This is a genomic window from Alkalihalobacterium sp. TH-98, assembly GCF_057473385.1.
On the sequence record NZ_JBYCKM010000005.1, the window covers coordinates 56811 to 114481 of the forward strand.

The following is a 57671-nucleotide window of genomic DNA, read 5'->3' on the forward strand; positions in this document are numbered from 1 at the left end:
GCTTGTGCGGTTAACAAATCGAAATTTTGCTCTGATCGATAAGAAAGGGACTATCCTTAACACATATGCCTATCATATGATGAGTGGGTTTAGTGAAGGACTTAGTGCTTTTAGAAAAACAATAGATGACCCATTTGGATATGTAGATGAAAATGGAAATATTGTTATTGAACCACAATTTTCAATAGCACTGCCATTTCAGGAAGGAAGGGCGGTTGTCAATATCATTGATGGGATTAATAATCGTTACGGATTAATAGATAGACAAGGGAAATTTATTATTCAAGCACAATACAACGATATTTTACAATTGGGAGAAGATCGAGTAGCGCTAGGAAAAGCAATTGTTGCTGACAAACCGTATATTGGTTCGATTTATGGCATTGCGACGAGTGACGGTCGCCGGTTAACTGACTTCGAATACGATACAGTTTCCGCTTTTAAAGGAAGTCTAAGCTCAGTCACACAAGACCGATATACGTTTTTTATTGATCGATCAGGAAATCGTGCAAAAAACTACCCTGTCGTTCAAGGGACAGGGATATTAACTCTAGAAGATGGTGTCATTAAAGCATTCGTTGATCAAAGGGTTATGTATTTTGATCGTTTAGGAAAGACGATATGGAAACCGAATACCATCATCCCTCTTCATTCACCTTACCAAGTGAGAGAAGAAAAGTTTAATCCAAATAAAGATTACCTTGTGTATTATCCACAAATTGAAGGAATGAAAAATAGAGCGAGGCAAACTGAAATCAACCAATTATTAAAAGAAAAATCAAATGTAAAAGAAATCCCGAGTAATGTTCAACTCGATTACAGCTATACGGGAGACTTTTCAATTGAGTTCTACCGTAAGAACTTACTCGTCGTTAAACTATCGGCGTACGAATATCCGTTTGGTGCCGCCCATGGTATGCCAAGTCAAGAATTTGTTCATATCAATTTGCAAACAGGAGAATTATACGAACTCAAAGATTTATTTAAACAAGATGCAGATTATGTGTCGGTTTTAAGTGAAATGATCGGAAACCAAATTGAGGAACAACAGCAACAAGAATTTTCTTATTTTTTCCCTGAGGCATACCAAGGAATAAAACCTGACCAACCTTTTTACATTACAGAGGAGGGCCTCGCGATTTACTTTCAACCATACGAAATTGCAGCGTTTGCTGCGGGATTTCCAACGTTTAAAATCCCTTATGATGACATCATCGAAATCATCGACACCGAAGGTTCTTTTTGGCGAGCGTTTAATTGATTTTCTAATTAATAATTGACTAGATAAAGATGACGAAGGCTATATAATATTTTTATTAATGCGATGATTACGGGTCATCGTATTTTTATTTTTTCACGTTATTAGATGAATTTTGGATAAGAAGCGATGGAATTAAAATACTAAACGTAAATGCTGACAATGAGAAGGAGGTCGATACACAATGGGCAGCCAAACGGGCATCATCGTGCAACGTTCCTTACAGGCGCTGCTAGAAGACTTCAGTTTTTTACCAAACTTGCAAGGCGACACGAGAAAACAAGCTTTTCATTCACTCGCAGCGATTCTTTCAACACCTAATCATGTTCACAAATCATTTTTACGTATTTCTTTAGAAAATGGAAATGTCGTTAGAATACCAGCTTATCGCATTCAACATAATAATACGCTCGGCCCCTATAAAGGCGGAATTAGGTTTCATGAACTTGTTAACGAAGATGAGGTAACCAATCTAGCTGCATTGATGACCCTGAAAAATGCGTTACATGAAGTACCTTTTGGTGGGGGAAAAGGCGGGGTGGTTATAGACCCTCGAGATTTCACTGAAAAGGAGCTCTTGCTCATTTGTAAAAAATACGTCCAGTATTTTAGTGATATTTTAGGTCCGGATAAAGACATTCCTGCTCCTGATGTTGGTACAGGGGACCGAGAAATGGACTGGATGACCGCAGAATATAAAACCATCCGGCCTGGAAAGCCGTACCGTGGGAGTTTTACTGGAAAAAGCGTTGTAAATGGCGGGTCTTTAGGTCGAAGAGAAGCGACAGGTAAGGGAGTTTATTTTACCTTTCGATATTTGCTCGCTGATTTTATTAAAGAACAAAGAAAATGGTTATCTAGTAATGGAAACAAGTTTGCAAAAACAGCACTAGAATGCGCTGACCGACCATTAAAAATAGCAGTTCAAGGTTTTGGTAATGTGGGCTCAGTTGCAGCACTTGAAGCTTACCATTGTACACATATACAAAGTAATATCGTAGCCGTTAGTGATCGTAACGTCACTTTATATAATTCAGAAGGATTAAATATTCCTGCGTTAATTGAAGCAACGGTAAAAAATAATAATGATCTTCCAACTACTGTAGAACAACTTGAGCAATACAACATCAAGGCTGATATTTTGAACAGAGAAGATGTACTTTATTTGGATATCGATGTACTCATCCTAGCAGCACTTGAAGATCAAATTCATAAAGACAATGCGCGACAAATACAGGCGAAAATCATTGTAGAGGGGGCAAACGCACCAGTAACTGGTGACGCTGACCTTGTATTAAATGAGAAGGGTGTTATTATTATCCCTGATATATTAGCAAATGCTGGCGGGGTCATCGTATCCTACTTTGAATGGCTCCAAGGACGGGAAACTCAATTTTACAGTGAAGAAGAAGTATTTAAGCTTTTATACGATAAAATGACCGGAACGATGAGTACAATTTTACCGCAATACTTTGGAGATCCTTTTTCTTTAAGAGAAAATTGTTACATTCATGCGGTGATGAAATTATCGACGATTATTTATCGCCAAGGGAAATTATAAGCAACTTTAGAACATGGATAAAAATCACTCTAAAAAATAGGAATGGATTATACAAATGAAAAAACGGATACTCTTTATTTTTATGACGGTTTGTTTACTAGTCTCTGTCACGGCGTTTCCAGTTGGGGCGAAAGACGATCATAATCAAGTCTCGTTTATCGTCAAGGCATCTAGTCAGTCTGTTTATCAGTCCATAACTACTGTGCAGTCTGACGAATTATTTCAAGAAATAGTCAACTCAACATCAAAACCTATAAAAGACGTGCCGTTTTCAAATCAGTATATTTTATTTGTTGAGAATGGTCTTGTTCGGATTTTAATTGCGGATGAAAACGGCCAGCTGTTTGACGTTCAATACAAAAGAAAGCTCGATATTAAGCCACAAACTGCCAAACAAATTATAGATCACTTTAAGACGCTACAATCCGATCATTTCGGAACGATGTTAACGTGGGACGAAGCGACAAATGTCATTCCGAGGTATACGTCTTTTAGGATTACAGACCTTGAAACAGGATTGAGTTTTAATGCGCAGAGACGTGCAGGTAGTAAGCACGCAGATGTACAACCGCTGACCCATCAAGATACAAAAATTATGAAAGCGATCTATGGCGGCAAGTGGAGTTGGAATAGGCGGGCCATCTTAGTTCATGTGAACAATCAAGTACTCGCTGCTTCGATGCACGGGATGCCTCATGGAAAAGGTGCATTAGCGAATGGTTTTCCGGGGCATTTTTGTATTCATTTTCAAGGCAGTACAACGCATCGGTCCAAGAATACCGATTTAGCCCATCAAGTGATGGCGCATAAAGCGGCTGGACAATTAGATGCATTTGTTAAACAACTTTCAGCTGAAAAAGTCATTGAGTTGTTTTTAATCGCCATTCACCAAAAGGATACCGATATTTTAAGTCTCATTTATCAAGGCGATGCACATTCTCTTCCGATTGATCATATCGTAGCTATTCGAAAAATGGACAAAAAGCATAAGCCGGTTAAAGAAAAGCCGCTTATTTATCAAATACCAGTAACGTATAAGTACCAAACAAAAGATGGTCCGATCATCGAGGAGACATTCTTATTTACCGTGATGCGGAAATCCCCTACAGACGAATGGAAACTCGTGCACGTCCCTTTTCACTGAAAATAAAATAATGGACAACTCAAAGTGCATACAATGAAAAAGCTTATCGAACCCCAGTTCATTAAGCTTTTTCTTTTTTTGTCTTTTATGGTAGCAGGCACCTTTATAACACTAAAGTGTTAAAGGTGCCTGCTACCATAGTGAAATAGTGAGCATTAATGCAATAGTGGAAGAAAACAGCGAGTTCACCCAGGAATATATCGAAATTTCAAAAAATACTGTAAGCAAATGATTAGATATTTATTTCGAAACCCGATATATTTATACTATTACCATTTTTTATGTTCCATCTTTCAGAAATGTAACACTCATGACCCCAACCATGTAGCAATGAGAGAAGGAGAAAAAATCAACTTAAGAGGAGGCTTACAATGAATACGTTTAAAAGGCTTAAAGAGTTTTATTGGCCTTATAAGAAATTTTTTATCGGTTCGATGCTTTTTCTAATCGTCGTTACTGCGATAACTGTTATTTATCCGATCATACTAAAGATTACGATTGATGACGTTATTTTAGCAGGAAACTCTTCGTTAGTTCCTTACATTGCGTTTGGATTTATTTTATTAATGGTTCTTAAAGGGTTTGCGACGTATTATCATCAATTTTTAGGGGACTTATTTGGTGTTCGTGCTGTTTATGAATTACGAAATGCCTTATACAAAAAGCTTCAATATTTGCCGTTTCGCTATTACGATAATGCAAAGACTGGGGATCTCATGTCACGGCTTACTGCTGATGTTGAAGGTTTCCGTTTCTTTTTATCATTTGGTTTTGCGCAACTCTTAAACTTAGTATTAATCGTCAGTTTCAGTTTTAGTATCATGCTGTATTTCAGTGTCCCGCTGGCACTCGTTACTCTCGCATCGATGCCATTTTTAATTTTAACCGTTTACAAATTTGATAAGGAAGTCCATCCGGCGTTTAAACATATTCGAAAGTCATTCGGACGTTTAACAACAAAAGTTCAAGAAAACATCAGTGGAATGAATACGGTCAAATCTTTATCACGTGAAGATTTTGAGATTGATAATTTCGTAGATAAAAATAGTGATTATAAAAATAAGTCGATCGATACATCCAATATTTGGGCAAGGTACTTTCCGATTATGGAACTCATTGGACAACTATGTGTTGTCTTCCTTCTCGGGTATGGTGGTTGGCTTGTCATTCAAGGTGCTCTACAACCGGGTGAACTTGTCGCGTTTTTCTCATTAGTTTGGTACATCATTGGTCCATTAATGAATCTTGGCTTTATCATTAATACATTTTCACAATCGAAAGCTTCTGGAGAACGTTTACTAGAAGTGCTGAATGAACCAGAAGATATTCGTGACGCGGAGAAGCCGTTAGAAACCCTAATTAAAGGGCATGTTCAGTTTAAAAACGTTAGTCACCAATATAACAGCGAAGAAGAACTGGCACTCAATAATGTCTCGTTTGAAGCACCAACGGGAAAAATCATCGGATTAATTGGTGCGACAGGGTCAGGGAAAACGAGCTTAACTCAATTGATTTCACGTTTCTACGAGCCAAACGAAGGAGAAATTCTGATTGATGGCCGAGATATTAAAGAGTATTCGTTAAAAACATTGCGTCACCATATTGGTGTCGTGTTACAGGAGTCGTTTTTATTTTCATCGTCTATTCGCGACAATATTGCATACGGAAATCCCGAAGCAACGCTGGAACAAATTATTGAAGCCGCAAAACGAGCCCAAGCTCATGAGTTTATTATGGAATTACCTGACGGCTATGACACCGTATTGGGTGAACGTGGGATGGGGTTATCAGGCGGACAAAAACAACGGATTGCCATTGCTCGTTCCATTCTCATTGATCCAAGCATATTAATTCTTGATGACGCAACGAGTGCGGTTGACATGAAAACAGAGGGGAAAATACAAGCGGCCTTTCGCGAGGTCATGGCTGGGAGAACGACGTTTATTATCGCACATCGTATTTCTTCCCTCAAACATGCCGATGAAATTCTCGTTTTAGATAACGGAAAAGTCGTTGAAAGAGGAACGCACGAGCAATTAATTACAAACGAATCAGGGACGTACCGTAGAATTTATAATATTCAATATCAGGACCAACACGCCTTTCAACAACGACAACTGGGGGTGAGCTCATGACGGAAAAGTCACACAGATCTAAGAAAAACAATCGTTTCCATTATTCACTCGACTCAGCGATCGAGAAGCCGTTTAACTGGCCGCAAATGACTCGTTTATTTAGTTATATGAAGCCGTATTCAAAAAATCTTTTACCTCTTGCGATTATTGCAATGATTATTTCAACTGCGGTTCGACTGACCACTCCTGTTTTAATTGGGGTATACGCACTAAACAATGTGATCTACCAACGTGATATGGATGCGCTCGTTCATGTCGTTGTTCTTATAGCTGGGCTCTACATGCTGTCATGGCTTGCGAACACACTTCGCATTCGGTGGATGAATATGCTCGGACAAAATGTCATTTACGATCTACGACAAAGTTTATTCAAGCACATCCAACGCTTGTCACATCGCTTTTTTGACCAACGATCAGCGGGCTCAATTCTCGTTCGTGTCACAAATGACGTCAACTCCCTTCAAGACTTATTTACAAACGGGGTTATTAATCTATTAATGGACGTTCTTTTACTAATTGGTATTTTTGTTATTCTCTTTGTCTACAGCCCAGAGCTTACATTAGCAATTATGGTGATTTTACCGATTATGTTTGTGATATCGACGAGCTTACGAAGAAAAATTCGCCGTTCATGGCAAGTCGTACGTATCAAACAATCACAGATTAATTCGCACTTGAATGAAAGTATTCAAGGCATTCGTGTGACTCAATCATATACACAAGAACGTGAAAACATGGCGTTCTTTAGTGAAATGAATGAAGATAATTTTAAAGCTTGGCGAAATGCGACGCAACAAAATGCGATGTTCCGCCCGTTCGTTGAAATGTCCAATGCGATCGGTACAGCGATTTTAATTTGGTACGGTGTCACCTTAATCCAATCTGGAAGTATTGATATTGGGACGTTTGTTATGTTTGCTTTTTTCCTGGGCATGTTCTGGGAACCGATTTCTAGACTGGGGCAAGTGTACAATCAGTTACTAATGGGAATGGCTTCTTCAGAACGAATTTTTGAATTTCTTGATGAAAAACCATCTGTTCCTGAAAAAGATGGGGCACAGGATATGAAGCAAATGAAAGGACATATTACATTCGAGGACGTCGAATTTGCTTATGATGCGAAGCGAAAAGCGTTAGACGGAATTAATCTTGAGATGAAGCAAGGGGAGACCGTTGCCTTAGTCGGTCATACAGGATCTGGAAAAACAACGATCGTCAATCTCATTTCGAGATTTTACGATCCGACAAGTGGTTCAGTCAAAATTGACGGCCATGATTTACGCGACTTAACATTGGATAGTATTCGCCAACAAGTAAGTATCGTTCTTCAAGATACATTTATTTTCTCAGGAACAATTATGGAGAACATCCGTTTTGGTCGTCCGGATGCTTCAGACGAAGAGGTGAAGCGTGCTGCTGAAATGGTCGGCGCAAGCGCGTTTATAAAGCAATTAAAAAATGGTTACGAAACTGAAGTAGAAGAACGTGGGAACATTCTTTCAGTTGGTGAGCGCCAACTATTATCATTCGCTCGCGCGTTACTGGCGGACCCGCAAATTTTAATTTTAGATGAAGCGACCGCAAGTATCGATACGGAAACGGAACAAAAAATTCAAAATGCTTTACAAACGCTGCTCAAGGGAAGAACGGCAATTATTATTGCCCACCGTCTTTCGACTATTCGTGAAGCCGATAACATCATCGTTTTAGACCACGGGCAAATCGTAGAACAAGGAAATCATGAGGCACTTATGAACCACCAAGGCCATTATTACAATCTTGTTCGTGCACAGTTTCAGGCGATGGAAGCAAGTTAACCTGAATTAGAACAGTCGGATAACCCAAAAAGGTGTAGTTGTAATCTCGTATACAACTGCATCTTTTACTATCATGAGGTAAACAGTTAGTAAGAGTCATCCTACTACTGTTTGAAAAAAGAATTGTTCTTTAACGTATAAATAAGAATATACTTAAGGTGGTGAAACTAAGGAGGTTTGAAAACATGGCAAAGGTGATATTTTTCTATCAACAACCAAAAGACCTAGATGGATTCGAAGCCTATTACTCTCATGTTCATCACGCTTTATTGAAAATGATTCCTAATAATAGTGTAACTATCCAGCGTGTCATCCGAACACAAAACACCGATATGAACCTCTACTCGGTTGTAGAACTCCAATTTGAAAGCCTGGAAATATTGCAACAAACGATAGTTAGTCCCGAAGCTAAAGCGGCTATAATAGACCTTGAAAACTTGACACAGTATCTAAATCACCCACCAATTATAACTATTGTTGATTGAATAAAACTTAGAAACTACCTTAGATGAGGTAGTTTCTTTTTGTCTAATAGAGTAGTGAATTTTAAGGGGTGAAACTACTTAGCTTACCTAAATAAATCAAAATTGGCATTTTCATACTTCAAAGTATATGAGTAAAATAAAAAAATTAGTAAAAAGCTCATAGTAAATGAGCTTTTTACTTCGAAGAACATAGACAAAATAGTCGAATTTTTTCATCTTCCTCTTGTACCTTGTCATTTCATGCGCTTCCCGTGGAAATATTCAATCATTCCAAGCTGAAAACCGCAAAAAAGATGCATAAAATATCTCAATAAAGGAATTTCAACCTATGAAATGACGATGCCCCCCCTCTAACATATCAATTTTAACCAGAATTTACATAAACGTTTAATTAAACTTTCCTGAACTATGTCGCGAACTGTCGTAGAGAACCTTGTTAATTATCTGTTGAACTAACGATCATTTTTTTACTGTTATTAGACGTTCCTTTTACGCTAGGATGGGGATTATTTATTTTCATACGTCCCTCTAGGTGTAACGCCTAGCTGAAAAATTCATATAATGCCTACAAGGATTAGAAAAAAGGGTGTTTGTCTATGCCAGCGATAGTAGGAGCTATAAAAGTGAATAGCATATCAAGTAGTGGTGTTTTCCACATTGGCGATGTCTTTAATATCTCACCTAAAAGTCAAGCTAAAACGTTTGCAGGTGCTGGGTCGTTTATGACAGGGGACGGAATTCAAGTGAGAAATGATTATAATACAACCCAAGTATATGATGCTGACTTGGTGGATCAGCCAATAGCAGGAAATATTTAATTAGGGGCGTTTTGTATGAATTTTTTTATTAACCAAAATATTGTAATTCATAACTTAAGAGTCGATGGTATTACAAACTCTTCTGTTTTACAGATCGGAAGTGCAGGGATGATTAAAGGAACTTCTAACTTATACAATACCGGAGGATTTGTGGAACCTGCTCCTGAACTAGAGCCGCCTACTACTTTACCTCTTGTCCCTTTGGCACCACCAACCGCATAAGAGGTAAATTGAAATCCCGTAAAAAGGTGGGAAGACAATGTATAATAACTGGAATTATGGGTCGTATTTTGAAAAAATGAATGGATACCTACAAGCACAAAATCAAAAAATTCTTCAGTTAGAGCAACAACTTTTGCAGATGCGTGAAGAGTTAACTCAGTTAAAACAAGGTCCTCCAGGCAGCCATATCGACCGTATCGAATATAAATTTGACCAACTAAAAATTGAACGTCTCGAAGGAACATTAAATATAGGCCTAACACCAAATGGAGGAACATCACCAATTGAAGATTTTAATATTAATCAAAATGAATTGAATGTCCCAATATTTTCCCATATGCATCCGGAAAGTGTTCAAGCGATAAAGCATCAAATCTATCATTTTTTAGATACCGAATGTTATCCGTTAATTCAGTCCCTTGAACAAAAGCATAATTATCAATTGGATCCGAATTACCGTAATTTTATTATTGGCGATGTAAAAAAACAAATCGATCAACGGATTAACCACTATTTAAGTCAAGTGCAAGGAAACCAGTATGATGCAAAACAAGTTGAACAAATGACAGTTAACAAAGTCAAGGAAGACATCGGGAATACTTTTGATGCCTTTATAAAACATTTACCAAGAGAGGAGAATCCACCAACATGAACTTCAACGTCGTAAATCGAAACCTTTCTGTAGGTGCCATTCGAGTGGTCGGGGTTGCTAGTTCCTCTATTTTTCTTGTAGGGGATACAAATACGGTTTGCTTGTCTTCTTATTTTGATACGCCGCCGGAGTCTTTAATCGTTAGTCCATTTGTACCTTTAGCTCCTGAACAATAATTTGAGAAATTGGTGATCTGTTAGTTGATAGATACAAGAGGTGGAGTAATGCAAAATCGGATTTCACACGTAAATACTATAAATGTAAATGATGTTTCTTTAAGTAGTACGTTCCAAGTGGGTGACAGTTATCATATTAACCAGTGGTCAAGGGCTTTAGCTGTTCAACGGCAAATTCCATTTTATTTTGGAAATGAAGGGAATTTTGATGTATTTCCAATGTTTCACATTAAAAATCCGATGCCCGTAATCACTGAACCTATCAATATAACACGAACGAATGAAAATCCTTTTATCCATGTGGACCATATAAGAGTCATTGCTGTTGGTTCTGCGTCTAGTCTCCACATCGGTTCAAACTCAATCATTAATGCCGAAACACGAATTAAACATATTCGGCAGTTTATAGAAAACCCGTAACAAATGCGTAACGATAAACAAATTGCAACATAAACTAAAAGTATCTTGATATAGAGGGTGTTTATATGCCAGCGATCGTATTTGGTCCATTTAAAATTAATGCTAATGACGGAAATATAAGTTTTGGAGATGTGTTGAATATGTCTCCTAAATCAGCTAGTAAATCTGTGATAGGATCTGGAAGTGCGCACACGGGTGATTTTATGCTTACCTGGAACGGTATTAATATGAACAATGCTTTTGACCCGGATGCGGTCGATCAAAATGTTTCAGGAAACCAATAATTTGCAGAGGCAATTTTAATGTGAAAGGAACATTAAAGTGAACAATTTTGATCCATTTCAACATGTGAAACAGTTTCAACATTACTTTGATCATTTTTTTAGAGAAGACTTTTGGGATAAGTTTCAAAACTTACCTAACAACTCAATGAACCAACTGAAAGTGAATCTTTATGAGTCAGGTTATGAACTAGTATGTGCGATCATCCTGCCGGGGTTAAAATCGAAAGATGATATTTCTATCTATATTGATGAAAACGTGATTGAAGTGGAAGGCCAGATGAACTTCAATTTGAATGGCTATCGAACCCTTCAAGAAGAAGCCAATCCAGGAAACTTTAAGCGATCTATAGACCTGCCTTATCCGATTCGGAGAGATCGAGTCGAAACGGTATATCGCAAAGGAGTCCTGTATATTCATTGCCACCGCTTATTAACCCAAAACGATCGCCAGCAAATCGCCATTCAGTCCATCGAAGACGAAGACCAATGACGGTGCCAGGCACCTTCATTACATTAACGCATTAATGGTAGCAGGTACCTTTAGTACAGCAGTACATTAAAGGTACCTGCTACCATTTTTTTATTGTGAATTGATTTCTTTTCCTTCTATAATAGAAAGAGCAACCATGCGGAAAATTCATCATTTGAAAGAGGGTTTCAACTATGAATCATCACCTGACGATCCAAGGGCTTGATGCCTTTCATATTGATAGTTACGGACTTGCTTTAATTATTAAACTCGTAGAAAAACGAGCGGAAATCGACTTAGCTATCGTTCGTGAAAAAATAACACAAGAGCAACAAAAACTACCAGAAAAACAACAACATAAAAAAACAAATGGCCTCGTAGCAAACGTTCTGAAAGGTTCCTACACTAATATTAAACATTCGTATGACAGTTGGCGTGCAGATTCGCTAAGAAAAGAACTGACCGATAAGAAACAGTGGCTGACGTTGTGGTCTGAGCAAGCGTGGGAGACTTTAAATCACGATCAAAGTTTAAAACAAGCAACAATCGAAGAATTGAAAAATGCCTTTCTTCAACATAAAGAAAATGAATATAAACTGTACTTAATTTTGCAAGAAGCAGTCCTCACACCCATCTACGCTGAACTGGAAGGGCTTCCTAAAGGTTTATCTGAACGTGATATGTATAAAGGACTTGAAGTGATTTCAACGGAATCTGGGTTTTCTACTGACGCCGGTAAATCAATCATTAAAAATACGGGGAATTTCTTGAAAGAAGTTAATAATTACTGGGGACGCGTGATCAAGTGGTCGATTGCAGGTACAGGTGCCGCCCTCCTAACGGCAGGATTAGCAGCACCGGCGATCGCAGCTGCTATTGGAGGCACCATGGGGCTTGCTGGGGCTGCGGCAACATCTGCAGGACTTGCTGCTATAGGAGGAGGTGCTATTGCCGCTGGAGGTTTAGGTATGGCAGGCGGGTTGCAAATCTTAATAGGCGGTGGTGCACTTCTTGGAGCAGTTGGCGGTGGAAGCATTGCCAATTTCATTGGCAAATTACCGAAAGATGCAATTGCCGTTTCCATGGTCAAAATCATTAACTATGTCACGTATCTAAGAACCCATTACAGCAAAAATGATTTTTATGCGAAGCAACTATCGCACCAAGTGATACAAGCTTTTCTCCTGTTTAAACACCAAGCAGAAACCGATTTTCTATTAAATCGAGACATTATATCCGAAACAGAAAACACTCGTAAAGCTCTAGATATAATGAACATGACCCTAAAAAAGTTAGGAAACATTTAACCTATAAAATTAGAAAACACGTGTCTCGAACGTGTAGATTAAAAAACAGCAATAGTTTCACTAAAATGTTCCATATTAATCACCAGATATTCACAAATAGTGAAATAGTATATTTCATAGATATGATAAGCTAAAAATAGAAACAGCTACATTTTTTGTAAAGGGTGAAGACAATGAAATTTGCTGAGAAAATCGTAATCATTACAGGAGCTGCAGCAGGTATTGGTAAGGAAACCGTTAAAGCATTTGCAGATGAAGGAGCAAATGTAGTATTAGTTGACCTACAGGAAGAAACCCTTCAAGCCACTGCAAAAGAATTGCAATTAACTGAAGGTAAGTATTTGCTCGTTCAAGCCGATGTGAGTAAGGAAGAACAAGTGGAACGTTATGTCCAACTTACGAAAGAAAATTTTGGCAGAATTGATGTCTTTTTTAATAATGCTGGTGTCGAAGGTGTCGTTCAACCGATCACAGAATATCCTTCAGAGACACTTGATTTAGTAGTAGATGTCAATATTAAAGGAGTATTTTACGGCTTGAAATATGTCTTACGTGTGATGCGAGAACAAAAAAGCGGTTCTGTTATCAACATGTCTTCAATCGCTGGTTTAAAAGGAAGCCCTAACGTTAGTGCGTATATCGCATCAAAGCATGCGGTGGTAGGTTTAACGAAAGCAACAGCGATTGAAGCGGCAACATACGGAGTTCGCGTCAATGCTGTAAACCCATCTCCTGTCAATACTCGAATGATGCGTTCATTAGAGGCTGGTTTTTCTCCAGAACATGCAGATCTTGTGAAAGAAAACTTAACAAAAACAATTCCGCTAGGCCGATACGGTGAGTCCGATGATGTAGCAAATGCTGTTTTATATTTAGCTTCTGAACAGGCAAATTTCATTACGGGTGTAATCTTCCCAATTGATGGCGGTCTATCTGCACAATAATTCAGTGAAATGGCAAGAAGGACGGTAACCGTTCCAAATGATCACAGCTAAGGCTAGATCATAGCGAAGGCGGGCGGTACTACCGTGACACTAAAAATAAATTACTACTCAAAGAACAAAGACGGAGATCCATGGATTTTCGTCTTTGTTCGTTATCTGTTTTTTTTATGTGTACAAAGAATTTATCTCTTATATTGGAAAAAATGGTATACTTATCGCATGAATAAACTGAAATTTCTGAAATGGGAGGTTTAATGTTGAACCATAAAATTGACGTACACGTTCATGCTTTTCCAGAAAAATTAATGAATGCGATTTATAGCTGGTTTCAAAGAGAAGGATGGGAAGTTCCTTATGACGGTTGGAATGCTGAGAAGATATTTGATTACCCTGCACAAAACGGTTTTGAGAAGTTTTTAGTGCTTCTTTATGTACATAAAAAAGGAATGGCAGCTGAATTAAATGACTGGTTATTTGAGCAAGCGAAAGTACGACCTGAAATCATCCCGGTTGGCTCTGTTCATCATGAGGATGATGTCGAAACAGAAACGAATAGGTGTTTAGGTGATCTCGGTTTTGCCGGTATGAAGCTGCACTGTCAAGTCCAAAACGTTAGAATGAATGACGAGCGACTATTTCCTTTATATGAAGCACTGATTTATTATGATAAACCTGTAATAGTTCATGCCGGAACAGCCCCTGCAGACTATACTGGTACTGTCGGCGTACAATATTTTGCCCAAGTCATGGAGCGGTACCCTAAATTAAAGGTCCAAGTCGCACATCTTGGCATGAATGAAACAGAGGAGTTTCTACGTCTTGCTGAAGAGTTGCCTGGTGTCATGTTTGATACGGCTGCACTGGATGCAAAAAGTATGTCAGATCAAGATGACTTTCCGCCGCCTGAGCAATTTAAAGAGTGGATCGAACGCCTGCCTGATCGTATGATGTACGGCAGTGACTTTCCGTTACTTAATGGAACAGCAAGTGAGATCGAGCGACAATTTGCAAGTCTTGATCTAGAACCAGCCGTTAAACAAGCTTTATTTTATGACAATGCAAAGAGGTTCTGGCGAATATAAAAAGTTACGTAGGAATAAAGAGAAGAGCATGTACAGGCGCACACTCATCATAAGTGCGTCTCTACATGCTTTATTTTGGCGCATTAAAATTATCAATCTCTTGTAATTAATTTACTTTATCTATTTATGTAAATATGATCCTGATGACACAACTATGGACTTAATAAACTCCATTACGACGGATAATCTCAAAAGAAAAAAGCATTTTATTAGCATTGTCCTTATATATTTAAAGTAATGACATAAATGGTAACCACATACCTGTCTGAAAAATGAATGGTTTGGTGTTGAAAGGAGTGATCGAATTGCTGCATATCGTAGCGTGTATTAAACAAGTGCCTGACACGAAGATCATCAAGATGAACCCTAAGACGAACACAATGGACCGAGCCAGTGCCCCCGCTATTTTAAATCCGTACGACTCACATGCTGTAGAAGAAGCAGTACGCTTGAAAAATCGTTACGGAGGAACGGTTTCTGTCCTGACAATGGGTCCTCCACCGGCGGTTAAAGCGATTAAAAAATGCATTGAAATTGGGGCCGATGAAGGGTATATGATCTCAGACCGTGCGTTTGCGGGTGCTGACACATTAGCAACAAGCTATGCCTTGACGTGTGCTCTGGAGAAAATCTCAAAGATCAAGCCAATTGACTTGATTATTTGCGGGAAAATGACCATTGATGGAGATACAGGACAAGTTGGCCCTGGTATTGCTAGACGCCTGGATATTCCCCCGTTAACTTCGGTTAAGAAGGTGGTTGAAGTAAACAAAGAAGAAGGTCATATGGTCGTTCATCGTAAGTTGGAAGACGGCTATGAAGTTATTCAATCACAATTACCGTGTTTACTATCAGTAGAAAAAGAGATTAACGAAGTCCCTTATTCGACGTTTCCTAATATGCTAAGAGCTGCCCGATATGAGCCTACGATTTGGGCTGTTGCCGATTTGGATGGTGTAGATAAAAAACAACTCGGTCTAAAAGGATCACCAACGATCGTATCTAAAGTGTGGGCACCGCCAAAGCCAGAAGGCGGAAAGATCTTAGAAGGAAGCTCGCAAGATAAGGTCGAGCAACTGCTTAGCGTTTTAATGGAGAAAAAAGAACTCTTTGCCCAGAAAGGAGGAGCGTAATGAACTTTGAAGATTATCGTGGCGTCTGGGTATTTATCGAGGAAACGGATGGGAAAATCGCTCCTGTTTCTCTCGAATTACTAGGAGCTGGTAGAAAGCTTGCTGATAAACGCGGAGTCGAATTAGGTGGCGTGATCATCGGTCATCATGTGAAACGTCTCGCAAACGAAGTATACGAGTATGGTGCAGATGTCGTTTATGTATACGATGCCCCTATTTTTAAAGATTACCGAACGGAATCGTTCATGAAAGCTCTTCTCGATTGCTGTGAAAAACACAAACCAGAAATTATTTTATATGGTGCAACTTCAACTGGAAAAGACTTAGCAAGCGCTGTAGCAACCGATTTACCGACAGGGTTAACTGCAGATACAACTGAACTTGATGTGGAAGAAGATACGGGTTTATTACTAGCCAGCCGTCCAGCTTTCGGCGGAAATATTATGGCAACGATTCTGTGTAAAAAGTATCGCCCACAAATGGCGACCGTACGTCCGAAAGTCATGAAAGCGCTTACTAGAGAGCCGGGTCGAAGCGGCAAGTTAGTTGAGGAACACCTTCCATTAAAAGAAGAAGATGTACGAACAAAAGTTTTAGAGATTGTTAGAATGGCAACGAAAAAAGTAAAAATAGATGAGGCCGATATTATTGTCGCCGGTGGAAAAGGGCTCGGGAGTTCAGATGGATTTCAGTTATGCCATGAGCTTGCAGAGACATTAGGCGGTGCGGTTGGAGCTAGCCGTGATGTTGTAGAAGCAGGCTGGATTGAGCATCACCACCAAGTCGGGCAGACAGGCGTTACGGTAACGCCAAAAATTTACTTTGCCATTGGTATCTCAGGTGCCATTCAACATATCGTCGGCATGAAAAACTCAGGGGTAATCATCGCCATTAATAAAGATCCGGAAGCCCCGATCTTTGAGTCGTGCCATTACGGAATAGTTGGTGATGCGTTTGAGATCGTCCCGATGTTAATTGACCAATTTAAAAATGCATTGTCGAGTGAGGAGGAACAACATGCCCGAAAAGTTTGATTGTATTGTCGTAGGAGCTGGACCTGCTGGAATTTCATGTGCTCATGACTTAGCGAAAGGAGGTGCCAAAGTTCTTCTTCTTGAGCGCGGGGAATATCCAGGGTCAAAAAATGTAATGGGTGGCGTCCTTTATCGACAAATGATGGAAGATGTGATCCCTGAATTTTATAAGGAAGCACCACTTGAACGCCCTGTCGTAGAACAACGCTTTATGATGATGGATAAAGAGTCTGCGGTAACGTTTGGTTATAAAGGACTGGAGTGGGGAAGAGAGCCTTACAACAACTTTACGGTTCTTCGTGCGAAATTTGACCAATGGTTTGCAGGTAAAGCAGTTGAGCAAGGCGCCTTACTCGTCAATGAAACAGTTGTTCTTGAATGTATTGTTGAAGATGGAAAAGTCGTCGGGGTACGAACCGACCGACCAGACGGGGAAGTCTATGCGGATGTCGTCGTTTTAGCCGATGGGGTTAACTCCCTTCTTGCTAAATCACTCGGCTTTCATAAAGAATACCAGCCAGATGAAGTTGCGCTTGCAACGATGGAAATTTTAAAGTTGGACTCTAAAATTATTGAAGATCGATTTAATCTCGAAAAAAATCAAGGCTGTACGATCGAACTTTTTGGTGATGCAACTAAAGGGATCTTAGGAACAGGCTTCCTGTATACGAATAAAGATACGCTAAGTATTGGAGTTGGAACCCTCTTATCAGGTTTAATTAAGCATAAAATTCGCCCGTATGAACTACTAGAGTATGTGAAGAACCATCCAATGATCCGTCCGTACATTCAAGGAAGTGAGCCACAAGAATATTTAGCTCACCTCATTCCAGAAGGCGGATACCATTCGATGGGGAAAGTCGTAGGTAATGGCGTTATTGTCGTAGGTGATGCTGCCCAACTCGTTAATGCGATCCACCGAGAAGGATCTAACTTAGCGATGACATCGGGTCGATTTGCTGCTGAAACCGTGTTAAAAGCAAAAGAAGCAGGCGATTTCTCTGAAAAAACGTTAGATTATTATCGTAAGAAATTAATGGATAGCTTTGTCGGTCAAGATTTGAAAAAATACAAGGACTCTACACACCACTTCGATAAATTCCCACAATACTTTGACCAATATATTCCGATGGTGAACAAAGCCGCTAGCCAAATGTTTACCGTTGATGGAATGTCTAAACGTGATAAACAAAAGAAAATTATTAAAGATATCGGGACACCTAAACAGAAACTTAAGATTGCGCGCGATATGATTAAAGCTTGGAAGGTGATGAAATAATGAGTGAACAAAAAAAGGGTCAGTCTATCGAAGAAAAGCAGTATCTTGTTCGCTTTAACGCCGATACGAAATCACATCTCCATGTCATGGATGAAGACATCTGTTTGAATAAATGCCCAGACAAAATCTGTACGATCTTTTGTCCAGCTGAGATTTACAAGTGGGAAGATATCCGAATGCACGTAGGTTATGAGGGTTGTCATGAATGTGGAAGCTGCAGGATTGGTTGTCCGCATCAAAACATTCAATGGGAATACCCAAAAGGCGGCCACGGCATTGTGTTTCGGTTAGGGTAATAGTAGAGAGTTGTAGTTGATTTTATTAGATAGAAATCAAATAGAAATTCTTTGATCCCAAAGCTATTACTTGACTATGGTAATAGCTTTTTTTATTGAGGCGAATGAGCTTATTAGGAAGTTACTTCTTAAAAATAGACCAATCAATTATTCATTTTAGAGAAGAAAAGCTGTTAAAATGATTAGGTGTTCAGTTTCTCTTTGACAAAGTATAGTAAAGTTAAATTAAGTTCATCTCAACTTAAAAAATCGAAGGTAGTTATAATAATTTAGGTAAAACGAAATTATAAGGAGCTGATCAATTGGACTCACGCCAAAAATGGAATCAGAAGTATGAGAACCGTCTTCAAGAAATGGAGATACCCTTACCGAATTTAAGATTACAACAGCTTTCACAGTATTTCACGGGTGGTTCAGCTCTCGATCTTGCTTGTGGCCTCGGAGCAAACAGTCTATACCTTGCCCAGGAAAACTATGAAGTTAATGCAGTTGATGTGTCGGATGTCGCCATTGAACACCTAAAGCAACAATCGATACGTCAGAGTTTGAACATTCATCCATCAGTAATGGATTTAACGGAAAAGAGCCTATTTCAGATAAAAGAAAATAGATTTGACCTAGTCGTCAACACGTACTACCTTGACCGCTCGATTTTTCCTTTGATCCCATTGATCATAAAAGACAATGGCTTCTTTTTTATGGAAACTTTCTATCATTCACCTCACGACAAGCAGAACGTATCTGCTCAATACAAACTAAACCCCGGTGAATTACTTTCAACCTTTACAGATGCAAACTGGCATGTGTTATTTTATGAAGAAAATGAATTGGAGGGACGGCAAACGATATTTGTACGAAAAAAACAATCATCGTTTTAATGATGTGATGCTATCCCTTTAATTAGGAATTATTGTTCCCTAGGATATTCCAAACCATCAGATCGCTTGTCCCAGTTTAATTGTAGAATTAATAATTTGACATTGGCTAAATTGACGTTCTTAGTGATATGTGGAACGTTCTTTCAATTGGAATATTTTCTCTCATATGTGTCCTTAGATTTAAGCAATTGGAGAAGTGGTGCTAAGGGTTATGTATGTGTATGTATTCACAAACGATTTCAAAAAGAAACGAAGATGAAATCTTGTTTCTTTTTTTGAGGTTAACTAGCGGCTTGTGGGATTTTCTTCATATTGTCTTGAGTTGCACTCGTTTCTATGTCCTTTGTAAAAGATAAAGCATCATCCATCGTAGGGAAAAATGCCGATATAAAGTATGGGTGTTGACAATCAAATCGACCACATGATTTGGCAGGGTAGACTAACACTCTCCACTGATAAAACTGACAGTGATGTGAGATTTCTGTACCTTCCAAGGCGATGAGCCAATGTGTACAGTCGTCAAGTAATTCCTGATTTGCTAACTTTTCTAAAGCTAAGATCCGGTCATTTTCACCGATAGGTACCAGTGGCTTTTGATAAAACTCACCAAAGTTAGGAATGAAGTTCATACACATTTCTCCTTTATCATTTTATTTTAAAAAGACCAAAACTTAGCTGTCGCTTGAAAACGTTTTCAATTTTGTCCTCCAATGTGATTAGAAATCGAATTATTGTATTATATGTTCGTTTTCGGAAAAAGATTTTTATTTTGAGAAAATTCTTTCAATTTTTAGTGTTGAAATTTTTTAGTAGCAATTCCAAGCGAAGTCCTGTTAAACAAGACAAGCGTCACCTGTATGTATATGGTTTTATTCAAAAATAAAACAGTACTTTAGAAGGGAATTAAAACCTTATGTCGAATGATAGTAAGATAATTTTATAACCAAACTAGGAGGTCTCATGAATCAAACCGATATTTTAGTGACAATGACTGAGCTGCAAAACCCATTTTTAAATTTCTTTGCACTTATCTTAACGTTTTTAGGAAATGAAGAATTTTATATGATTATTTTACCGCTCGTTTATTGGTGCATTTCGAAGACGGCAGGTTTTCGTCTGTTCTATATCTTTTTAATGTCGATTTACGTTAACGCATTCTTCAAAATTCATTTTGCTGTAAAACGACCCATTGATATTGAAGGCGTTAACTCCATTTTTTTAAAGTCTGCAGAAGTAGGAAGTCATTATCCGTATGACTCATTTCCAAGTGGCCATGCTCAAGGATCAGCTACATTATTTGGGTATTTAGCTTATATGATTAAGAAGCGGTCATTTTGGATTTTTGCCATTATAATCGTATTCTTAATTTCGTTATCTCGTCTGTATTCGGGTTTACACTGGCCAACGGACGTTGTTGTTGGTATTTCGCTGGCAGTCGTCGTATTGATTATTGGAATCGCAATTGAGAAGCGAGTTTCTAAATTAGCAACTAATATCAAATGGATCTTAGCGATTGTCTTCCCGATCTTTCTAATGCTCATTTTCCCAGAAGAAGAGGGTATTAAATACGCTGGCTTTTTATTAGGAGCAGGTGTCGGTTACTTACTAGAAGCTCAAACCAATCAAATGGTTATTGCTAAAGAAATTTGGAAAAAAGCAACTGCTTTTATAATCGGTATTGTTGGTCTCGTTGCCATTCAATCAGGGTTAAAAGTCGTTTTTCCGGATGCGATTTTATTTGACTTCATACGGTATGCTTTCGTCGGGTTATGGGGATTATACATCGCTCCACTAGTCTTTGTTTTATTAAAGTTATATCAATCCGAACGTTCTGTTCCTGCACCGAAGGATCCAACGATTTCTGGATAAAGGAAAAAAGGCTGACTTTACTAGGTCCAGCCTTTTTCCGTTTTCAACTGATTGTTAGTAGGGCTAATTTAACTTACTGTAAAATTCGCGGTTAATCCAAAAGATTTGGAGTATAACCTAAGGGGTGATATATGACCGTGCTAAGTTCCTATTTTCCTAGGTTTTAACAACTGGCGTAATTAAAGAAGGGGAGTCGTTTTTTGGTGAGTTGACTTCTGTCGATACTTCATAAGCTTCCATTTCTTCTGGAGGAAACGGTTGAAGCATATCACCTAATACATCAGGGTCTTCAATCTGCTTATGTAACCAAACTTTTTCTGTTTCTTTTGTTAAAATGACTGGCATTCGATCATGTATATCCTTCATAAACCAATTAGGGCTCGTTGTAACGATTGTACACGAATAAATGACATTTCCATCTGGGGAATTCCACCTTTCCCACAAGCCCGCCATGGCGAATATATCTTCACGCTTTAACTTAATTCTAACCGGTACTTTTTTCTTATCAACTTTTTTCCACTCATAGAAGCTATCTGCAATGACTAAACATCGACGCTTTTTATAGGCATGCTTAAAGCTTGCTTTTTCCGCTAATGTTTCTGCTCTAGCATTAATTAGCTTATAGCCGATTTTCGGATCTTTTGCCCAGGAAGGGATGAGCCCCCAGCGCAGAAAACCGGCTCGGTTAGCTTCCCCATCATTGATAACCGTTAATATAGGTTGACTAGGGGCGATGTTGTATCTTGCTGAATATTGATCGTCAAAATCGTTCACAATTTCAAATCGTTCTTTAAGTAAAGAGGGATCCGCAGCTAGTGTAAACCGTCCACACATCATGTTCACCTCACATTTTTTACTATCATTATAGGCAAGTTACGTTACTTCCATAAAGCATTTTTATCATCATCTACAAAAATTAAAAAAACGACCGGAGCATTTTAAACGCTCTAGTCGTTATCGGAATAAGTAAAGAATAGCGCAACAAACCTAATATGTATCCCACTCTGCCGTACCTCGTGATGTCTTAAAAACCTACTCTCGTAGGTGGGTGTCCTCTCCAGATCCTTCAACTTCCCCTAGCTTGCAGGGCTTGTTGTTAGAGATGGAATGTCGAACTCCCTAAAAAACAGTATCGGTTTAAGACATTAAGAAGTACTAACATCGTAGGGCGACGTTATGTAAAAGGAGGAATGGTAAGTCCTACATCCATCCCTTTCAAGATAACGCACGTATGGTATGCGTCATGGCAAGAGTTTTGAAGTGAGACGTAGTGTAATTCACCACGTGCTCGGGTTTGTTGTACTCATAATATATCACGCCCAAACTCCTTTATTCAATGGTAAGTAAAGGTGCCATAACCAACAGAAAATATGTTGACGAATTGGGTGTGCAGGACAATAAATGTCCGCGTTGAGCTCACTTAAATGACTAAATATTCCTTAATAACATGAGCGCATGAAACCCCTTTTTATTACGGGTCTAGAGTCTCCACTTTTCGATAATATGGTTCCGGTTAGATACCAACAAGGGCACTGTCTTTTTAGTCCTTTTCTACTAGGAGGGATGTGTTTTCTCCGGCTTCACTCGTCGAGAAAAAGAGAATAACTTTCTACATTCTTAATCCACAATTGAGCATGAGCATTCCCACCGTACAGGTCTGCGATCCACAAATCACCGCTGCTATCTGTAAGATCTTCTTTTCTTATCCAGGTCATCTTTTCAATAGAAGGGAGAAACTTTGGATCATAATCGCCATAACCTTCGGGAGGAGTCGTTATTTTTTTCTGACCGTGTCCACTTATTTCTAGATGATACAGAGCAGGTTTCGGGCGTTTTTCAGACTCATTGGACCATTCACTTTCTTTTACTCTTGATACAATGAGAGAGTGATCATCTACCCACGTAAACCCGAGCTCTGCGTAATTAGGCGGGGTTAGACTGGCGGATGTTGAAGAGGGGAGTTCTGTTACTTTTAAATCTTTGTCTTTGAATCCAAACACAATTCGGCCACCACCCGCAATATAACCCAATCTGTGTTTCTTTATAGCCCACTTTGGGTTGTCCAAATGAAGGATGATTTCATCAATAGGCTCAAAAGATTTTCCGTCATTAGAAATGACACAAAGCATATTACTATCCATTGACATAGATGCGGGAGGTGAAACGATAAATGAAATCCATTTCGCATCTGGAGAATACGAAAAATCGGTGGCATGGATTGCCATCACGGTAACGTCTCCTTTTTTCAATTCGGTTGGAATAACAAACAGTTCCTTCGCATTCGCCGTTACGTTTTTTATATTTTGATAACCTTCTTCAATAGAAATGTTATAAAGGATTGGATTTGTCCAACCTGTTGGTCGTAGTACTGCACGAGATAAGGCAATAAATCCTTTACCATCTGGTTGCCATTCATAATCACATACACCTAAGGCAATGTTATAGAAGGCTTTTAAATCAGATATGTTAAGTACGCTTTGGCTTTTAAAAGCTATGATATTTTCAACAGGTGACCACTTAGCATCAGAGCCATCATAAAAAACTTTGGTATGTTGGTTCGTGTGTGTGTCGTAAACCCAAATTTCATTTTGTAAGCCATCATTTCCTTGTTTCTGATACAGTAGCTTACTACCGTCAAAAGACCAGGATGGTGAGGAAGTGTAGATAGCTCGTTCAGCTGTAATTTTTTCTTCTTTCTGATTGATGTTCGTCCATAAATAACCGTCACGTACAAATGCCGCTTTTAGTTCGGGTAAATCCATTTCCGCGTGAATAGACGTTGATAGTAATAGACATAGGATGATTAACGCTTGAAGTATTTTCATATAAGGTCACCTCAAGCTTAGTATCTTCATTACTTGAGAGGAGTATGAACTTATAAGAGTAGGGAGAAGGGGGAGTCTTCATAAATGGCTGGTGATCAACAGAAAAAGATGACGATTACCGTCATCTTTTAATTATGAGGAGCGAACTAATTCTTGTTCATGTTCGGTTGCTTTTTTACCTGCTTTGTAGCGATGTAGTGCTTTCTTGAGAAGATCGGCGATAATATATTCATATGCTTCGACTTCTTTTCGAGTTTTCGCTTGTTTGACTTTCTTTTTCATTTCTTTTAATTTTTCTTTTTCGGATTCTTTTAAATAAAGAGCAGGAGTAAATTTATTCATTCGATCATCTCCTTTCCATTTGTAATCGTTTTCTCCATGTATTCGTAATTAATCTTCTTCATCGTAAGTAATGGTTCCGAGTTTTGCGTTTAAATATTGTTCTAATTCTTCTTCAGAAACTTCAAATTCTTCATCGATCCCCATATTCGCCGCCTGATTCGCACTTTCCATCGAGTTCTTTAGTGCTTCATCCTCAAGTTTGCCTTCTGCTAACTGATGACTAATAAGAAAGCTCATTCCATTTAGACCGGCTAGTACACTTAACGCGGCTATTTCTGAAAAACTACCATTTGGGTTTAATAGATTAACTGCGACAAACCCTGCAACAGCGCCGATTAGTATAAACGTAAAGACTACCTTTCTTTTAAAATTGTAACTGAACTTGAATTCTGCCCAAAGAATGGTGATAAGTCCTCCGATGGTTCCTCCGATGATAGGTATGATAATTTGTAAAAAAGCATGTTCCCAGGACATCCAAGTATCTCCTTATTTTTCCTCTATTATAACATAAAGAACGAGAGGGGATAACCTGCTCGCTCTACTTTGACTGTCTATAACGTTGTAAAGACCTCTCAAGTATTAAGCAAATACTCGTTTCGTAAGCCTGAACTTCATTAACTGACTTCGCTTTGTTGATCTTTTCTTTTATAATTTTTATTCGGAGTTTTTCTTTACTCGTAAGGTATTTTGCGGGCTTCATTTTTCTCACCTAACTTCTTTTAATATCAGTATAGGAAGGGCAATTCATATCCATACCATCTATATTCATTCAAGTAGAAAAATGAACTATAAAACATTAATGGTTGGAGGACAAAAGGCAGTCTATACTTCTTTTCGGAGGACTCACAGGACCTTATTTTGTTAAAATACTACGTTTTTCTATTTTAGCGGACCCAGGGGCCTTTATATTGAACATTTCTTGTAAAATCGTCTTAGTTTTTAGGGAATAAGAGCTTCTCAGTCCGTTAAGCCCCTGAAATCACTGACTCTTTCACAAATAACGGCTTTTGAGTCCGCTAAAAGGTAAGTCAACTGTTGACTAAGGTTCCGATGTTCCTGCTCCATTCGTATGAACTGGAAATGTAATCAATCATTAGAGGGGGTTACACTTCTCTTATGAACTGTTTTTTATAATTTCTCACTTCTTAAGACCTCTCCCACTTTTTTTAAAATTATGATGAGGGTCATCTTTTGTTTTTGTATGTAAGGCTAGCTTTTCTAGCTTTCGATGAAGATATTGCTCATCCAACGACAAAAAATTCTTTTCGTTCATGCCCTCAATGATGTATTCAGAGAACAAGTTAATTTCTTTTTTAACCTCACTGTCATTATGTGAGGCGATAACATTTAAAGCTTCGATTATCGCTGAAAGGACAGACACATCATCGTTTGCATAATGACGAATTTGATAGAAAGAGTGATAAAGATAATCTCGAAAGTGCTTCTGCTTGAATATTAATCGCAAGGCTCGTTTATCGTCATTATAGAAGGCGCGCTCTACATTTTTTTGGCCGAGTACAGTTAACACTTTCCCTAGTTCATTAATGCATGAAACTGCTGTATTTGGATCATTAATACCTGGCGATAATGCCTTCAAACAAATCTCTACCAATTTAGTTAACCCAAAATCAATATCTTGGACGGTAGCTCGTTCGTGTCCAATAAGAAAGTAGGGTAAATAAGAATTAGGATCTACTTTCTTGGTGAGTGGCCATAGATGAAGGAAAGGGGTAAATGTATCGACGTAGTCACCTAGTTGAAATTTCATCTCAATGATTACATCATCTTGTTTCGCTTGTTCAATTAAAGCTTCAAGTTCAATTAATTGTAAATAACCGGGTTTTTTTACTTGTGCGAACAAAGGTTCTGTTCGTTTGATTTCGTCACTTTCCCAATCATCCCATGGTGCATCAAAGTGTGAATCCTCTTTATTTTGATAATTCTTTTGTATGGCTTCAATGGTGTTACGCGAGATTTGGTGGATCAAGTTGCTTACTTGAATCCAAAGAGAAACATGATGGATAAAAAAGACAAAAAAACCGACACAAATGATGGCATAGATGACAGCCACCGTCGGGGAGAAAAAAAGCGATACCCCATCACGTTCTCGTAATAACAAAAGAGTTACGATGGAAAAAATAAAGCCGCTAATAAAAACACCTAATATGCGTTGCGTATGATGGTCATTTACAAAGTTTTGCAGTGTTCGAGGGGAGAACTGTGATAAATAAGTCGTTAGAACGACCATAATGGTTGAAAAAGAAATGGTCGTCATCGTTAGTAAAGAAGCAGAGATTGCACCTAATAATGTTTGTGCTAATGCTAAATCAGTGAAAAATACAGATGGAAGAATTGCCCCTAATCGTGTGGAATAAAAAATATAATAGTCTATTTGTACAAACAAAACAGCAAGGGCGATAGCAATCAAGCTATAAAAACTCGGTAAAAATAAAAAGCTGGATCTAAGTTGTAGTAATCTTGTCTGGAGTCTGCTCATCATTTCACCTCGCCTGCTGCTTGTATTGCTATCGCAAAAATAGTACCTTTAATGCTTTATTATTTCTTTTTAGTTAAAAATTATGAAAAAAGTGCAGGAATTTTGTAGATTTTGCTGAATGTATGAGAGGCGAAGAGAAATCGTATGATATAAGGGAATAAAAAGGAGTGATCTTATATGACGGTCGAAAATCCGAGTCGTACTGAAATAGGAGAAATTTTAAAACGCAGTAAACGTATTGCAGTTGTTGGACTATCAACAAACCCAGAAAGAACGTCTTACATGGTTTCAGAAGCAATGCAAAATGCAGGATATGAAATTATTCCGGTCAACCCAGCTGCGGTTGGAGAAGAAATCCTCGGTGTAAAAGCAGTTGGATCGCTAAAAAACATCGAAGGTCATGTCGATATTGTAAATGTATTTAGAAGAAGTGAGCATTTGCTCGAAGTGGCAAAAGAAGCCGTTGAAATTAAACCTGACGTCTACTGGGCCCAACTTGGACTTCAAAACGAAGAGGCTTTTGCTTATCTACAGGAACATGGCGTAACGACAATTATGGATCGATGCATTAAAGTTGAACATGCGTTAACCAAATAGTTGCGTAAGGTCCTTAACTGATTGTAAGTTAAGGACTTTTTAATCCTAAGTGATTACCTTTGAGACGTAATTTACGTTTAACACTCCACGTTACACGTGCATAGGAATAGGTATCATTAGGACGGATTGAGGGTTTGTTCAATTCCCCTACAATACGGTTTGAATTTTAATTTTATTATGTAGTGTACCTTTCTTATTTATCAAAATGTGAAAAGAGAACCAACATAGTACTCCAAACAATAAAGCTTCCAGTCTCTAAAGTTTCCGACACAGTCAGGACAAAAGTCATAAAAAATTCGTTAGAAAAGCAGGAAAACGATAGATGTGTACAAAATATACAAAGAAACAGATGTTCTTTTGTGATATATTGTTTAAGGATAAATTAGATTTTTTCCTAGTTTTAGGTTATAGTTCTAATCTAGAGAAAAGAAAAGAAAAATGAATATGAGCGTGGGAAAGGAGCTTTCAATTTGGCGACAAAACAGAAATTAGAATACAATGATGATGCCATTCAGGTACTCGAAGGCTTAGAAGCCGTACGTAAACGGCCTGGAATGTACATTGGAAGTACAGACAGTCGCGGTTTACATCATTTAGTATATGAGATTGTAGACAACGCTGTAGACGAAGCGTTAGCTGGTTACGGTGATTATATAAAAGTTACAATACATAAGGATAACTCGATCAGTGTCATTGATGATGGCCGGGGAATGCCTACGGGGATGCACAAACTAGGCAAACCAACACCTGAAGTTATCCTTACTGTATTACATGCTGGAGGAAAGTTCGGTCAAGGTGGCTACGCAACGAGTGGGGGACTTCATGGAGTTGGTGCTTCGGTTGTTAACGCTCTATCGGAGTGGCTCGTCGTTGAAATTAAACGCGACGGAAAAGTCTATCGTCAACGCTTTGAGCACGGAGGAAAACCTGTTACGACGTTAGAACAAGTCGGTACAACAAAGAAAACAGGAACGAAAATTCATTTCAAACCAGACTCAACGATCTTCAGTATTACGACTTATAATTTTGAAACGCTTACTGAACGATTACGAGAGGCAGCCTTCTTGCTCAAAGGGCTGAAAATAGAATTAGTGGATGAACGTAAAGATAAAGAAGCTAGTGAAGTTTTTCAATATGAAAGCGGCATCGAAGCTTTTGTAGAATATTTAAATGAAGATAAAGAAACATTGATGCCAGTTATCTTCTTTAACGGTGAACAGAACGGAATAGATATGGAGTTTGCTTTTCAATTTAATGATGCGTATACCGAAAACGTACTTTCTTTCGTTAACAATGTACGTACAAAAGACGGCGGAACGCATGAAGCTGGAGCAAAAACAGCGATGACACGTGCGTTTAACGAGTATGCACGTAAAACGAAGCTGTTAAAAGAACGTGATAAAAATTTAGACGGATCGGATATTCGTGAAGGTTTTACTGCGATCATTTCGGTACGAGTACCTGAAGAGAAGCTACAGTTTGAAGGGCAAACAAAAGGGAAGCTAGGAACTCCTGATGCCAGGTCTGCTGTTGATGCGATCGTTTCTGATAAACTCGCTTACTTCTTTGAAGAAAATCCAGATCTAAGCACTATGCTTATTAAAAAGGCAATTAAAGCCGCTCAAGCTCGTGAAGCTGCTCGGAAAGCACGTGAAGAAGCACGCAGCGGCAAAAAGAGAAACAAAAAAGACGTTCTTTTGAGCGGGAAACTTACGCCAGCTCAATCCAAGAACCCGAGCCGTAATGAACTTTATCTAGTTGAGGGTGACTCTGCCGGCGGTTCTGCGAAGCAAGGTCGTGATCGCAAATTCCAGGCCATCCTACCTTTACGAGGAAAAGTTATTAATACAGAAAAAGCAAAATTAGATGACATTATGAAAAATGAAGAAATCCGCACGATCATTCACGCGATAGGTGCTGGGGTTGGTGCAGATTTTTCGATTGAAGATATTAACTACGATAAAGTCGTTATCATGACCGATGCTGATACAGATGGTGCACACATTCAAGTTTTACTACTTACATTCTTCTATCGATATATGAAGCCGCTTATAGAATCCGGAAAAGTCTACATTGCACTTCCACCACTTTACAAAGTAAGTAAAGGTTCAGGTAAAAAAGAAGTTTTAGAATATGCATGGGATGAAGACGAACTAAAGCAAGCGATTAAAAAAATTGGTAAAGGTTATACAATCCAACGTTATAAAGGTCTTGGGGAGATGAACGCAACTCAATTGTGGGAAACGACGATGGACCCAGATACTCGAACGCTTATTCGAGTGAAAATTGATGATATTGCTCGTGCTGAAAAACGTGTATCAACATTGATGGGAGACAAAGTAGAACCGCGCCGTAAATGGATTGAGTCCCACGTTGCATTTGGCTTAGAAGAAGAAACGAACATCTTAGAAAACGAAAATATCATGGTAACGAAGGAGGATTAACTTGGCACAAACAGAGCGCTACTTAGACCTGCCACTAGAAGAAGTCATTGGCGACCGCTTTGGTCGCTATAGTAAATACATTATCCAAGATCGTGCGCTTCCTGATGTACGTGATGGCTTAAAGCCTGTACAACGCCGAATATTGTATGCGATGTATCGTGAAGGAAACTTAGCGGATAAACCGTTCCGTAAAGCCGCGAAAACAGTCGGTAACGTAATCGGTAACTACCATCCACACGGTGATACGTCAGTGTATGATGCAATGATCCGTATGAGTCAAGATTGGAAGCTTCGCAACCTTCTTGTTGAAATGCATGGGAACAACGGTTCAATCGATGGAGATCCACCAGCAGCAATGCGTTATACAGAGGCGCGATTATCATCGATTGCCTCTGAACTCTTACGAGATATCGATAAAGAAACGGTCGATTTCATTCCCAATTTCGATGATACGCAAGAGGAGCCTGTTGTTTTACCTTCGATGTTTCCGAACTTACTGGTCAACGGTTCGACAGGGATTTCCGCAGGGTACGCAACCGATATTCCACCACATCACTTGGGTGAAGTTATTGACGGTACGATACACTTAATGGAGAACCCGTTAGCTAGCTTAGAAGATATTATGGAATTTGTAAAAGGACCTGATTTTCCAACTGGAGGTATCGCTCAAGGGTTAGATGGAATTAAACAAGCATACCAAACAGGAAAAGGAAAGGTTGTATTACGAGCTAAAACAGAAATCGAAGAGCTTAAAGGCGGGCGTCAACAAATTGTAATTACTGAAATTCCATATGAAATTATTAAAGCGAACCTCGTAAAGAAAATGGATGAGCTTCGTTTTGATAAAAAAGTTGATGGAATCGCTGAAGTACGTGATGAAACAGACAGAACGGGCCTGCGAATCGTCGTAGAGTTGAAAAAAGATGCGAGCTCTGAAGCAATCTTAAACTACTTATTTAAAAATACTGATTTACAAATCACATATAGTTTTAACATGGTTGCCATTCATAATAAGCGACCGCAACTACTCGGCTTAAGAGAAATGCTGCTAGCTTATGTGAGTCACCAAAAAGAAGTCGTTACACGCAGGTCAGAATATGAGCTACGTAAAGCAAAAGAGCGTGCCCATATTGTTGAAGGACTTATTAAAGCGATCTCAATCCTTGATGAAGTGATTGCAACGATCCGCTCATCAAAAGATAAGCGCGACGCTAAAGATAACTTAATTGCACGTTTTGAATTTACTGAGCCACAAGCTGAAGCAATTGTTACATTACAGTTATATCGTCTAACTAATACCGATATAACAACGCTGCAAAAAGAGGCTGATGAATTAGTTAAGTTAATTAATCGCTTAGAATCGATCCTTAACAGCGAGAAAAGATTAATCAGTGTCATCAAAAAAGATTTACTTCAAATTAAGGAAAAATTCGCAGATGAGCGTAGAACGATCATTAAAAAAGAGGTTGAAGAAATTAAAATTGACCTTGAAGTTCTTGTTCCAGCTGAAGATGTAATGGTTACCGTAACGAAGGAAGGGTATGTGAAACGTACGAGTCTTCGTTCTTACGCAGCATCAAATAGTGAACCGCCAGGAATGAAGGAAGAAGATTATGTAATTGGTCATTACCATACGAATACTGTAGATACACTCCTTATTTTCACAAAGCTAGGAAACTATTTGCATTTACCAGTTCACCAACTTCCAGACATCCGTTGGAAAGATAACGGTCAGCATGTTGCAAACCTCGTTTCAGGATTAGATCGTGAAGATGAAATCCTTCATTCAATGATCATTAAAGAATTTAGCGAGGAAGAATATTTAGTATTCTTTACGAAGCATGGAATGATTAAACGAAGTCAATTGTCTCTTTATAAAGCACAACGCTTTACAAAGCCTTTAGTAGCAGTAAAGCTAAAAGAGGATGACGAAGTAGTAAATGTTCAGTTAACGAATGGCGGAACAGAAATTTTTATCGGAACCCATCAAGGGTACGGTTTATGGTTTGGTGAGGATGAAGTTAATATCGTTGGTCAGCGAGCTGCTGGAGTTAAAGGAATTAACCTTAAGATAGATGACTATGTCGTAAATGGTCATACGTTTACCTCAGAAGAGCATCCTTATTTCTTTGTTGCTACGCAACGAGGCGCTGTTAAAAAGATGTCAATTAAAGAATTTGATAAATCAACAAGAGCAAAACGTGGTCTCGTTATGTTACGCGAGTTAAAAAAAGAACCACATCGTATTATAGGAATTGAAAAAGTAACGAGTAACGAACAAATCATCTTGATGACAAAAACGGATGCCAAAGCTTTTGTGGAAGTCGCTCATTTACGACCAAATGATAGGTATAGCAATGGATCGTTTGTCATTGATAGCGCCACAGATGGGGAAGTAAACCGTATATGGCAAATCGTTAGTACGGAACCAAAAAATGATGAGTAATTTTACTCATCATTTTTTTCGTTCTTTTTCACTATATATAAATATAACGACAAAAACGAATAAGAATGGAGGTAAGATGATTACATAAAAGATAGGATAAATACAAACAACAGCAACAAAGGACCAAAATAGGAGTGTAAATTGTTGACAAATAAAGTCACATAATAAATATACCATAATTATATTATGTAAACTAGAAAACAAGTCACTAGATACAGCAACATCTTTATGATAGAGTAATAGTATAGTTAGGTTTTATTACAACGTGTCACTAAAAAATAATAAATGAAGGTGATAAATATGATGAAACAAGAGCTATCTAATTTCTTTATTCAGAAAATTGAAACGGCAAAAGTGCAATTCGAACGGACAATTGATTGTAAGCACACAGAATTTGACGATCTATACCCATACATGAGTGAACAACCGCAATTCTTTTGGTATAAACGATACGTGGCATGGCAAGAATTATTAACAGTTGTAAAGTTAGCTCAAGAATTAGATCTAGACTGGAGCCAATCATTTACAGAAAAACAAGCGAAATATGTACAATCAAAGGTTTTAGATGCGAAAGTTTTAGATTACTGGTATGAAGAAGTGAATTCTGAAGAAGAAACAAAAAATAAACAATAACCACAAGTAAACCACAAGTAACTACACATAAATATTGTTTGATACTAATCCAGTACAGAAACCATTCTGAACTGGATATTTTTATGAATGTAATTGAATGATCTATATAAAATAAAAGATCTAAGTAAAAGATCTATGTATATGATCTTTATAAACGAAATATATATAATGATCGTATTAATAAAACAAATATCAACAAATAAAATTTTTAATTTTGTCTCACTATTTTAAGTTTACTTAGGTTTTGAGACCTGATTTCTTTTTGATTTTTAACTTCCAATAATATATATTATGTCGGGGGCGTTGTTTTAAGAAGTGGAATATAAGCTATTCCACCCTATATCTGTAACTTCTATCTTTAATATTGGTTAGATCAATAAAGTTGATGCTATATTCAATTACATCATTTATAAATAATTTATGTTCCTTTGCAAATTCTTTAGTTTTCTCTAATAGGTCTTCATCATATGTCGTTTTAAATTGTACACGATCTTTTGGTCTTGTTTTTTTTTCAAAAGTAATGGTTCCTGAAGACAATACATTTCGCAAACCACTTTCGATTAGGTAGTTTACATAAGTATCGTTTTCTAGAGCAATTTTTTCGAGTTGATCTAACAAGGTTTTACTTACATTAGTTCTAAATTTAACTCTTGTTTCATCTGTTGTATGTACCATTTCTCCATTGATTTTCTTCCACATAATCATTTCACCTCAGATAGCTTTTATTTCATTTAGTTATAAATGGTTTGTCATACGTATTTTTTTATGAGTAACATAATAATTCGATGCATCCTTATAAATTATATCTGCAAGTTTTGGTAGGCTTTCTTTCCCTTTAACCCAAACGCGGAAAATTATATTGCCAGCATTACTTACGTTGGAAGTAATCTCAGTATTTAAATGCCAGGATTGGAATACTTCAAAAAGTCTCTCTGCAAAATGTCAACTTGCTGTTGTTATATTCATCACATATCCAGTGTTTTGAACCCATCCATCACCATCAATAACCCCTCTTACAAATGAAGGTAAAAATTCTGCTGGTACATCTGGGAATTGGACGGTTAAAGATTTATTTGCATGTATTCCTAGTTGAACTAAGTCTTCTTTGATCTTCTTAGAATTAATAATTAAGGTTGGTGTTTTTCTTGTAGGCCTAATAGGCGCCAACACGTAATCGGCTCATCAAATCGGCAACCAATCGCAGCATTCTTTCGTCCTTTTGAGTTAGAGTTACACTATGAATTTTGTTATTAACACAGCCATCGGTTAAAAACAAACCTAACACCGAAGCCATCTCATTGCTCCAAACTTTAAAGAAATGTTCGTTCACTTTATGCTTACGAGGCTGTCCTGAATATTGTTTACGATTCATTTCTATCCCGTTTTTATGGATCACTTCACGAATGGCACGATTGGATAGTCCAATTATTGGTTGCATCTCTTTATACGACATTCCGCTTTTATACATCTCAATTATTATATCATCTGTTATCCCAGGATTTCTCGGCATTTTTCTCCCTCCACTTCAATTTTACACTTACTGCTTTTGTTTCAAGGAAATCTAATGCATAACCTTCATAACCATTATACGAACATATGTTTTTATTAACAAGTGCCGGTATGTTGTTCTTTTGTTAAGAGTTTTTAAATAATGTAAAAATTATTTATCGTCAATTCGCTTTAGAATAATGTTGCTTACTGACTTCTTTGTACGAAAATAAACACCCACACTCTATTTCTTTAAGAATGAGTGCGGGTGTTTATAAGTTCTTGCTTTTTAATATTTTCGTCATGTTTGCCTTATCTTATGGACTCCGTTACCGATAGCTATACAGTTTGAGAAGATTAAAGATTGGAAGCTTAAAATATAAGCAACGTCTTTTTGTTCTTGGTTGCTCACTCATTTCAACATCTTCCATTAATGCTTGCATTGACAGTTTAAATTCTCTTGGCGACATCATAATGTACCCCTCCTTTCTTTTACAATAAAAAATAGGACTTACATCAATACTATATATGTATTTTACATGTAGGTGCAATAATTATGACTTGTTTTATTAAAAAAATTAATTCTATTTTAAATTATGTGAAAAATAGAATGGTAAATGCTCATTATACTCCTCCAGAACAAATAAAAAGGCGTACCCCAAAGGATTACGCCTCATCTTATAAAATGAGCATTATTTTATGATTCTTTTTTGCCATACATATTTTAGCTTCTCTTACAAACTATCGCCAAAATCCGCTCTAAACTTTGCTGCTAATTGTTCAGGCCAATTCGAGTCAGCTTCTAATCTTCCGAAGAAGAAGCGTAATACTTTTGGTTCTTCAACATACGTTAAACCGCCAATGAGCTCACGGTTTTCGTATAGCCATGCGATACGGTCGACAGCATATTTCACTTGAGAAAGAGTATATACACGGCGCGGCATCGCTAACCGTAGTAATTCCATGTGTGCTAACGTTTCACTTCCATCTTCTTCTCTTTGTTCCGATAATGTTCCTCTTTCCATTCCGCGGACACCACTGACTAGATATAGAGCTGCTGCAAGGGCACCGGCTGGATACTTTGTTTGTGGAAGGTGATCAAGAAATTCCATCGCATTCAAGTGGCAACCTAACCCGCCTGCAGGAGTTACAACAGGAATCCCTTTTTTTACAAGTTCGTCTGTCATATATGCGATAAATTGCGGACCTTGATTGATCATATTCTCATCCATTGTCTCTTCTAAACCGACAGTTAAAGCTTCCATTTCGCGAACGGACATTCCGCCGTAAGTAAGGAAGCCTTCGTAAAGCGGAACCAGTTCACGCATCTTAAGATAAGCTTCTGTATTGTTTGTACAAACTCCTCCACCACGAGCACACCCAAGTTTACGTGCAGAGAAATACACAATATCACACAGATCAGAAATGGCTCCTGTAATCTCTTTAATGCTCATCTCTTTACATTTTTCTTCTCGCTGTTTAATAAAGTAAAGGTTGTCTGCTAACAAACTAGCATCCAGAACAAGCATAAGATCATACTTGTCGCAAACTTGTCGCACTTCTTCTAGGTTTTCTAAAGCAAAAGGCTGACCGCCAATAAGGTTTGTTCCTGCTTCTACACGAACGAATGCGATTTTTTCTCGACCGTGCTCTTCAATTAGCGCAGTAAGTTTATCTATGTCCATGTTCCCCTTAAAAGGATGCTCGCTCGTAATCTTTAATGCTTCATCTGTGAAGATTTCCTCTACAGTCCCCCCGTTTATCACGATATGAGCTTTAGTTGTTGTAAAATGATAATTCATTGGGACGATTGTTCCTGGTTGAACAAACACTTGTGAAATAATATTTTCACAAGCTCTTCCTTGGTGCATCGGTAAGAAAAATTCTTTTTTAAATATTTCTCGCACTTTATTGTCCAATTTAGTAAACGTCGTAGACCCTGCATAGCTATCATCCGCCTCTAACATAGCGGCTTGCTGTTTGTCACTCATTGCATTAACACCGCTATCCGTTAGCATGTCCATGAATATATCATCATTTTTCAGCAAAAATGTATTAAAGCCTGCTTCCTCGATTGCCTCTAAGCGATGTTCAACTGGTTTAAGGTTGATTTTCTGTACAATTCGCACCTTATGCATCTCTAAAGGTACTTCATCCCCATAATAAAATTTCACTTCAGACACGATTTCTCCACTCCTAATCTCTATTCTACTATAATTTATCTGAATATTCAGATAATAATAAAGATTATACCGAAACGCAGGTGATAAAACAACAAATTATCCGATTATTTTACAAAAAACTAGTATGAGTATTTTTTTAAATTGGAGAGAACCTATAAGTTACTACGTCACCAGTACTGTAAATAGATCATTTTACGCAGTTAATTCATGTAAGTAAAAAGTACTTTTTATAAGGAGGAACTACATGAAAAGTTTCCTGCTGAATGAAAAGAAGAAACTGCACTTTTGGATACAGGCATTAGTCGTTGCAAATGGTTTGTCAATCGTAATTGGGTTTATCTATTTACTAACAAACGTGTCTCATGCACTTTGGAATATTTTTGGAATTTTACTGTTCTTAACATTATTAGGTAATGTGCTTGTAACCATAGTAAACCCTCCTAGTAAAAGGTTGGAGTACCTTTATTTATGTGTGACCATCCTATCACTTCTCATTGTTCCAACGATGAACAAATATGTATCTGAGCAAGTAACACATGCGACTTCACGTAGTATCATTTCTCTGATTTTGATTTTTTTATTATTTATTATAGGTGGAATACTTGCGACTAAAAAATTATATCATTTAAAAAATCGTCAGTTTTATTCAGAACGGGCTTTTACTAATAATAAGATCACTCGCACTAATAAGATCTTTAGAGGATTTATCGTGTTCTTACTAAGTACCATTCTTGTTCTCGGAATTTATGTTTCTTATGAATTATTAATTGGTAGGGGCGCTAATTTTGTTGAGGTAGCTGTTCCCCAGCTTTCTTTATTTTTTAGTATCATCTTCTTGGCTGTTACCGTACTCATTATAAAAATTACAAATTTGAGGTTATATGTTAGGAGGCTCATTCTACTCCTTGGTTTATCGCTCGTAACGATCTTTACTCTACCGGTAATCATGACACCATTCACCATTAGTGAAACCAATCTAAACTACATTCAAGCTTTCCGTTCAGACCCGAACCAGATCGTACCAACAGCTGAAGAGATGCATTTTATGCAGACTCCCTTCTCTTTACCTGACTATTTTTATGGAACAAAATCAGGTAAATACCGTGTGAAAGAAAATATTCTTTATTATGAAGGTAAAGAAGGTGTTGATAAAGGAATTAAGCTGCATTTTGACGTCTATATGCCTCCAGCTAATGAAAAAGGTCTTCCGGGTAACCATTCAGTATTGGTAAGAATTCATGGTGGCGGCTGGACTTCAGGGGATAAAGGTTCATTAAATAACGCTCAATTGAATAAACACTTTGCCAACCAAGGTTATGTTGTGTTCGATGTCCAGCATGGTCTTAGTGATGGAGAACGGGTGTTTAAATTTCTTAAAGTTCCTGACAATATCGTCGGTAGTTTCTCAACAGATGATATGGTCCGCCATATTGGGATATTTACAGACTATTTGGCAGATCACTACAAGGAATTCGGGGCAAATTTAGACTCTGTCTTTGTGTCCGGTAACTCTTCAGGAGGCCATTTAGCAAATGCTGTTGGTCTTGCAAATCAACGATACGATTACTTAAATCCGAAACTTAAAATCAAAGGCGTTATACCTGTTTATCCGGCAAACGGGTTAGCCTCAGTAGTAGGGATAGATGGTTCTGAGGACATTATGGATCCTTCTCTTTTAGTAGAAAAGGATAGCCCGCCGGTTTTAATTTGTCAGGGTACACACGACGGAATTGTTGATCAAACGATTGCCATTCAATTTGACAAATCTTATAAAAGAAGAGGAAATGCAAAATCAGCCTTAATTCTGCTTCCCTATGCTGGACATGCAAGTAACTCCTATTATTCAGGTAACTTCAATCAATTATTTATCTATTATATGGAACGGTTTATGTATCAATTTAAATAATGGAAACAAATCCCCCTTGCTAAACAAGGGGGATTTGTTTGTTTTTATGTATATATTAATTAAAATTTGGAGTGAACATATGCTTGTAGATGTAGTCGATTACTGAATACTTTCTTTTCTATGCATCTCAATCGTTCGTACTAATTTATCCTTGCCAATCGGTTTGGTGATGTGAAGATCACACCCTGATTCTAAACATTTTATTTCATCTTCTTTTAATGCATATGCCGTTAAAACGATGATCGGTGTATGAGGAAGATGGTTCTCTTGTTCGATTTTTCTAATTTTTTGTGGCAGTAAAACCATCCATGACCATTTATTAGGATAAATGCCTTATACGATGGATCCGAACGGATATCCACAGAAAATGTAACATAGCTATTAAAGTATTGAACAAAGAACTATTCTAGATAATAAGCCCATTCCGCATGGCTACAGCAACAGCCTCGGTTCGGTGTTTTGTACCGAGCTTTCGGCTTGCCGATGTTAAGTAATCACGTACGGTAAACTCACTTAGCCCCATAAAATCTGCCATTTCTTTTAAACTGTATCCGTACGATAGTTTTTGTAACACTTCTTTTTCGCGCTTACTAAGTTTCTGTCTGACACTCGAGTGTGGGAAGAGCCATTGAGCTGAAATTTGAAAGTATTGATACAGTGCTTCAATTACATCTTTGGTTACTTCTTGCTCTTCGATATACCTGTCAATTAGCGCTGTTCCGATAACCGTTCCGCCATAACATATCGGTATAATGACGAGTGAAGTTAATTGAAATTGTTCTATGTATTGAATGGGCCAATTGCTTGGTTCGATGATTGTTTGATGTGGTCTTTTTTGCGATAAAGCATAATAAATGGGTGGAAAGTCGCGAACATCTTCTTTTATCATGGTTAATGGTTCTATAATATCTTCTTCAATAAGGATGATCCCTTCTCCGGTATAATTTAAAGGGGAGTAGGTATAGATTGTCCCCCTTTTAAACGGAAAGAAAATCGTACAACCTCGCATGAGCCATTCAACCCTTTTCAATGGATCTTCTATCGTTTGTAAACGATGAATGTAATCAAACATTCTTGCATTTAACATTCGACAATATTCACCCCTCTATTTTCAGTACTGTTACAAGAAGTCTTTTGTATATAAAATTAATTTAAGTAAGCGCTTACTTATCAGAATTTTTAGACTTAATAACTTCATTATAATCTGTCACCTTGTAGTTTTAAAGTAATTTTGTTTCGTTTCAATGAAAAAGGAGGCTTTCTTTATGACGGTAAATCTTAAGGTATTGAACTTTCCATTATTTATTAATGGACAATGGGTCCCTTCTCTTACAGGAGAAACGTTTGATGTAAAAAACCCGGCAACTGGAGAGGTCGTTGCAAAAGTGGCGAAAGGTAATGAGGCCGATGTAAACGCCGCTGTACAAGCTGCAAAAGTAGCTTTTGAAAATGAAGACTGGGCGTATATGAAGCCAAAGGACCGCGCGCAAATTTTAAATACAATTGCACACTTAATTACGCAAAATGCAGAAGAATTAGCGTATTTAGAAGTGATTAGTTCAGGCGCTACCGTTCGCCGCGTATCGAGCAATGATATTTTACAGATGGCAGACTTATTTCAAACGATGGCGAAATTTGTGGTAGAGTATCCGTTTTCCGAAACATTACCTGTTCCTCCTTTCCCTGGTCCAGCACATAACTTCGTTTGGCGTGAACCGATTGGAGTATGTGCAGCAATCACACCATGGAACATGCCAATGTTAATCGCAACTTGGAAAATTGCTCCGGCTCTTGCGACTGGAAACACGATTGTGATTAAGCCTGCCTCTTATACCCCATTAACAACTTTAAAGCTAGCAGAAATTATTTCTCAAGTCGTTCCGCCAGGTGTAATTAATGTCGTTACTGGTTCAGGAAAAGAAGTAGGTGAACCATTAGCAATCCACCCGGATGTCGATAAAATTGCGTTTACAGGCTCAACAGAAGTCGGGAGAAATATTATGAGCCTTGCTTCTCATACGATCAAAAATACGACATTAGAATTAGGCGGTAAATCTCCTAATATTTTATTAGATGATGCGAACTTAGATCTTGCGTTACCTGGAAGCTTATTTGGGGTCTTCCTCCACTCTGGTCAACTATGTGAGTCTGGTACTAGATTATTTGTTCCAGACGAGTTGCACGACGAGGTTGTTGAGGGCTTAGTTGCGCTGACGAAGAAACTGAAGCTTGGTCATCCATTAGAGGAGACAACTGACGTCGGTCCGGTTATTTCTAAGCAACAACGGGATAGCGTTTTATCTTATATTGAGTCGGGATTAAGCGAAGGTGCGACTCTCGTTTGTGGTGGAAAAGAAGTGACTGTTGAAGGTTGCGAAGGCGGACATTTTATAGAACCAACTATTTTTACGAATGTAACGAATGATATGAAAATTGCCCAAGAAGAGATTTTTGGCCCAGTACTTAGCGTGATCCGCTATTCTGATGTGGATGATGTCATTAAACAAGCGAATGATACGATCTACGGATTAGCTGCTGGTGTTTGGACGGAAGATGTTAATAAAGCCTATCAAACAGCTAGACAATTACGAGCTGGTGTCGTTTGGATCAATGACTGGCATATGCTACGAAATGATGCCCCGTTTGGAGGATATAAGCAAAGCGGAATTGGCCGTGAAATGGGGAAACAATCTCTAGATGCTTATACTCAATTAAAACATGTCCATACTTCCATGGTGTCTGATTTAAAAAATAGATCTTGGTACCAAATCTTATTCTCTGATACGAATTCAAACTAAACTATGTGTTCTAATATGATATCAATTTAATGGGGTGATCTTTTGTTAACGACAACTTTATCTCAATTTATGTTACGTACAGGTATATATAGTGGATCAAACACACGCGCTCTCGTTCCTGATCTGTTTAAAGGGCTGGGTGCAAAACGTGTCGTTTTATTTAGTGATCGAGGATTAGAGCAAGCGGGGGTTGTAGAAAAAGTAGCACAAATTTTTGAGTTAACTCCACATGGGACAGGTCCAGAACTTGCTGGTATTTACTTAGATATTGCTCAAGATGCAGAAAGTTCTTCTGTCAATGCGGCAACAAGATATGCTAGAGAAGTTGGTGCAGATGCGCTGTTAGCAGTCGGTGGCGGCAGTGTGCTAGATACGGTTAAGGCTGTTAAGTACTCTCTTCATAAAGGGCTTACGAATATAAATGAAGCGATTCCTGGAGGGTTTTTATACGAATCTTTTCCACAAGCCAATTATATTCCGATCCCGCATATATCAATTCCTACGACTGCTGGAACTGGTTCGGAAGTCTCTCCTATCTCCGTCGTTTATAATGAAGAGATTAAAATGAAAACAAATATGATTAACCCTTTTATTGCTGCAGATATGGCTATTTTAGATCCCGATTTAACAGTCGGCTTACCACCGTTTATAACGGCATTTACTGGCTTTGATGCACTAACACATGCCATTGAAGCACTTGCTTCTCCTACATCAACTGGACTAACGGATGCTTATGCGCTTCATGCCATTCGTTTAATTGAAAAGAACTTACCGATTGCGGTTGAAAATGGTGCAGATAAAACAGCACGGATGGAAATGTTACAAGCAAGCTTAATGGGAATTACAGCCTTCAGCTTTGCATTGAATGCGATTCCGGTTCATAATTTTGCCCATGCGTATGGAGCGCTTTTCCGTATCCCGCATGGCTTAGCCAATGCCGTCTTCTTACCAGTTGTCATGGAGTCGGTTCCTGATCTTTACTTGCCAAAAGTAAAAGAACTGGCAGAAGCATTAAGTGTAGACACGGTAAGTGGTGATGACCCGCCATTACTTTTGAGTCAAATCGTGGACAAAATTAAAGGGCTTCAGCAAAAAATCGGCTTGCCAGCAAACTTTGATTCTTATAATATTTCCGAGAGTGATCTGGAACAGACGATAACCGCAGTATCAATGGATCCGGCTGCACTAAATTTCCCTATGCCTCCTGAACTGATACGAGCGATTGGAGAGAAAGTAGTTCCGCTGCAAATTAAAAATTAAGACAGTAAAAAAAAACGTTTGGTTCGTACCAAACGTTTTTTTACTGAAACAGCGAGCTTAATCTAAAATTAAAAGTCCTTCTACGACTTCAATTAACAGTCCTGCAACTTGAATCGTTACAAATTTAGAGAAGTGGTCATAAGTTAACTAGGTTGTCTTCCCTTCTATATTCAAGCAGTTTGGCATGCGCTTGACTTTGAATATCATTTTCAAACTGGTAGGCGCCTTCTACAAAAATTTGGTGCCAAATCATGAAGGTTAAAACAGACCATAAATAACGGCTGCGGTCACCTAAGCTTTGTTTACTTTTCCAGAAGCTTGACTTAAAATCATCTTTTCCTTGGCGATGCTCTTCAAGCTGTTGAAGAATATAATCCTTATTTAACAGGTAATCTGTGTTACTTTCATGAATGAGCGTCCTTGCCCAATCATACAATTCATTTTGAAGCCAATGACGCAATGGAACCGGGAAGCCTAGTTTTCTCCTGTTAACTATTTGATCAGGAACAATATCTTCAACTGCTTTTCGAAGAGCATACTTTGTTGTCTCTTGCGTTACTTTGATCGACGAATGAAGTTGTGACGCGACTTCAAAAACTTCCTTATCAAGAAATGGAACTCTTAACTCAATAGAATGTGCCATCGTCATTTTATCGGCTTTAACAAGAATATCTCCTCTTAACCACGTGTGCATATCGATATATTGCATTTTAGTGACATCATCTACATGAGAGACCTTATCGTAGTATGGTTTCGTAATGTTGTTGTATGTCCATTGAGGATTATAATTTTTTAATAGTTGCGCTTTCTCAAGTTCACTAAACAACTTTGCATTTCCAATGTACCGATTCTGAATTGGAGTACAAGCTCTTTCAATATAATTTTTCCCCTTTATGCCAGAAGGAAGCGTCTGCACAATCGACTTCAGAACTTTCTTGCTGTTCCCTGATAACGATGAAAGTCTCTTTAAAGACAGAGGTTCTCTATAAATACCATAGCCGCCAAACAGTTCATCTGCTCCTTCACCTGATAATACAACTTTTACGTGTTTACTTGCTTCTCTAGCTACGAAATAAAGAGGAACTGCGGCCGGGTCAGCAACAGGGTCATCCATATGCCAAATGATTTTAGGTAATTCCTGAACGAACTCTTCTGGGGTGATCTCATACGAAATATTTTCAACCCCTAGCTTTTCTGCGCTTTCTTTCGCAATATCTATTTCACTAAAGCCTTCACGTTCAAATCCAACAGTAAATGTTTTGATGTTCGGATGAATTTCTTTAGCGAGTGCGACAATACAGGTTGAATCTATGCCACTTGATAAGAAAGACCCTACAGGAACATCACTGCGCATATGGAATTGAACAGAATCTCTCAGGACATCGATTATTTGTTTAGTACTTTTTTCTACCGAAGAAATAACCGGATTGAATGCTGGCTCCCAGTATTTCTTAATCGTCATTGGTTGTCCAACTTTTTTAAAGAACATTTCCCCAGGTTCCAACTTCTTTATATTTGCTGACATCGTCATTGGTTCAGGAACATACTGGTATGTTAAATAGTGATGTAAGGCCTCTTCATCAACGCTGTCTTCTTCTTGAGCTACGAGGATACTCTTCTTTTCTGAGGCAAAAATCAATTCACTACCAGACTCTAAATAAAACAATGGTTTTATTCCAAAACGATCTCTTGCTCCAAAAAGAGACTTTTCCTGTTTATCCCATATAACAATCGAAAACATTCCTCTTAATTCACTAAAAGCTTGTTCTCTTTTACTTGCAAATAACGCAATAATGACTTCTGTATCTGAATCGGTTTGAAACTTATAACCTTGTTTTTGAAGTGATTCTCTTAACTCTAGATAATTATAAATCTCACCATTAAAAACCATCCAATATCGTTCATTTTCATAAGTAAATGGTTGCTTACCATTTTCTAAATCGATAATGCTTAACCTTCTAAATCCAAGACTTACATAATGGTCAAAATAAAACCCTACATCATCGGGTCCTCTATGCGTAATTGTATTCGTCATCCGGTAGAATGTTTTTTTATCTATATTTGACTTTCCGTCTTGTCTTTTCATATGAGCTACAAATCCGCACATATTTGTTTACCCCCTATAGTCACTGAAGCTTAGAGTGTTTTATATTTCTTCTTTAGCTAGTAAACCGTTACCCAGAAAGTATGGATAACGGTTCATATAACTACAAAATAGAAAGCCTTTCTCTAGATCAGCATAATATTAATAACTCCATTTTATATTATATAATTGCAGAAAATATGAACAATTATCGAATTAGCTATTTTTATTACTATTTTGTCTTTATTAGTAAAACTTTTGTCACATATTAAACCTAATTTATCTTAAAATAGGTTAATATTGTAAAATTTATCCTCTAAGTAATTGGTTTAAATTAAGTTTTTAAAAAGTAGCTCTTTAAACCTCTCAGCATCTATCTCTTCACAGATCGTCACATTATCGTTTTTTCCTAGCAAATGATGTTGATCGATAATGAATTGTCCATAGGTTTGTTCACTTTTCGTTTCAACATACGCATACGCCTCGTACTTTTTTAATATGATTTCATCTGAGATCGCGACGGCCATTGCCGTTGGATCGGGGAGGTCAAAACCTCTCTTACCAAAACGCTTCTCGTCAAATGCCTCAACGGATTGATTACAACGTACACAAAAATCAGCAATCGGCGATTTCTGTTCCTGTAAGTATTCGATGTCTTCTTCAGAAAGAAACGTCTTTCCTAAGCAAACATCCCAACCAACCATTGTTATGGGCATTCCGGACTGCAAGACAATACTAGCTGCTTCTGCATCGACGTACATATTAAATTCAGCAACTGGAGTTATGTTTCCAGGACCAAGCCCAGCTCCTCCCATAATGACAACTTTTTTCACTTTTTCTGCTATTCTCGGTTCCTTTAAATAAGCTAGTGCTAAATTCATTAGAGGGCCAAGTGTGACTACTTCAATTTCTTCAGGGTTACTCATAATAAGGTGAATGATCGCATCAACAGCATGCTCTTGTTCTTCTGTTACTTTTGGTTCCGAAAGATTCATATCCCCCATGCCATCTTTTCCGTGGACGAACTCTGATGTAAACAACTTTCTCATGAACGGCTTTCCTACCCCCTTATATACAGGAGGCATATACGTATTGGCTCTTTCAACCGAAATACGGGCATTTTTAGAAGCTAAATCAACTGTAACATTGCCCGCAACGACCGTTATTGCTTCGACTTTAATGCTTGGTTCTCGAAGGGCCATAATAATGGCAACGACATCATCTGAAGCTGTATCCGTGTCAATGATAACTCTCCTCACCTAGATCTTCTCCTTTTTCCACTATGTACACTTAGTTTGACCAAGATAAACATTTTCATGAGAGTTTCTTCTCCAAGGGTAAACTACTTAACCATTTCTAGTAAGATTCCTTGTTTGTCTATACGGACAAAAAAAACGAAACATAGAATGACTAACGAGGTGATGTAAGATGGTAAAAATCTTTATTGACCCTGGGCACGGTGGTGACGACGCTGGAGCTGAAGGCAACGGGTTAATTGAGAAAGATCTCGTTCTAACCATTTCTTTAGAGATGAAATCGATCTTAAATCGTTATCAAGATGTAGAGGTTCGGCTTAGTCGTGAAGATGATCGTTCCGTAGGACTTTCAGAACGCGCACAAATGGCCAATGATTGGGAGGCTGATTACTTTATTTCTGTTCACGTTAATGCCGGCGAGGGTTCTGGTTTTGAATCCTATATTCACCCTAATCGTTTTGAAGAAACTGAAGATAAGCGGGAGACGATGCATCGTGTCATCGTAAATACACTCGATGTCACTGATCGAGGTAAGAAAGAAGCGGACTTTGCTGTACTGCGGGAAACGGAGATGTCTGCTATTTTAACAGAAAACCTTTTTGTCGATAATGACGAAGAAGCTGAAAAATTAAGCAATCCATCGTTTCTAACTGAGATCGCCCAGGCTCACGTTGATGGCCTAGTAGATATATTCACCCTTCAAAAAATAGAGGATAACGAACAAGAAGACGCTGTCCTATATATTGTGCAAGTAGGGGCATTTGAAAACGAAGAAAATGCGAAGCGATTGGCACAAGAATTAGAAGCACAAGGGTATGAAACGTATATTAGAAGAGAGTCTCGTTCTTCCTAGCCCTTTCCTTTAGAGCAATTTTTTTGGGGAGAATTAAAAACGCTATATAAATAAGAGCTAAAGATCCTCTATATTAATGGGTCTTTAGCTTTAGTTAATTAGTTACACTTTTCTGTATTACATACTCAAGTACTGTTTTAATACCACAAAGTTACTTTCTTACTTTGCAAATATTCCTTGGCGTTTGACTATCCTCTCATATAAATCTTCTAACGACCCACTCTCATCAAAAGAATATTTTGGTGCACCTCGGTCGATAACATGGCCTTCGACGAGGAAAGTTTTCATTCCTAGCTCGCTAACGACCATATCTTCTTGGACATCGTTACCGATCATAATGCATTCTTTTGGGGTTACTTCTAGGCGATTACAAATCGACTCGTAATAATGGGTATGTGGTTTTGTAAATGTACTCTCCTCGTACACCGTCACCATTTCAAATGGCATATCCGCAACGCCTGCCCAGTTTAAACGATGATGAATCGCTACTTTTGGGAAAACTGGGTTTGTAGCAATTCCCACTCGGTATCCTTGTGAAACAACTTCCTCTACTACTTTTTTCGCTGTTAGCGTTGGCTTTGTTAAATGAGAGAAAGTCGGGAAAACCGTCTCATAAAAGTGGTCTAATGTCGGCCAAATGTCTTCTTTTTTTACATTTACAGCCTTGAGGAAGGTTTCTTCAAATACTTGTTCATTCGTTTTTGTTGGATCTAAGTTTTTTATCATCGCTTCGGTTCCGGCCCATAGGGATGGTACAAAGCGTTGCGGCTCCACAATATGTGCAACTCGTGGAGCGAGTTCCTTAATGTATGTCTGAATAAAGGATTCCGTATCCATTGGAAGAAGTGTTCCATCTAAGTCAAATAAGATTACTTTTGCCATGATTATCGCCTCTAATATCTGTGAATTTTTTTTACAATTTTAATAGAATATTCAGCCCAAATTATAACATAAATACCATTTATAAAAAGTAAAGAGGCGTTACAATAATGTCAAATTTCACTTTATCCCTGCCAATTTCACTTTTCCCACGGCTTCGTGGTCGTTATAAATTCAGCCATTTCTTTACTTTGTTTTCTTCGTTCAATCCGAATCTTTGCTCGTTCATGGCCTGTCTTATTTAATTTCTTTTCTTCTTCTGTTTCTGGGATTACTCCTGGAACTGGAATGGGTCGTCCGTCTTCCCCTAGACTAACAAACGTTAGAAAAGCAGTAGCAGCCATTCTTCTGTCTCCAGAATTAAAATCTTCTGCAATAATTTTTACGAAGATCTCCATCGACGTCTTCCCTGTCCACGTTACAAACGACTCTAAAGATACCGCATCACTTTGATAAATAGGATTTAAAAAATCTACCGAATCAGTCGATGCTGTTACCACATCAGTTCGACTATGAAGTCTCGCACTGATCGAAGCTACCTCATCTACATTCCTCATTAAAATACCACCGAATAATGTATTGTGATTATTCGTCTCATTCGGTAATACTAAGTGTGTCTTTATCACTCTTGATTCTTTTACAGATTTAGGTTTCATGGTTAACCTCCTTCTCCTACAATCATTATTCCTTATAAATAGACATTGATAAACATTCTATTCGTAATGTTTTCTACAAAACCTCCCTATGCTATAAAAAAGATCTGTATAATAGAAATGAAGTATATATTTCGGGTTACTAAAAAGTTTTTAATGTTCCTTTCTTTACTACATAATACAAAATAAGGAGTTGTTCAGAATGAATTGGTATGAAGAGGTACTGAAACGGAAAGACGATTTACTATTGGATTTAACGAACTTGCTCAAAATTGAAAGTACGAAAGATCCAGAAACGGTTTCGTCTGAATATCCAATGGGTAAGAATGTAGCTAAAGCTCTTGACTATATGTTACATCTATCTTCTCAACAAGGAATGGTTACAAAAAATCATGAAGGATTTTATGGATATGGTGAATTAAAAGGTACAACAAATGATGAACATGTAGCGGTGCTTTGTCACATCGATGTTGTCCCCGCAACGGGAGAATGGACCTCTCCTCCGTTTGAACCGACGATCCGTGAAGGAAAATTGTATGCGCGAGGAGCCATTGACGACAAAGGACCAACGATGGCAGCATTCTACGCGGTAAAGCTTATAAACGAACTGCAATTACCATTAAAGCGTAACGTTCGGGTTATATTTGGGACAGATGAAGAAAGTGGAATGAGTTGTTTGAAGACGTATCGTGAAGTAGAACAATCTCCAGTTGCCGGCTTTGCACCGGATGCTACTTTCCCAATCATTAATGCAGAGAAAGGACAAATTCATGTGAAGTGTGGAATGACTAATGTTAGTGCTTCTGATGATAAGTTACAAAGTCCTTTTACACTCCTCTCTTTTACTTCTGGAACTAGAGCGAATATGGTTCCTGAAACGGCAACAGCGATCGTTCGTGGAGATGTTTCAACCCTGTCGGCAAAGTTTACTGCCTTTTTAGATAGCAATGATTTACAAGGGGAAAGTGCAATTAATGGCGAAGCAATCACCTTGAACTTGAAAGGGCTGTCTGCTCACAGCATGGAACCTTATAAAGGAAAAAATGCAGCCGTTCACTTAGCGCACTTTCTGAATACGTTATCATTAGATGCAAGCGGAAAAGAATATCTCTCATTTATCGATACTACCTTTTATGAAGATCATTACGGCAAAAACTTAGGTATTAATCATTCGGATGAAATTACAGGAGCTTTAACAGTCAATCCAGCCATCTTTCAATACGAAGGAACAGAAGGATACGTACAATTGAATATTAGATACCCTGTAACAGCTCAGTTTGAAACGATTGAAAGTATAATTCAACATGCCCTAAAAGCTACTGCGTTCACGGTAGATGAGATTCGTAATAAAAACCCTCATCATGTGGATAAAGATACACCGATGATCCGCTCCCTTCAATTAGCGTATGAAGAAGAAACCGGTAATGAACCAACCTTGCTTTCAAGTGGCGGTAATACATATGCTAGCTTGCTTCCGAATTGCGTTGCCTACGGTGCTGTTTTCCCTGGAAAAGAAATGACAGCTCATCAAAAAGATGAATATATTGAAGTCGATGATCTCTTAAAAGCTACGGCCATTTATGCAAGAGCCATTTACAACCTTGCCAACATGGAAGGATAATTTATCCCGTTCACTTTATCATTCGACTTAGCGCGTGTGGAAGCGCATTTTTTTGAAAAGTTTACAGTTGGACGTACCATACATGATTGGTGCGTCTTTTTCATATTATTTATAATTAGGTTTATCACCTATCACCCATGGTTAGAACGAATTTGCATAGGAGGTATTGAGATGGTGCTTATTTTCAATTGGCTTGCCTATTTCCTGATGGTCGGCGTGAACGCGCTTGCCAACATTATTCCGATCGGCGGGAAAACAACAGGAGAAATTTCAGCCAGACTTGAGGTGTTATTTACTCCAGCCGGCTATGTTTTTTCGATTTGGGGTCTAATTTATTTGCTTCTTGGTGTGTGGCTTGTCAGGGGAATTCCTAAAAATCGTAGAAATCTTTCCTTATATACAGAAACAAGTTCCCTATTTATCTTAAGTTGCCTATTGAATACGGCATGGATCTTTCTTTGGCATTATCAATTATTTTTATGGACCGTCCCAGTCATGGTTAGTTTGCTTCTTACACTCATCTTCCTTTACCAAAAGGTTAAGGCTACCGATCCAGCGAAAATCGACCAAGCTCCTTTTTCCATTTATCTCGGCTGGATCAGTGTCGCAACCATAGCAAATATTAGCTATGTTTTAGTGGAATACAATTGGGGTGGATTTGGTTTATCACAAGTGACTTGGACCATTATCATGCTTGTTGTAGCGACATTGTTAGCTGTCTATTTTAGGATCCATCAAAATGATCGTCTTTTTCCACTCGTTTTCATATGGGCGATTGTTGGAATCGGTGTTCAAAACCAATCTGCTTACCCATCGTTAGCTAACCTTACTTACGTGCTAGCTGTAATTATTTTTATCGTTACGCTCTTACCCATAAAGTCAAAAAGTTGAACGAAAAGATATAATAAGAAGCCTAACCGTTATTTTAATTTTTAGGATTAGATCTTCTCTGCTCTTTTCATTTTCCGAACGAATTCATGAGACTGTGACTCTTTGGTTATTCTAATGAGTAATAGTCTCAAATTAGAGCTTGAAAGTGAATAAAAAAGATCCTTATTTACTTTAAATATTATCTATAATTTACGAAAGACGCGGTTAGGTGGCTTAAATTTATGAAAAATAGGCTCTTATATTTAAGTTTAAATTTCTTTTCGATACTTTTATTAATCTATACCTTTCGAAGAACCAAAAAGGAAAACAAGAGGTACTTTTGGCCTCTCTATGTTACATTTACCGGACTCAATTACTTTTTTGAATTCTTTGTTCTTGTGATTGGCAAAGCCTATGAGTATGATCCAAAAATTCTAAAAAGGCAATACTTTGATAATGTATTTGGCTCAATTGTTTCACAACTATTTGTCGTTCCAACGACTAGCTTGTTTTTGAATATGCTGAATTTAAAAGCGAGATGGTCAACTTTTTTTGCATTACTACTGTCTGTTGGTATTGAGAAGGTTTTTATTAAACAAAAAATATTTAAACTCAACTGGTGGGCTACTCCATTTACAACGGTTGGTTTGCAATTATTTTATATAATAGCTAAATACTGGACAATTCAAATTATAGATAAAAAGAACAAAGTATTTGAAGTGTTGACAATCTTCTTTTCTGTATTTGTCTGTTACTCAACGCTGAACTTCTTACATGTTTCACTATTTCGTACTTGTTTTTTTAATGTTCCTCTCTATAAAAATCGATATCGAAGCCACGTTACGTTGTCTTCTCTATACAGTGGCCTTAGCTCGGTCCTTTTTGTTATAGCTGTATTAAAGAATATAAAAAGCAGGGCTACGGTAACGGTCGTTTCTTTCATCTTGCTAGAAACTTTGTTAATTAAAGCAAAAGTTATAAAAATATATTCCTACCCGACTTTTTATACAGCTTCACTCGTTACAAAGGTCGCTAGTATGGCTATTGGAAAGTTCATACATCAAAAGTTATATGAGAATAATGGATCTACTGCATTAGATCGTGATAAAAAAGAGGAAATGTTGGTCTAAGAAACTATACTTGATTAACTGGCAATGAATACGATTACATTTGAATGTAATCGTATTCATTTTATTTTTTGGTTGACTTCGAAAAAAACTATGCCATAATAATGAAAGTGACACCAAGAAAATAGAATTTCATGAGAGCTGTTGCCTTTCTTTTTGCAAGGGTAAGAGAAATCATCTTAAGTTATCTTTGTTTTTGAAATGAATTGAATGACTTTAAATATTATATATACGGAAACTTTTTGTAAATACCAATGTGTGAGTACTGAAGGGGCCAATGTTGATTATTAATTGATCATCATTGGCCTCTTTTTTTTTGGAATGAATTTTTAGGTTATGTACATATTAAGGAGGTTTTACTTATGAATAGATGGTTAGTCGTCCTAGGTGCCATCATTATTCAAATTAACTTAGGAGCGGTATACGCGTGGAGTTTATTTAACCAGCCACTGATCGATAAATTCGGCTGGGCTCGTGAAGATGTAGTTGTTACGTTTTCCATTACGATTGCGACGTTCGCATTAACTACAATTTTCGCTGGAAGGCTTCAAGATAAAATTGGCCCGAGATGGGTAGCCACAATTGGGGGATTACTTCTCGGGGTTGGATTAATTTTGTCCAGTCAAGCAACAACACTTATGCATCTTTATGTCTTCTACGGTGTGATTGGCGGCATAGGAATTGGAATGACGTATGTTTGCCCGTTATCGGCCTGCGTAAAATGGTTTCCTGAAAAACGAGGATTTATTAGTGGTGTCGCTGTTGCTGGATTTGGTTTAGGTGGGTTAATTTATAAGCCGGTTATCGGATATTTAATCGGCGCTGTTGGTATATCATCTTCCTTTTTATATTTAGGAATGATTTATTTGTTTTTTGTTGTCATGGGTGCACAGTTGTTAAAAAATCCACCGGTACTGGAGCAAGCAGCAACAAAAGAAAATTCAGTTATGTTGGACTCAAACACTCATTTCTCACCAAAGCAAATGTTGTCTACCTATCAATTTTATTTACTATGGGTAATGTTTTTATTCGGAAGTATGGCTGGTTTAATGGTCATTAGTTTTGCTGTTGATATCGGGATCGAGGTGGTGAAGCTTGACCTTGAAAAAGCAGCTAACGCCGTAATGGTAATTGCACTCTTTAACGCAGCAGGACGAATTATATTAGGTAACCTCTCAGATCGTCTCGGTCGAACAAATACGCTCATGCTTATCTACGGGTTAACTGCGGCTATTATGTTTTACATGAGTTTCGGTGAAATGATGTATTGGTCATTTTTAATTTCTGTTTCACTGATAGGGTTTTGTTTCGGAGGATTTTTGGCCCTCTTCCCTTCTGTCACGGCAGATTTTTATGGAACGAAAAATATCGGCAGCAACTATGGATTTATGTATCAAGCATACGGTCTATCTGCTTTTGCAGGACCATTTATTGTAAAAACTCTACCCTTTTCACAGGCCTTTCTAATCGCTGGCTTTATCTGTGTCATCGCCATTGTCATGGCCAAGCTTGTTAAAGTACCTCAACCGATTGGGTCTAAAAGGTTCATTGGTAAAGAAGCTGCATAGTAAGTTTGTATGTAAAAACAGCCCACACATTTTTAGCAAAAGTGTGGGCTGTCTTTTATATTAAGATAATTAAGATATTTCTTAGGTTTTTCAATTTAATACTACGCACTTATTCCTCACTTGAAGTTAAGGAAAGCATAAATTCAATTAACGCATCTTGTTCTTCTTTTGTGAAACCATTCGGTTGATCGACCCAATGTTCATGACCGATCCCTTCCACGTTTGCTTCTTGAAGTGGTTTTGATTTACGGTTTGCTTCTACTACTTTTTTACGTAAATTAGAGTCAACAAGCGCTTTTAAACTGTTATATGGGTCCGGATTAATGGCTTTATGCAAGGTTCCCGGTATACCAAGGTCTGTTTTTTCATTAGGACCAACAGCAACCCCGCCATCATGCAAGTAAGGTGGTGACCATTTAAGTCCAATTAAACCTTTAACCTTATAACCGCCGCTGCCATTTTCATCTTGAGCAAGTGTTAGCCTTTTCTGGTCTTCATCAACATGCTCAGTTGGTACACGAATGGCCTTTGCTTCTTTTGGAATGGGTACCGGTGTATCAAAAGAATAGATCCATGAATCTTCTAATAATTTGTCTGCATCTTTGAACGCTTTTGCTCTAGAAGGCTGTGCTTTTACTACATCATTATCGATGACTCGATGATTTGTATATGCAGGACCGGCATGACACGAAATACATCCTGCTCGGTGAAACACTTCCCGACCTTGTGCTTTAGTCGCTTCATCGATTTCATATTTAGGCGGTATCAGCGAGTTTTGATAAGCGGACATCGCGTTAATTTGCTCACCGAAATGAAAGCCTGGAGAACTAATGACCGTTCCGTTTGGTGAAAACATAGATATTTTTGGGAAGGTCGGTGGTTTAACCATTTCATTTACCCCTGGAACATTCGGCTCTTCATCAATCATTTTCATGAACTCCGATGGTTTCATGCCGGAATTTGGATCGTAGCGATAATTTTCGTTGGCTGCATTTTGTAAGATCGTTCCGATGTACACTTCCTTATCAATGTCGAATAATTCATTACTTTGATCAGCTTGAGCCAATAAATCGGAGTTTTGCGCGTGAACATTGTTATTTAATGAGCTAAGACCCTTAAATGGACCAATTGCCGCAAACCCATTCCAGCCATATGGATGATCCCCTAATGTAAATGAATCTGGAATTTGTGCTGGGTTGTTTACTAGGTCAACCGTCGAGTCAAAATTACCTGGAGGCCACTGGACCAGCATCTCATCGACTGCTTCTTCTAGCTTTTGGGGATCTGGTAACGGTTCGTGTTTCCCGTCTGTCGTTTCTACGGTCCGATCATGATCTTCAATAAAAGCTTTTATTTTTTCTGCATCTACATCTGTGTTTGTGAAATAGGCAGCTGAGTTTGAAGCTAGTGCTAGCATCATTCCTGCGTTAAAGTTTAAATTAGGTGCGCCCTCAATAATCATTCCCGAATCTCGATCCACAGTAGCGTGACAGGCTGCACAGCTTACACCGACCTTTAATCTTCCATCCTGATAAGAAATAGGCATTCCAAGCGGAGACAATGCACCTTTTGGAACATCTAGCCCAGTATCGATTTTTTCCCCTTTTGCGTAGTTTTTACCGCCGATTGTTACGTTTTCAGCGAGTTCAACTCGGAGGTTATCCGTGTGTCCACCCTGTAGTTCGAGTATAGCTTTTGCGATATTAGTGACTGTGATTGGTCCATCTAACATACCTAAAATATCGGTAATAAATATTTCGTTATCAAAAGTTTCCTTATAAAAGATTTCGCGACCAAGTTCCACAAAGTCTTCATCTACTTCTACTGCTCCATTGGAAGGAGAGAGCATTTCCATTCCATCCTCTGTTTGTAAGAGTTTGGCTGCATCTTCGGGTGTAACAGTTACTCCCCAGACGTCATAACTTGTTCCGTGTCCGACGTTAGAACGTGCATCATTTAAGATTTGACCTTTTCGAGGCATGTAGGCGTATTCAGGCTCGATAATATTAATCGTGCCAACAACCAGTGCTACAAGAAAGACAATAAGAATGAATATAGTCCGTTTTTTCATGTCATGCTCCCCACCTTTCGATGAATATTCTAGAGATATTTTCCTTAGAAAACATCGAATATATACAGGATAGGGAGCACTTCTATAAGATACTACTACTGCCATTTCTAGGTACCAGGTACCTTTAGCGTGATAAAGTGAGCCAGTTTTTGAGTTCAGTGATGAAATGGTTTGGGTTATCGAGCATTCCCATATGTGAAGTGTCTGTTGATGCTTTTGAAATCCGAGATGAGGTTGCGTGAAACGGTGCTTCTGATAAATCTTTTGTCCCTTCTAAGAAAAATAAAGGTAGATCTACTCGGTTAAGCATGTCCACCTGATTTGGCCGTTCTTTCATCGCGTGTAGGGCAGCAATTGCTCCTTCGGGTGTCGTTTGGTCGGCATGACGAAACGCTTCGCTGACATCTTTAGGCTCTCCTTGAAATGCAAAATATATTGGGATACGCTTCTTGGCAAGTGCAGCCACCCCTTCTCGCTTGACTAAATCGATATGCTCATCTCGTTGCGCTTTATCCTTTTCACTATCATGGACAGGAGACGAATACACAAAAGCAGCTCGTTTTACATAAGGAGTATACTTTTCTATAGCAGCCATTGTAATATAGCCACCCATGGAATGGCCGACCCAGGTCACATTGGTTATTTTTAAAGAGTCTAACAGTTGTACTATAGAATGAGCATAGTCATACACCGTGTTTTCGTTCTTTAGCGGTGACTTTCCGTGCCCTGGCAAGTCGATCGAAATGACATCATAGGTATCAATTAAATGAGAACGAACCTTATCGTATACACGATTCGTACTTAAAAATCCATGGATTAAGAGGAGAGGTTCTCCTGTACCTTGACGATGATAATGCAGCAAAAGAAAAACCTCCTTCATAAAAAAACAGATGATTTCCATTGTATTTGTGTTGACATATACACTTATTACTTTTAGCGAAATCATCTATTTATAACATAAGAAGTTTAATTTTTATTATTTACGATTATGCAAATACTGTAATGTATGATCGACTACTTGGTCATACGTAGTCTTTGTAATGGAGGACTTTTCGACAAGATACATCGGCATCACATAAAACCCATCTTCCTTTTGAATGACTATTGTCGGCTCTATTTTAGGAGAATCGAAGCGAATAGTTATTTCGTCACCATCTGTTATCTTAGTAACTTCAACAGTCGCTACACCACCAATGTCGGTGAACTCGTATTTTTGTCCTGAATAAAAGTTACCTAGTGAATAAAATACAAGTGTTTCATGCCCTTCTTCTAGAGTGATTTTTTCGATCGGTTGTAAAACGTGTGGATGGTGGCCAAATATAAGATCGACGCCGGCTTTAGCTAACATTTGTGCTAACTCTCGTTGTTGATCATTCGGTTGACGTTCGTACTCGTTGCCCCAATGCATATGAACGATTAAGAGATCGACTTTGCCCTCTAGTTTTTTTACATCTTCAATCATCTGCTCTCGGTCTTGCATTGCAATAACGTGTTCGTGTCCAATAGGGATTCGGATACCGTTTGTACCATAAGTATAGGCTAGTACACCTATTGTCATATCATCGACCCTTACAATACGGTTCGTTTCTCGATCTTCTTTGTTTCGGTACATCCCTACGTATTTCATGCCGATCTCATCATAAAAATCAAGTGCACTTTCTATGGCTGTTATTCCTCTATCAAGAGCATGATTATTAGCACCAATGACCATATCTACCCCGAGTTTTTGTAAGGTGGTAACAATCTCTTTTGGGCTATTGAATGATGGATACGTGGATAAGCCGAGTTCAACTCCACCCGGTACGGATTCCTGATTAGCCATTAAAAAATCAGGCTCTTCTAATAAAGGTGCTACTTTTTTGAACATTGGGTTGAAATCATAGGTACCGTCTGTTTTGGCTGCTTTTTCGTAGACGCGTTGATGAAGTAATACATCACCTATCGCACCGATTGTAACTGTCAATTCTTCAATTCCTTTTATGTCTATCTTATTGAAAACATGAGTTTG

Annotated in this window: 54 protein-coding genes and 1 other RNA gene (2 of these 55 cut by a window edge); 34 read left to right on the forward strand and 21 right to left on the reverse strand. The window is 38.1% G+C overall.

What is annotated here, in order from left to right; translation table 11 throughout:
• From AC2VNP_RS01790 to AC2VNP_RS01890, 21 genes are all read left to right on the forward strand, one after another.
• A protein-coding gene (locus tag AC2VNP_RS01790) for a WG repeat-containing protein (protein WP_486915560.1) crosses the window boundary here: on the forward strand, positions 1-1261 show its 3' portion. 569 nt of this gene lie to the left of the window's left edge; the window shows 1261 of its 1830 coding nt (coding positions 570-1830); the start codon falls outside the window, past its left edge; the stop codon is at positions 1259-1261.
• A gap of 181 nt (positions 1262-1442) precedes the next feature.
• Positions 1443-2819, forward strand: coding sequence for a Glu/Leu/Phe/Val family dehydrogenase (locus tag AC2VNP_RS01795; RefSeq protein WP_486915562.1), 1377 nt, complete (start codon positions 1443-1445; stop codon positions 2817-2819).
• A gap of 55 nt (positions 2820-2874) precedes the next feature.
• A complete protein-coding gene (locus AC2VNP_RS01800; protein WP_486915564.1) occupies positions 2875-3963 on the forward strand; it encodes a hypothetical protein in 1089 nt (362 codons plus the stop codon).
• Positions 3964-4334: 371 nt separating this feature from the next.
• Positions 4335-6098: an ABC transporter ATP-binding protein gene (locus AC2VNP_RS01805; protein ID WP_486915566.1), complete on the forward strand. Its 1764-nt coding sequence runs from the start codon at positions 4335-4337 to the stop codon at positions 6096-6098.
• The gene (locus AC2VNP_RS01810) at positions 6095-7915 is read left to right on the forward strand and encodes an ABC transporter ATP-binding protein (protein ID WP_486915569.1); all 1821 of its coding nucleotides are present in this window, start codon (positions 6095-6097) and stop codon (positions 7913-7915) included. The genes AC2VNP_RS01805 and AC2VNP_RS01810 overlap by 4 nt, the downstream gene beginning before the upstream one ends.
• Positions 7916-8100: 185 nt before the next feature.
• Positions 8101-8400 (forward strand): EthD family reductase, encoded by a 300-nt coding sequence (locus AC2VNP_RS01815; RefSeq protein WP_486915571.1) that lies wholly within the window; start codon positions 8101-8103, stop codon positions 8398-8400.
• 596 nt (positions 8401-8996) lie between these two features.
• Positions 8997-9218, forward strand: a complete 222-nt coding sequence (locus tag AC2VNP_RS01820; RefSeq protein WP_216828589.1) for a spore germination protein — start codon at positions 8997-8999, stop codon at positions 9216-9218.
• Between the two features lie 15 nt (positions 9219-9233).
• Positions 9234-9440 carry a spore germination protein GerPB gene (locus AC2VNP_RS01825; RefSeq protein ID WP_486915573.1) on the forward strand — a complete coding sequence of 69 codons (207 nt, stop codon included), beginning with the start codon at positions 9234-9236 and terminating at the stop codon, positions 9438-9440.
• Positions 9441-9477: 37 nt separating this feature from the next.
• On the forward strand, positions 9478-10092 hold the full coding sequence (gene gerPC, locus AC2VNP_RS01830; protein WP_486915575.1) for a spore germination protein GerPC: 615 nt from the start codon (positions 9478-9480) through the stop codon (positions 10090-10092).
• Positions 10089-10268 (forward strand): spore gernimation protein GerPD, encoded by a 180-nt coding sequence (locus AC2VNP_RS01835; RefSeq protein WP_216828592.1) that lies wholly within the window; start codon positions 10089-10091, stop codon positions 10266-10268. The genes gerPC and AC2VNP_RS01835 overlap by 4 nt, the downstream gene beginning before the upstream one ends.
• Before the next feature lie 48 nt (positions 10269-10316).
• Positions 10317-10688: a spore germination protein GerPE gene (locus AC2VNP_RS01840; protein ID WP_486915577.1), complete on the forward strand. Its 372-nt coding sequence runs from the start codon at positions 10317-10319 to the stop codon at positions 10686-10688.
• Positions 10689-10753: 65 nt separating this feature from the next.
• Positions 10754-10972 carry a spore germination protein gene (locus AC2VNP_RS01845; RefSeq protein ID WP_486915579.1) on the forward strand — a complete coding sequence of 73 codons (219 nt, stop codon included), beginning with the start codon at positions 10754-10756 and terminating at the stop codon, positions 10970-10972.
• 37 nt (positions 10973-11009) lie between these two features.
• Positions 11010-11462 (forward strand): Hsp20/alpha crystallin family protein, encoded by a 453-nt coding sequence (locus tag AC2VNP_RS01850; RefSeq protein ID WP_486915581.1) that lies wholly within the window; start codon positions 11010-11012, stop codon positions 11460-11462.
• A 173-nt stretch (positions 11463-11635) separates the two neighbouring features.
• On the forward strand, positions 11636-12748 hold the full coding sequence (locus AC2VNP_RS01855; RefSeq protein WP_486915583.1) for a hypothetical protein: 1113 nt from the start codon (positions 11636-11638) through the stop codon (positions 12746-12748).
• Positions 12749-12921: 173 nt separating this feature from the next.
• Positions 12922-13692, forward strand: a complete 771-nt coding sequence (locus AC2VNP_RS01860; RefSeq protein WP_486915585.1) for an SDR family NAD(P)-dependent oxidoreductase — start codon at positions 12922-12924, stop codon at positions 13690-13692.
• A gap of 254 nt (positions 13693-13946) precedes the next feature.
• Positions 13947-14774 (forward strand): amidohydrolase family protein, encoded by an 828-nt coding sequence (locus tag AC2VNP_RS01865; RefSeq protein ID WP_486915587.1) that lies wholly within the window; start codon positions 13947-13949, stop codon positions 14772-14774.
• A 305-nt stretch (positions 14775-15079) separates the two neighbouring features.
• A complete protein-coding gene (locus AC2VNP_RS01870; RefSeq protein ID WP_486915589.1) occupies positions 15080-15907 on the forward strand; it encodes an electron transfer flavoprotein subunit beta/FixA family protein in 828 nt (275 codons plus the stop codon).
• Entirely contained in the window at positions 15907-16941 is a 1035-nt protein-coding gene (locus AC2VNP_RS01875; RefSeq protein ID WP_486915591.1) for an electron transfer flavoprotein subunit alpha/FixB family protein, read from the forward strand. Before AC2VNP_RS01870 ends, AC2VNP_RS01875 begins: the two co-directional genes overlap by 1 nt.
• The gene (locus tag AC2VNP_RS01880; RefSeq protein WP_486915592.1) at positions 16925-18220 is read left to right on the forward strand and encodes an FAD-dependent oxidoreductase; all 1296 of its coding nucleotides are present in this window, start codon (positions 16925-16927) and stop codon (positions 18218-18220) included. The genes AC2VNP_RS01875 and AC2VNP_RS01880 overlap by 17 nt, the downstream gene beginning before the upstream one ends.
• Positions 18220-18516: a ferredoxin family protein gene (locus AC2VNP_RS01885; RefSeq protein ID WP_209124632.1), complete on the forward strand. Its 297-nt coding sequence runs from the start codon at positions 18220-18222 to the stop codon at positions 18514-18516. Before AC2VNP_RS01880 ends, AC2VNP_RS01885 begins: the two co-directional genes overlap by 1 nt.
• Positions 18517-18818: 302 nt before the next feature.
• Positions 18819-19394, forward strand: coding sequence for a class I SAM-dependent methyltransferase (locus tag AC2VNP_RS01890; protein WP_486915594.1), 576 nt, complete (start codon positions 18819-18821; stop codon positions 19392-19394).
• Positions 19395-19675: 281 nt separating this feature from the next.
• Here AC2VNP_RS01890 and AC2VNP_RS01895 read toward each other — a convergent pair whose 3' ends face one another.
• Entirely contained in the window at positions 19676-20023 is a 348-nt protein-coding gene (locus AC2VNP_RS01895; RefSeq protein WP_486915596.1) for a hypothetical protein, read from the reverse strand.
• Between the two features lie 331 nt (positions 20024-20354).
• On the opposite strand from AC2VNP_RS01895, the gene AC2VNP_RS01900 reads away from it, so the two are divergent.
• Positions 20355-21263: a phosphatase PAP2 family protein gene (locus tag AC2VNP_RS01900; protein ID WP_486915598.1), complete on the forward strand. Its 909-nt coding sequence runs from the start codon at positions 20355-20357 to the stop codon at positions 21261-21263.
• A 156-nt stretch (positions 21264-21419) separates the two neighbouring features.
• On the opposite strand, the gene AC2VNP_RS01905 is transcribed toward AC2VNP_RS01900, so the two are convergent.
• The 6 genes from AC2VNP_RS01905 to AC2VNP_RS01930 form a co-directional block, all read right to left on the reverse strand.
• Positions 21420-22097 carry an SOS response-associated peptidase gene (locus AC2VNP_RS01905; protein ID WP_486915801.1) on the reverse strand — a complete coding sequence of 226 codons (678 nt, stop codon included), beginning with the start codon at positions 22095-22097 and terminating at the stop codon, positions 21420-21422.
• A 158-nt stretch (positions 22098-22255) separates the two neighbouring features.
• A non-coding RNA gene (ssrS, locus tag AC2VNP_RS01910) (6S RNA) lies at positions 22256-22436 on the reverse strand.
• 407 nt (positions 22437-22843) lie between these two features.
• Positions 22844-24088, reverse strand: coding sequence for a TolB family protein (locus tag AC2VNP_RS01915; RefSeq protein ID WP_486915600.1), 1245 nt, complete (start codon positions 24086-24088; stop codon positions 22844-22846).
• Positions 24089-24220: 132 nt separating this feature from the next.
• Positions 24221-24430, reverse strand: a complete 210-nt coding sequence (locus AC2VNP_RS01920; protein WP_486915602.1) for a hypothetical protein — start codon at positions 24428-24430, stop codon at positions 24221-24223.
• Positions 24431-24478: 48 nt separating this feature from the next.
• Positions 24479-24904 carry a hypothetical protein gene (locus AC2VNP_RS01925; protein WP_486915604.1) on the reverse strand — a complete coding sequence of 142 codons (426 nt, stop codon included), beginning with the start codon at positions 24902-24904 and terminating at the stop codon, positions 24479-24481.
• A 664-nt stretch (positions 24905-25568) separates the two neighbouring features.
• Positions 25569-26930, reverse strand: a complete 1362-nt coding sequence (locus AC2VNP_RS01930; RefSeq protein WP_486915606.1) for a DUF2254 domain-containing protein — start codon at positions 26928-26930, stop codon at positions 25569-25571.
• Between the two features lie 174 nt (positions 26931-27104).
• Here AC2VNP_RS01930 and AC2VNP_RS01935 point away from each other — a divergent pair, with 174 nt between their 5' ends.
• From AC2VNP_RS01935 to AC2VNP_RS01950, 4 genes are all read left to right on the forward strand, one after another.
• Positions 27105-27524, forward strand: coding sequence for a CoA-binding protein (locus tag AC2VNP_RS01935; RefSeq protein ID WP_486915608.1), 420 nt, complete (start codon positions 27105-27107; stop codon positions 27522-27524).
• 470 nt (positions 27525-27994) lie between these two features.
• Positions 27995-29968, forward strand: a complete 1974-nt coding sequence (parE, locus tag AC2VNP_RS01940; RefSeq protein WP_486915610.1) for a DNA topoisomerase IV subunit B — start codon at positions 27995-27997, stop codon at positions 29966-29968.
• Position 29969: 1 nt separating this feature from the next.
• A complete protein-coding gene (gene parC / locus AC2VNP_RS01945; protein WP_486915612.1) occupies positions 29970-32414 on the forward strand; it encodes a DNA topoisomerase IV subunit A in 2445 nt (814 codons plus the stop codon).
• 300 nt (positions 32415-32714) lie between these two features.
• Positions 32715-33047 (forward strand): hypothetical protein, encoded by a 333-nt coding sequence (locus AC2VNP_RS01950; RefSeq protein WP_486915614.1) that lies wholly within the window; start codon positions 32715-32717, stop codon positions 33045-33047.
• Positions 33048-33374: 327 nt separating this feature from the next.
• Here the strand turns inward: AC2VNP_RS01950 and AC2VNP_RS01955 are convergent, their stop codons facing one another.
• The 5 genes from AC2VNP_RS01955 to AC2VNP_RS01975 form a co-directional block, all read right to left on the reverse strand.
• Positions 33375-33746 carry an rRNA methyltransferase gene (locus AC2VNP_RS01955; protein ID WP_486915616.1) on the reverse strand — a complete coding sequence of 124 codons (372 nt, stop codon included), beginning with the start codon at positions 33744-33746 and terminating at the stop codon, positions 33375-33377.
• A 243-nt stretch (positions 33747-33989) separates the two neighbouring features.
• Positions 33990-34217 (reverse strand): hypothetical protein, encoded by a 228-nt coding sequence (locus AC2VNP_RS01960; protein WP_486915618.1) that lies wholly within the window; start codon positions 34215-34217, stop codon positions 33990-33992.
• Positions 34201-34557 carry an LAGLIDADG family homing endonuclease gene (locus tag AC2VNP_RS01965; protein ID WP_486915620.1) on the reverse strand — a complete coding sequence of 119 codons (357 nt, stop codon included), beginning with the start codon at positions 34555-34557 and terminating at the stop codon, positions 34201-34203. The genes AC2VNP_RS01960 and AC2VNP_RS01965 overlap by 17 nt, the downstream gene beginning before the upstream one ends.
• Before the next feature lie 307 nt (positions 34558-34864).
• Positions 34865-35008, reverse strand: coding sequence for a hypothetical protein (locus AC2VNP_RS01970; RefSeq protein ID WP_486915622.1), 144 nt, complete (start codon positions 35006-35008; stop codon positions 34865-34867).
• Between the two features lie 261 nt (positions 35009-35269).
• On the reverse strand, positions 35270-36718 hold the full coding sequence (locus tag AC2VNP_RS01975) for a tryptophanase (protein WP_486915624.1): 1449 nt from the start codon (positions 36716-36718) through the stop codon (positions 35270-35272).
• Between the two features lie 244 nt (positions 36719-36962).
• Here AC2VNP_RS01975 and AC2VNP_RS01980 point away from each other — a divergent pair, with 244 nt between their 5' ends.
• The gene (locus tag AC2VNP_RS01980) at positions 36963-38624 is read left to right on the forward strand and encodes an alpha/beta hydrolase (RefSeq protein ID WP_486915626.1); all 1662 of its coding nucleotides are present in this window, start codon (positions 36963-36965) and stop codon (positions 38622-38624) included.
• Between the two features lie 99 nt (positions 38625-38723).
• Here the strand turns inward: AC2VNP_RS01980 and AC2VNP_RS01985 are convergent, their stop codons facing one another.
• Positions 38724-38930 (reverse strand): response regulator, encoded by a 207-nt coding sequence (locus AC2VNP_RS01985; protein WP_486915628.1) that lies wholly within the window; start codon positions 38928-38930, stop codon positions 38724-38726.
• Positions 38931-39030: 100 nt separating this feature from the next.
• Positions 39031-39711 carry a response regulator transcription factor gene (locus AC2VNP_RS01990; protein ID WP_486915630.1) on the reverse strand — a complete coding sequence of 227 codons (681 nt, stop codon included), beginning with the start codon at positions 39709-39711 and terminating at the stop codon, positions 39031-39033.
• A 178-nt stretch (positions 39712-39889) separates the two neighbouring features.
• Here AC2VNP_RS01990 and AC2VNP_RS01995 point away from each other — a divergent pair, with 178 nt between their 5' ends.
• Together AC2VNP_RS01995 and AC2VNP_RS02000 are read left to right on the forward strand one after the other, a co-directional pair.
• A complete protein-coding gene (locus AC2VNP_RS01995) occupies positions 39890-41422 on the forward strand; it encodes an aldehyde dehydrogenase family protein (protein ID WP_486915632.1) in 1533 nt (510 codons plus the stop codon).
• A 42-nt stretch (positions 41423-41464) separates the two neighbouring features.
• Positions 41465-42682 carry an iron-containing alcohol dehydrogenase gene (locus tag AC2VNP_RS02000; RefSeq protein ID WP_486915634.1) on the forward strand — a complete coding sequence of 406 codons (1218 nt, stop codon included), beginning with the start codon at positions 41465-41467 and terminating at the stop codon, positions 42680-42682.
• 136 nt (positions 42683-42818) lie between these two features.
• Here the strand turns inward: AC2VNP_RS02000 and asnB are convergent, their stop codons facing one another.
• Together asnB and AC2VNP_RS02010 are read right to left on the reverse strand one after the other, a co-directional pair.
• Positions 42819-44789: an asparagine synthase (glutamine-hydrolyzing) gene (gene asnB / locus AC2VNP_RS02005; protein WP_486915636.1), complete on the reverse strand. Its 1971-nt coding sequence runs from the start codon at positions 44787-44789 to the stop codon at positions 42819-42821.
• A 305-nt stretch (positions 44790-45094) separates the two neighbouring features.
• Complete coding sequence (locus tag AC2VNP_RS02010) at positions 45095-46024, reverse strand: nucleoside hydrolase (RefSeq protein WP_486915638.1); 930 nt, start codon at positions 46022-46024, stop codon at positions 45095-45097.
• Positions 46025-46193: 169 nt separating this feature from the next.
• Between AC2VNP_RS02010 and AC2VNP_RS02015 the strand changes: the two genes are divergently transcribed.
• Positions 46194-46874 (forward strand): N-acetylmuramoyl-L-alanine amidase, encoded by a 681-nt coding sequence (locus AC2VNP_RS02015; protein ID WP_486915640.1) that lies wholly within the window; start codon positions 46194-46196, stop codon positions 46872-46874.
• A gap of 159 nt (positions 46875-47033) precedes the next feature.
• Here the strand turns inward: AC2VNP_RS02015 and AC2VNP_RS02020 are convergent, their stop codons facing one another.
• Together AC2VNP_RS02020 and AC2VNP_RS02025 are read right to left on the reverse strand one after the other, a co-directional pair.
• Positions 47034-47756, reverse strand: coding sequence for an HAD family hydrolase (locus AC2VNP_RS02020; RefSeq protein ID WP_486915642.1), 723 nt, complete (start codon positions 47754-47756; stop codon positions 47034-47036).
• Positions 47757-47893: 137 nt separating this feature from the next.
• On the reverse strand, positions 47894-48409 hold the full coding sequence (locus AC2VNP_RS02025; protein WP_486915644.1) for an acyl-CoA thioesterase: 516 nt from the start codon (positions 48407-48409) through the stop codon (positions 47894-47896).
• Between the two features lie 199 nt (positions 48410-48608).
• Here AC2VNP_RS02025 and pepV point away from each other — a divergent pair, with 199 nt between their 5' ends.
• From pepV to AC2VNP_RS02045, 4 genes are all read left to right on the forward strand, one after another.
• Positions 48609-50027, forward strand: a complete 1419-nt coding sequence (gene pepV / locus AC2VNP_RS02030) for a dipeptidase PepV (protein ID WP_486915646.1) — start codon at positions 48609-48611, stop codon at positions 50025-50027.
• A gap of 171 nt (positions 50028-50198) precedes the next feature.
• On the forward strand, positions 50199-50918 hold the full coding sequence (locus AC2VNP_RS02035) for a TspO/MBR family protein (RefSeq protein ID WP_486915648.1): 720 nt from the start codon (positions 50199-50201) through the stop codon (positions 50916-50918).
• Between the two features lie 377 nt (positions 50919-51295).
• Positions 51296-52027 carry a hypothetical protein gene (locus AC2VNP_RS02040; RefSeq protein WP_486915650.1) on the forward strand — a complete coding sequence of 244 codons (732 nt, stop codon included), beginning with the start codon at positions 51296-51298 and terminating at the stop codon, positions 52025-52027.
• 359 nt (positions 52028-52386) lie between these two features.
• Complete coding sequence (locus tag AC2VNP_RS02045; RefSeq protein WP_486915652.1) at positions 52387-53592, forward strand: L-lactate MFS transporter; 1206 nt, start codon at positions 52387-52389, stop codon at positions 53590-53592.
• A 109-nt stretch (positions 53593-53701) separates the two neighbouring features.
• Here AC2VNP_RS02045 and AC2VNP_RS02050 read toward each other — a convergent pair whose 3' ends face one another.
• The 3 genes from AC2VNP_RS02050 to AC2VNP_RS02060 form a co-directional block, all read right to left on the reverse strand.
• Positions 53702-55663: an electron transport protein gene (locus AC2VNP_RS02050; RefSeq protein WP_486915654.1), complete on the reverse strand. Its 1962-nt coding sequence runs from the start codon at positions 55661-55663 to the stop codon at positions 53702-53704.
• Positions 55664-55787: 124 nt separating this feature from the next.
• Positions 55788-56525, reverse strand: a complete 738-nt coding sequence (locus tag AC2VNP_RS02055) for an alpha/beta fold hydrolase (protein ID WP_486915656.1) — start codon at positions 56523-56525, stop codon at positions 55788-55790.
• A gap of 114 nt (positions 56526-56639) precedes the next feature.
• Positions 56640-57671: the 3' portion of a CapA family protein gene (locus tag AC2VNP_RS02060; protein ID WP_486915658.1), read on the reverse strand. The gene runs 99 nt beyond the window's last position; the window shows 1032 of its 1131 coding nt (coding positions 100-1131); its start codon lies beyond the right edge, outside the window — the gene reads right to left on this strand; the stop codon is at positions 56640-56642.

Excerpts from the sequence above, each read along its gene's own strand:
- AC2VNP_RS01795 (WP_486915562.1), top strand. The coding sequence starts at position 1,443 with ATGGGCAGCCAAACGGGCATCATCGTGCAACGTTCCTTACAGGCGCTG.
- AC2VNP_RS01800 (WP_486915564.1), top strand. The coding sequence starts at position 2,875 with ATGAAAAAACGGATACTCTTTATTTTTATGACGGTTTGTTTACTAGTC.
- AC2VNP_RS01805 (WP_486915566.1), top strand. The coding sequence starts at position 4,335 with ATGAATACGTTTAAAAGGCTTAAAGAGTTTTATTGGCCTTATAAGAAA.
- AC2VNP_RS01810 (WP_486915569.1), top strand. The coding sequence starts at position 6,095 with ATGACGGAAAAGTCACACAGATCTAAGAAAAACAATCGTTTCCATTAT.
- AC2VNP_RS01815 (WP_486915571.1), top strand. The coding sequence starts at position 8,101 with ATGGCAAAGGTGATATTTTTCTATCAACAACCAAAAGACCTAGATGGA.
- AC2VNP_RS01820 (WP_216828589.1), top strand. The coding sequence starts at position 8,997 with ATGCCAGCGATAGTAGGAGCTATAAAAGTGAATAGCATATCAAGTAGT.
- AC2VNP_RS01825 (WP_486915573.1), top strand. The coding sequence starts at position 9,234 with ATGAATTTTTTTATTAACCAAAATATTGTAATTCATAACTTAAGAGTC.
- gerPC (WP_486915575.1), top strand. The coding sequence starts at position 9,478 with ATGTATAATAACTGGAATTATGGGTCGTATTTTGAAAAAATGAATGGA.
- AC2VNP_RS01835 (WP_216828592.1), top strand. The coding sequence starts at position 10,089 with ATGAACTTCAACGTCGTAAATCGAAACCTTTCTGTAGGTGCCATTCGA.
- AC2VNP_RS01840 (WP_486915577.1), top strand. The coding sequence starts at position 10,317 with ATGCAAAATCGGATTTCACACGTAAATACTATAAATGTAAATGATGTT.
- AC2VNP_RS01845 (WP_486915579.1), top strand. The coding sequence starts at position 10,754 with ATGCCAGCGATCGTATTTGGTCCATTTAAAATTAATGCTAATGACGGA.
- AC2VNP_RS01855 (WP_486915583.1), top strand. The coding sequence starts at position 11,636 with ATGAATCATCACCTGACGATCCAAGGGCTTGATGCCTTTCATATTGAT.
- AC2VNP_RS01860 (WP_486915585.1), top strand. The coding sequence starts at position 12,922 with ATGAAATTTGCTGAGAAAATCGTAATCATTACAGGAGCTGCAGCAGGT.
- AC2VNP_RS01865 (WP_486915587.1), top strand. The coding sequence starts at position 13,947 with ATGTTGAACCATAAAATTGACGTACACGTTCATGCTTTTCCAGAAAAA.
- AC2VNP_RS01875 (WP_486915591.1), top strand. The coding sequence starts at position 15,907 with ATGAACTTTGAAGATTATCGTGGCGTCTGGGTATTTATCGAGGAAACG.
- AC2VNP_RS01880 (WP_486915592.1), top strand. The coding sequence starts at position 16,925 with ATGCCCGAAAAGTTTGATTGTATTGTCGTAGGAGCTGGACCTGCTGGA.
- AC2VNP_RS01885 (WP_209124632.1), top strand. The coding sequence starts at position 18,220 with ATGAGTGAACAAAAAAAGGGTCAGTCTATCGAAGAAAAGCAGTATCTT.
- AC2VNP_RS01895 (WP_486915596.1), bottom strand. The coding sequence starts at position 20,023 with ATGAACTTCATTCCTAACTTTGGTGAGTTTTATCAAAAGCCACTGGTA.
- AC2VNP_RS01900 (WP_486915598.1), top strand. The coding sequence starts at position 20,355 with ATGAATCAAACCGATATTTTAGTGACAATGACTGAGCTGCAAAACCCA.
- AC2VNP_RS01905 (WP_486915801.1), bottom strand. The coding sequence starts at position 22,097 with ATGTGTGGACGGTTTACACTAGCTGCGGATCCCTCTTTACTTAAAGAA.
- AC2VNP_RS01915 (WP_486915600.1), bottom strand. The coding sequence starts at position 24,088 with ATGAAAATACTTCAAGCGTTAATCATCCTATGTCTATTACTATCAACG.
- AC2VNP_RS01920 (WP_486915602.1), bottom strand. The coding sequence starts at position 24,430 with ATGAATAAATTTACTCCTGCTCTTTATTTAAAAGAATCCGAAAAAGAA.
- AC2VNP_RS01925 (WP_486915604.1), bottom strand. The coding sequence starts at position 24,904 with ATGTCCTGGGAACATGCTTTTTTACAAATTATCATACCTATCATCGGA.
- AC2VNP_RS01930 (WP_486915606.1), bottom strand. The coding sequence starts at position 26,930 with ATGATGAGCAGACTCCAGACAAGATTACTACAACTTAGATCCAGCTTT.
- AC2VNP_RS01935 (WP_486915608.1), top strand. The coding sequence starts at position 27,105 with ATGACGGTCGAAAATCCGAGTCGTACTGAAATAGGAGAAATTTTAAAA.
- AC2VNP_RS01950 (WP_486915614.1), top strand. The coding sequence starts at position 32,715 with ATGATGAAACAAGAGCTATCTAATTTCTTTATTCAGAAAATTGAAACG.
- AC2VNP_RS01955 (WP_486915616.1), bottom strand. The coding sequence starts at position 33,746 with ATGTGGAAGAAAATCAATGGAGAAATGGTACATACAACAGATGAAACA.
- AC2VNP_RS01965 (WP_486915620.1), bottom strand. The coding sequence starts at position 34,557 with ATGCCGAGAAATCCTGGGATAACAGATGATATAATAATTGAGATGTAT.
- AC2VNP_RS01970 (WP_486915622.1), bottom strand. The coding sequence starts at position 35,008 with ATGATGTCGCCAAGAGAATTTAAACTGTCAATGCAAGCATTAATGGAA.
- AC2VNP_RS01980 (WP_486915626.1), top strand. The coding sequence starts at position 36,963 with ATGAAAAGTTTCCTGCTGAATGAAAAGAAGAAACTGCACTTTTGGATA.
- AC2VNP_RS01985 (WP_486915628.1), bottom strand. The coding sequence starts at position 38,930 with ATGGTTTTACTGCCACAAAAAATTAGAAAAATCGAACAAGAGAACCAT.
- AC2VNP_RS01990 (WP_486915630.1), bottom strand. The coding sequence starts at position 39,711 with ATGTTAAATGCAAGAATGTTTGATTACATTCATCGTTTACAAACGATA.
- AC2VNP_RS01995 (WP_486915632.1), top strand. The coding sequence starts at position 39,890 with ATGACGGTAAATCTTAAGGTATTGAACTTTCCATTATTTATTAATGGA.
- asnB (WP_486915636.1), bottom strand. The coding sequence starts at position 44,789 with ATGTGCGGATTTGTAGCTCATATGAAAAGACAAGACGGAAAGTCAAAT.
- AC2VNP_RS02015 (WP_486915640.1), top strand. The coding sequence starts at position 46,194 with ATGGTAAAAATCTTTATTGACCCTGGGCACGGTGGTGACGACGCTGGA.
- AC2VNP_RS02020 (WP_486915642.1), bottom strand. The coding sequence starts at position 47,756 with ATGGCAAAAGTAATCTTATTTGACTTAGATGGAACACTTCTTCCAATG.
- AC2VNP_RS02025 (WP_486915644.1), bottom strand. The coding sequence starts at position 48,409 with ATGAAACCTAAATCTGTAAAAGAATCAAGAGTGATAAAGACACACTTA.
- pepV (WP_486915646.1), top strand. The coding sequence starts at position 48,609 with ATGAATTGGTATGAAGAGGTACTGAAACGGAAAGACGATTTACTATTG.
- AC2VNP_RS02035 (WP_486915648.1), top strand. The coding sequence starts at position 50,199 with ATGGTGCTTATTTTCAATTGGCTTGCCTATTTCCTGATGGTCGGCGTG.
- AC2VNP_RS02045 (WP_486915652.1), top strand. The coding sequence starts at position 52,387 with ATGAATAGATGGTTAGTCGTCCTAGGTGCCATCATTATTCAAATTAAC.
- AC2VNP_RS02050 (WP_486915654.1), bottom strand. The coding sequence starts at position 55,663 with ATGAAAAAACGGACTATATTCATTCTTATTGTCTTTCTTGTAGCACTG.